Annotated in this window: 51 protein-coding genes and 2 pseudogenes (1 of these 53 only partly in view); 27 read left to right on the top strand and 26 right to left on the bottom strand. The window is 62.6% G+C overall.

The window, feature by feature from the left end:
* The 3 genes in view from NLY44_RS17305 to NLY44_RS17295 are tightly spaced (at most 37 nt apart) and all read left to right on the top strand, a layout consistent with a single transcriptional unit that may run on beyond the window.
* Positions 1-513, top strand: the 3' portion of a protein-coding gene (locus NLY44_RS17305; RefSeq protein WP_023698617.1) for an ROK family protein. 363 nt of this gene lie to the left of the window's left edge; only the last 513 of its 876 coding nucleotides appear in the window; its start codon lies off the left edge, out of view; it ends in the stop codon at positions 511-513.
* Positions 510-1280, top strand: coding sequence for a GntR family transcriptional regulator (locus NLY44_RS17300; RefSeq protein ID WP_023683130.1), 771 nt, complete (start codon positions 510-512; stop codon positions 1278-1280). The genes NLY44_RS17305 and NLY44_RS17300 overlap by 4 nt, the downstream gene beginning before the upstream one ends.
* Before the next feature lie 37 nt (positions 1281-1317).
* Entirely contained in the window at positions 1318-2109 is a 792-nt protein-coding gene (locus NLY44_RS17295) for a sugar isomerase domain-containing protein (RefSeq protein ID WP_023686509.1), read from the top strand.
* A 60-nt stretch (positions 2110-2169) separates the two neighbouring features.
* Here the strand turns inward: NLY44_RS17295 and rsgA are convergent, their stop codons facing one another.
* A complete protein-coding gene (rsgA, locus tag NLY44_RS17290; RefSeq protein ID WP_245260180.1) occupies positions 2170-3183 on the bottom strand; it encodes a ribosome small subunit-dependent GTPase A in 1014 nt (337 codons plus the stop codon).
* Between the two features lie 268 nt (positions 3184-3451).
* On the opposite strand from rsgA, the gene NLY44_RS17285 reads away from it, so the two are divergent.
* Positions 3452-3589 carry an endonuclease/exonuclease/phosphatase family protein gene (locus NLY44_RS17285; protein WP_023691904.1) on the top strand — a complete coding sequence of 46 codons (138 nt, stop codon included), beginning with the start codon at positions 3452-3454 and terminating at the stop codon, positions 3587-3589.
* Between the two features lie 458 nt (positions 3590-4047).
* On the opposite strand, the gene NLY44_RS17280 is transcribed toward NLY44_RS17285, so the two are convergent.
* Complete coding sequence (locus NLY44_RS17280; protein ID WP_023704161.1) at positions 4048-5643, bottom strand: GMC family oxidoreductase; 1596 nt, start codon at positions 5641-5643, stop codon at positions 4048-4050.
* A gap of 305 nt (positions 5644-5948) precedes the next feature.
* Here NLY44_RS17280 and NLY44_RS17275 point away from each other — a divergent pair, with 305 nt between their 5' ends.
* From NLY44_RS17275 to NLY44_RS17260, 4 genes and pseudogenes are all read left to right on the top strand, one after another.
* Positions 5949-7019, top strand: coding sequence for a sugar ABC transporter substrate-binding protein (locus tag NLY44_RS17275; protein WP_023683136.1), 1071 nt, complete (start codon positions 5949-5951; stop codon positions 7017-7019).
* Positions 7020-7121: 102 nt separating this feature from the next.
* On the top strand, positions 7122-8162 hold the full coding sequence (locus tag NLY44_RS17270; protein WP_245260942.1) for an ABC transporter permease: 1041 nt from the start codon (positions 7122-7124) through the stop codon (positions 8160-8162).
* Positions 8163-8167: 5 nt separating this feature from the next.
* Positions 8168-9669 (top strand): annotated as a pseudogene (locus NLY44_RS17265) (sugar ABC transporter ATP-binding protein).
* Between the two features lie 4 nt (positions 9670-9673).
* Positions 9674-10642 carry an ABC transporter permease gene (locus tag NLY44_RS17260; RefSeq protein WP_023804641.1) on the top strand — a complete coding sequence of 323 codons (969 nt, stop codon included), beginning with the start codon at positions 9674-9676 and terminating at the stop codon, positions 10640-10642.
* 74 nt (positions 10643-10716) lie between these two features.
* Here the strand turns inward: NLY44_RS17260 and gloA are convergent, their stop codons facing one another.
* Positions 10717-11127: a lactoylglutathione lyase gene (gene gloA, locus NLY44_RS17255; RefSeq protein WP_019856614.1), complete on the bottom strand. Its 411-nt coding sequence runs from the start codon at positions 11125-11127 to the stop codon at positions 10717-10719.
* A 161-nt stretch (positions 11128-11288) separates the two neighbouring features.
* Here gloA and NLY44_RS17250 point away from each other — a divergent pair, with 161 nt between their 5' ends.
* Positions 11289-12731 carry an FAD-binding oxidoreductase gene (locus tag NLY44_RS17250; RefSeq protein ID WP_023804642.1) on the top strand — a complete coding sequence of 481 codons (1443 nt, stop codon included), beginning with the start codon at positions 11289-11291 and terminating at the stop codon, positions 12729-12731.
* 3 nt (positions 12732-12734) lie between these two features.
* A complete protein-coding gene (locus NLY44_RS17245; protein ID WP_023804643.1) occupies positions 12735-13529 on the top strand; it encodes a FadR/GntR family transcriptional regulator in 795 nt (264 codons plus the stop codon).
* Positions 13530-13848: 319 nt separating this feature from the next.
* On the opposite strand, the pseudogene NLY44_RS17240 reads toward NLY44_RS17245, so the two are convergent.
* The 4 genes and pseudogenes from NLY44_RS17240 to NLY44_RS17225 all read right to left on the bottom strand — a co-directional run bounded on the left by NLY44_RS17240 (position 13849) and on the right by NLY44_RS17225 (position 17324).
* Positions 13849-14732, bottom strand: a pseudogene (locus NLY44_RS17240) (AraC family transcriptional regulator).
* A 218-nt stretch (positions 14733-14950) separates the two neighbouring features.
* On the bottom strand, positions 14951-15724 hold the full coding sequence (locus tag NLY44_RS17235; protein WP_023804645.1) for a DUF1828 domain-containing protein: 774 nt from the start codon (positions 15722-15724) through the stop codon (positions 14951-14953).
* On the bottom strand, positions 15721-16215 hold the full coding sequence (locus NLY44_RS17230; RefSeq protein ID WP_023804646.1) for a hypothetical protein: 495 nt from the start codon (positions 16213-16215) through the stop codon (positions 15721-15723). The genes NLY44_RS17235 and NLY44_RS17230 overlap by 4 nt, the downstream gene beginning before the upstream one ends.
* An 83-nt stretch (positions 16216-16298) precedes the next feature.
* Complete coding sequence (locus NLY44_RS17225) at positions 16299-17324, bottom strand: NAD(P)-dependent oxidoreductase (RefSeq protein ID WP_280790950.1); 1026 nt, start codon at positions 17322-17324, stop codon at positions 16299-16301.
* A gap of 2 nt (positions 17325-17326) precedes the next feature.
* Here NLY44_RS17225 and NLY44_RS17220 point away from each other — a divergent pair, with 2 nt between their 5' ends.
* From NLY44_RS17220 to NLY44_RS17210, 3 genes are all read left to right on the top strand, one after another.
* The gene (locus NLY44_RS17220; protein WP_023704152.1) at positions 17327-18067 is read left to right on the top strand and encodes a FadR/GntR family transcriptional regulator; all 741 of its coding nucleotides are present in this window, start codon (positions 17327-17329) and stop codon (positions 18065-18067) included.
* A gap of 226 nt (positions 18068-18293) precedes the next feature.
* Positions 18294-19280 (top strand): aldo/keto reductase, encoded by a 987-nt coding sequence (locus NLY44_RS17215; protein ID WP_023804648.1) that lies wholly within the window; start codon positions 18294-18296, stop codon positions 19278-19280.
* 207 nt (positions 19281-19487) lie between these two features.
* On the top strand, positions 19488-20636 hold the full coding sequence (locus NLY44_RS17210; RefSeq protein WP_023804649.1) for an extracellular catalytic domain type 1 short-chain-length polyhydroxyalkanoate depolymerase: 1149 nt from the start codon (positions 19488-19490) through the stop codon (positions 20634-20636).
* A 47-nt stretch (positions 20637-20683) separates the two neighbouring features.
* Here the strand turns inward: NLY44_RS17210 and NLY44_RS17205 are convergent, their stop codons facing one another.
* The 4 genes from NLY44_RS17205 to NLY44_RS17190 all read right to left on the bottom strand — a co-directional run bounded on the left by NLY44_RS17205 (position 20684) and on the right by NLY44_RS17190 (position 23324).
* The gene (locus NLY44_RS17205; RefSeq protein WP_031195548.1) at positions 20684-21304 is read right to left on the bottom strand and encodes a hypothetical protein; all 621 of its coding nucleotides are present in this window, start codon (positions 21302-21304) and stop codon (positions 20684-20686) included.
* A gap of 182 nt (positions 21305-21486) precedes the next feature.
* Complete coding sequence (locus NLY44_RS17200; protein ID WP_023704148.1) at positions 21487-22092, bottom strand: general stress protein; 606 nt, start codon at positions 22090-22092, stop codon at positions 21487-21489.
* 31 nt (positions 22093-22123) lie between these two features.
* Complete coding sequence (locus tag NLY44_RS17195) at positions 22124-22876, bottom strand: DUF4142 domain-containing protein (protein WP_023671088.1); 753 nt, start codon at positions 22874-22876, stop codon at positions 22124-22126.
* 259 nt (positions 22877-23135) lie between these two features.
* The gene (locus tag NLY44_RS17190; RefSeq protein WP_023671089.1) at positions 23136-23324 is read right to left on the bottom strand and encodes a hypothetical protein; all 189 of its coding nucleotides are present in this window, start codon (positions 23322-23324) and stop codon (positions 23136-23138) included.
* A gap of 130 nt (positions 23325-23454) precedes the next feature.
* Here NLY44_RS17190 and NLY44_RS17185 point away from each other — a divergent pair, with 130 nt between their 5' ends.
* From NLY44_RS17185 to NLY44_RS17165, 5 genes are all read left to right on the top strand, one after another.
* Positions 23455-23817 (top strand): hypothetical protein, encoded by a 363-nt coding sequence (locus NLY44_RS17185; protein ID WP_023804651.1) that lies wholly within the window; start codon positions 23455-23457, stop codon positions 23815-23817.
* A gap of 215 nt (positions 23818-24032) precedes the next feature.
* Positions 24033-24242 carry a hypothetical protein gene (locus tag NLY44_RS17180; protein ID WP_023671091.1) on the top strand — a complete coding sequence of 70 codons (210 nt, stop codon included), beginning with the start codon at positions 24033-24035 and terminating at the stop codon, positions 24240-24242.
* Between the two features lie 59 nt (positions 24243-24301).
* Positions 24302-24571: a PilZ domain-containing protein gene (locus NLY44_RS17175; RefSeq protein WP_023726509.1), complete on the top strand. Its 270-nt coding sequence runs from the start codon at positions 24302-24304 to the stop codon at positions 24569-24571.
* Positions 24572-24741: 170 nt separating this feature from the next.
* Complete coding sequence (locus tag NLY44_RS17170) at positions 24742-25290, top strand: dihydrofolate reductase family protein (protein ID WP_023804652.1); 549 nt, start codon at positions 24742-24744, stop codon at positions 25288-25290.
* Between the two features lie 692 nt (positions 25291-25982).
* Entirely contained in the window at positions 25983-26417 is a 435-nt protein-coding gene (locus tag NLY44_RS17165; RefSeq protein ID WP_023671095.1) for a hypothetical protein, read from the top strand.
* Between the two features lie 410 nt (positions 26418-26827).
* On the opposite strand, the gene NLY44_RS17160 is transcribed toward NLY44_RS17165, so the two are convergent.
* The 7 genes from NLY44_RS17160 to NLY44_RS17130 form a co-directional block, all read right to left on the bottom strand.
* On the bottom strand, positions 26828-27640 hold the full coding sequence (locus tag NLY44_RS17160) for an SDR family NAD(P)-dependent oxidoreductase (RefSeq protein WP_023710874.1): 813 nt from the start codon (positions 27638-27640) through the stop codon (positions 26828-26830).
* Positions 27637-28632, bottom strand: coding sequence for a sugar phosphate isomerase/epimerase family protein (locus NLY44_RS17155; RefSeq protein WP_023804653.1), 996 nt, complete (start codon positions 28630-28632; stop codon positions 27637-27639). Before NLY44_RS17155 ends, NLY44_RS17160 begins: the two co-directional genes overlap by 4 nt.
* Positions 28633-28658: 26 nt before the next feature.
* Complete coding sequence (locus NLY44_RS17150; protein WP_023726514.1) at positions 28659-29426, bottom strand: SDR family NAD(P)-dependent oxidoreductase; 768 nt, start codon at positions 29424-29426, stop codon at positions 28659-28661.
* Positions 29427-29465: 39 nt separating this feature from the next.
* Positions 29466-30572 carry an ABC transporter ATP-binding protein gene (locus tag NLY44_RS17145; protein ID WP_023804654.1) on the bottom strand — a complete coding sequence of 369 codons (1107 nt, stop codon included), beginning with the start codon at positions 30570-30572 and terminating at the stop codon, positions 29466-29468.
* Positions 30573-30654: 82 nt separating this feature from the next.
* Positions 30655-31560 carry a carbohydrate ABC transporter permease gene (locus tag NLY44_RS17140; RefSeq protein ID WP_023671100.1) on the bottom strand — a complete coding sequence of 302 codons (906 nt, stop codon included), beginning with the start codon at positions 31558-31560 and terminating at the stop codon, positions 30655-30657.
* Positions 31553-32488 carry a carbohydrate ABC transporter permease gene (locus tag NLY44_RS17135; protein WP_023804655.1) on the bottom strand — a complete coding sequence of 312 codons (936 nt, stop codon included), beginning with the start codon at positions 32486-32488 and terminating at the stop codon, positions 31553-31555. The genes NLY44_RS17140 and NLY44_RS17135 overlap by 8 nt, the downstream gene beginning before the upstream one ends.
* An 80-nt stretch (positions 32489-32568) precedes the next feature.
* The gene (locus tag NLY44_RS17130; RefSeq protein WP_023710878.1) at positions 32569-33834 is read right to left on the bottom strand and encodes an ABC transporter substrate-binding protein; all 1266 of its coding nucleotides are present in this window, start codon (positions 33832-33834) and stop codon (positions 32569-32571) included.
* 145 nt (positions 33835-33979) lie between these two features.
* On the opposite strand from NLY44_RS17130, the gene NLY44_RS17125 reads away from it, so the two are divergent.
* A complete protein-coding gene (locus NLY44_RS17125; RefSeq protein ID WP_023804656.1) occupies positions 33980-35185 on the top strand; it encodes an ROK family transcriptional regulator in 1206 nt (401 codons plus the stop codon).
* 29 nt (positions 35186-35214) lie between these two features.
* Here NLY44_RS17125 and NLY44_RS17120 read toward each other — a convergent pair whose 3' ends face one another.
* Positions 35215-36294 carry an aminopeptidase gene (locus tag NLY44_RS17120; protein ID WP_031201330.1) on the bottom strand — a complete coding sequence of 360 codons (1080 nt, stop codon included), beginning with the start codon at positions 36292-36294 and terminating at the stop codon, positions 35215-35217.
* Between the two features lie 198 nt (positions 36295-36492).
* Positions 36493-36726, bottom strand: a complete 234-nt coding sequence (locus tag NLY44_RS17115) for a hypothetical protein (protein WP_023686482.1) — start codon at positions 36724-36726, stop codon at positions 36493-36495.
* A gap of 185 nt (positions 36727-36911) precedes the next feature.
* Between NLY44_RS17115 and NLY44_RS17110 the strand changes: the two genes are divergently transcribed.
* Together NLY44_RS17110 and NLY44_RS17105 are read left to right on the top strand one after the other, a co-directional pair.
* Entirely contained in the window at positions 36912-38912 is a 2001-nt protein-coding gene (locus NLY44_RS17110; protein ID WP_023686481.1) for an AI-2E family transporter, read from the top strand.
* Between the two features lie 129 nt (positions 38913-39041).
* The gene (locus NLY44_RS17105) at positions 39042-39200 is read left to right on the top strand and encodes a hypothetical protein (protein WP_198028931.1); all 159 of its coding nucleotides are present in this window, start codon (positions 39042-39044) and stop codon (positions 39198-39200) included.
* A gap of 418 nt (positions 39201-39618) precedes the next feature.
* Here NLY44_RS17105 and NLY44_RS17100 read toward each other — a convergent pair whose 3' ends face one another.
* The gene (locus NLY44_RS17100) at positions 39619-39987 is read right to left on the bottom strand and encodes a response regulator (RefSeq protein ID WP_023747091.1); all 369 of its coding nucleotides are present in this window, start codon (positions 39985-39987) and stop codon (positions 39619-39621) included.
* Positions 39988-40115: 128 nt separating this feature from the next.
* Between NLY44_RS17100 and NLY44_RS17095 the strand changes: the two genes are divergently transcribed.
* The 4 genes from NLY44_RS17095 (at position 40116) to NLY44_RS17080 (ending at position 47790) form a co-directional block, all read left to right on the top strand.
* Entirely contained in the window at positions 40116-41936 is a 1821-nt protein-coding gene (locus NLY44_RS17095; RefSeq protein ID WP_245263698.1) for a PAS domain S-box protein, read from the top strand.
* A gap of 192 nt (positions 41937-42128) precedes the next feature.
* A complete protein-coding gene (locus NLY44_RS17090; RefSeq protein ID WP_023704064.1) occupies positions 42129-42422 on the top strand; it encodes a hypothetical protein in 294 nt (97 codons plus the stop codon).
* 470 nt (positions 42423-42892) lie between these two features.
* Complete coding sequence (locus NLY44_RS17085; protein WP_156940817.1) at positions 42893-43048, top strand: hypothetical protein; 156 nt, start codon at positions 42893-42895, stop codon at positions 43046-43048.
* 110 nt (positions 43049-43158) lie between these two features.
* Entirely contained in the window at positions 43159-47790 is a 4632-nt protein-coding gene (locus tag NLY44_RS17080; protein WP_156940971.1) for an autotransporter outer membrane beta-barrel domain-containing protein, read from the top strand.
* Between the two features lie 162 nt (positions 47791-47952).
* On the opposite strand, the gene NLY44_RS17075 is transcribed toward NLY44_RS17080, so the two are convergent.
* The 5 genes from NLY44_RS17075 to NLY44_RS17055 all read right to left on the bottom strand — a co-directional run bounded on the left by NLY44_RS17075 (position 47953) and on the right by NLY44_RS17055 (position 53864).
* A complete protein-coding gene (locus tag NLY44_RS17075; RefSeq protein ID WP_050588871.1) occupies positions 47953-49170 on the bottom strand; it encodes a MalY/PatB family protein in 1218 nt (405 codons plus the stop codon).
* A gap of 64 nt (positions 49171-49234) precedes the next feature.
* Positions 49235-50359 (bottom strand): amino acid ABC transporter permease, encoded by a 1125-nt coding sequence (locus NLY44_RS17070; protein WP_460221796.1) that lies wholly within the window; start codon positions 50357-50359, stop codon positions 49235-49237.
* A gap of 18 nt (positions 50360-50377) precedes the next feature.
* Positions 50378-51526 (bottom strand): amino acid ABC transporter permease, encoded by a 1149-nt coding sequence (locus tag NLY44_RS17065; RefSeq protein ID WP_348524318.1) that lies wholly within the window; start codon positions 51524-51526, stop codon positions 50378-50380.
* A 212-nt stretch (positions 51527-51738) separates the two neighbouring features.
* Entirely contained in the window at positions 51739-52752 is a 1014-nt protein-coding gene (locus NLY44_RS17060; RefSeq protein ID WP_023686475.1) for an amino acid ABC transporter substrate-binding protein, read from the bottom strand.
* Positions 52753-52904: 152 nt separating this feature from the next.
* Entirely contained in the window at positions 52905-53864 is a 960-nt protein-coding gene (locus NLY44_RS17055) for a LysR family transcriptional regulator (RefSeq protein WP_023804663.1), read from the bottom strand.
* A gap of 390 nt (positions 53865-54254) precedes the next feature.
* Between NLY44_RS17055 and NLY44_RS17050 the strand changes: the two genes are divergently transcribed.
* Both NLY44_RS17050 and NLY44_RS17045 read left to right on the top strand, forming a co-directional pair.
* Positions 54255-55583 (top strand): DUF6538 domain-containing protein, encoded by a 1329-nt coding sequence (locus NLY44_RS17050; RefSeq protein WP_023804664.1) that lies wholly within the window; start codon positions 54255-54257, stop codon positions 55581-55583.
* A gap of 45 nt (positions 55584-55628) precedes the next feature.
* Positions 55629-56936: an ATP-dependent nuclease gene (locus NLY44_RS17045; RefSeq protein WP_286454765.1), complete on the top strand. Its 1308-nt coding sequence runs from the start codon at positions 55629-55631 to the stop codon at positions 56934-56936.
* The last annotated feature ends 87 nt before the right edge of the window (positions 56937-57023 follow it).

Below are 57023 nucleotides of genomic sequence, written 5' to 3'. Positions count from 1 at the left end.
CTCGCCATCGGCACCGGCATCGGTTCGGCGGTGCTGGCCAATGGCCGCATCGTTGCCGGCGCGCATGGCGGCGCCTGCTCGTTCGGCTGGGCCTGCGCCGACGTGAGGGATCATGGTGAAGAGCGCAGCGGCTGGCTGGAGCGCGTCGCGTCGGGCCGGGCGCTTGATGCCCTTGCCGGACAGATCGGCCTTGCCGACGGCCGCCAGCTGATCGCCGCTGCCCAGGCCGGCGAACTGGCCGCACTCACCTTGCTTGAACTGCCGGCGCGACAGCTCGGCACCGCGCTTGCAGGCGCTGTCGCGCTGCTCGATCCGCAAGCGGTTCTGATTTCGGGTGGTTTGGCGGAGGCGCTGGATGTGATCCGGCCGCCGCTGCTTGCAGCGCTGCGACGCCAACTGCCGCCGCATCTGCGCGGCATCGACGTCAAGCCCGGAAAATTCGGTCCCCGCGCCGGCCTCGTCGGCGCGGCGCTGGCCGGCGCCGTTGGGCAAGGGTGGAGGCATGTGCGATGAGCGAAGCAAGCTTTCAGCAGCCGGACCGCAGACGGCCGGAGCCGCTCTGGTATCAGGTCGAAGAGGCGATTCGCGCCATCGTCAAGAGCGGCGAATGGGCAACGGGCGACCAGATCCCGGCGGAGGACAGGCTGTGCGCCCTGTTCGGCGTCAGCCGCATCACGCTGCGCCACGCCTTGCGCAACCTCGAGGAGGCAGGACTGCTCAGGCGCGAACATGGCCGCGGCACGTTCGTGCGCTCGACCACGCTGGTCGCCGGCACGCGCGAGCTGACCAGCTTCACCCAGGAGATGGGCAATATGGGCGTGGTCGCGGGCTCGCGCCTGCTCGACTGCAGCCTGACCACCGCCAACGCGGCGGCTGCCGGCGCGCTGGAGATCGAGGAAGGCGATCCGGTGGTGCGCATTCGCAGGCTGCGGCTCGGCAACAACGAGCCGATCGGCATTCAGACGGCGCAGCTGTCGGCCGTGCGCGTGCCGGGCTTCCTCGATGCCGGCCTGCTGCAGGGCTCGCTCTACGAGGCGCTGGAGCGCCATTACGGCATCGTGCCGGTGGCGGCGCGGGAAAACTACCGGGTCGGCGCGGTCGGCGCGGCGGACGCCGAACTGCTCGACCTCGCTGTCGGCAGCCCGGCCTTCGTCGTCGAACGCATCACCACCGACGAGCGCGGCCCGTTCGAATTCACCGTCTCGATCATGCGCGGCGACCGCTACGAAATCCGCTCGACGCTGCGCGCCGGACGCGTGCCGCTGAACCCGAGAAGCTGATCCATTCCAGACCGACACAGCAAACAGGAGTACCCACGTGTCCGATCTCTACATCCACCGTCTCGCCGCCCTCATCGACCAGGCTGCGAAAGCCAATGAAGAGGCCTTTGGCCAGGCCGCCAGCCGCTTTGCCGACTCGCTCGAGGGCGGCGGGCTGGTGCATCTCTATGGCTCCGGCCATTCGGTGCTGCCGGTGCAGGAAGTGTTTCCGCGCTATGGCAGCTATGTCGGCTTCAACCCCCTGACCGACCCGCGCGTGATGTGGCACAATGTGCTCGGCGCCGGCGGCGTGCGCGAGCTTTTGTGGCTGGAGCGTACGGAAAGATACGCCGAAAAATTCCTCGACCACCAGCCGCTCAACAAGGGCGATTCGATCATCATCTTCGGCCATAGCGGCCGCAACTCGTCGGGCATCGACACCGCGCTCTACGCCAGGAAGCGCGGCATCTTCGTCGTCGCGGTCACCAGCAAGAACAATCTGGACAAGCCGGCGACGCACTCCTCCGGCAAGCGGCTGGCCGATGCCGCCGACCTCGTCATCGACACCTGTTCGCCGATCGAGGACGCCATCGTGCCGGTCGAGGGCTGGAGCCGGCCGGTGTCGGGCTCATCGACGGTGCTTGCCATGATCCTGGCGCATGAGCTGATCGCGCGCACCGCCGAGCAGCTCGCCAAGCGGGGCATCGAACTGCCGGTCTTCGCCTCGCCGACCATTGCCGGCGTGACGTTGCACGACACCGACGTCATCTATGGCGTCTACCGCGAGCGTATGCTGGAGGCGCAGCAGAAGCACCTGCCGACCTTCCAGGCAACGATGCGCGGAGAGTGAAAAAAGGGAGGCCCGGCACATGCCGGGCCTCCGACGTCTCGTTCCGCAATTCCTATCCTCTCAACGCCGCTTCGGGCGCCCGGCAGGCGATTTGTTGCCGCGTGGCCCGCTCTGAACCGGCGTGTTGCCCTGGTTTTCCTCCGACAGCTTGCGCCAGCGGGCAAGGCGCTCGGGGTCGAGCGTACCCGCCTTCAACGCAGCCTGCACCGCGCAGCCCGGTTCGTGGACATGGGTGCAGTCGCGGAACTTGCACAGCGGTGCGAGCTCGGTGATTTCGGCAAACAGCGTGTCGATGCCGGAGGCGACGTCGCTGACATGCAGCGTGCGCATGCCCGGCGTGTCGATCACCCAGCCGCCGCCGGCAATGGCGTGCAGCGATCTGGCTGTGGTAGTGTGGCGACCCTTGGCATCGTGCTCGCGAATGCCCGCAGTCTGTTGCGGCGATTGCTGCGCCGATCCGGCCAGCGTGTTGACCAGCGTCGATTTGCCGACGCCGGAGGAGCCGACCAGCGCCACCGTCTGCCCTGCGCCACACCAGGGAGCAAGCGCCGCTGCGGCATCGGCGACGCGCGGGTTCAGCATCACCACGGCCAGTCCACGCTGCAGGGCGGCGGCCTGGCGTTGGTAAGCCTCGGCATCGTCAGCGGTGTCGGCCTTGGTCAGCAGGATCACCGGCGTCGTTCCGGCCTCGTTGGCCAGCGCGAGATAGCGCTCGAGCCGGGCGATGTTGAAATCGGCATTGCAGGACGTCACGATGAACAGCGTGTCGACATTGGCCGCGGCCAGCTGCGGCACCCTGCCTCCCTGTGTGCGGCGCTCCAGCACCGTCTTGCGGGTCAGGCGGCGCCGCAGCAGATGCGTATGCGGCTCGACCAGCACCCAGTCGCCGACGGCATAGTCGCCGGTGTTGGTATTGGCCGGCAGCGTCAGATCCACTGGCCCTGACAGAGACAGACCGGCCAGGCGGTCGCGGTGCACCGAGGCGATGCGCGTCGGCACTAGGTTTGCCTCATCGGCTTCAAGCTGGTCGCCGAAGAAATCCGTCCAGCCCAGGCTTGCGAGGGAAGCCGTCACGGTTTTGACCACGGGGACGGCGTCACAGACATCGGAGAGTATCCTTTGGCAAAATGGGCGCGGACCCTCGGGGCGGTTGTTCAAGCCGTGTATGGGCGGCATGGCGGCATTTGGCAAGCCGAACCGCGCCGATGGCCAAGCCGTTTCGCGCACCGCGTGGAACGCATCGAGGCGGTGGTTCGCTGAACGTCACCAGACACGGAATCCTATCGTGGCACCTATCCGCGTCGCGTGCGTCGAGGGTCGTTCAACATTGAGGAAAAGTCCTATGCGCTTACGCGTCGTTACTCTCAATGTCTGCAACACGGAAGGCGAACCGGAGCGCCTGGCGGCCATCAACCGGGAGCTGAGGCGGCTCGACCCCGATCTGTCGCTCTCCAGGACGTCGTCCAGACAGCCGATGTGAAATCCCTCGATACGCTGCCGATGGTCTTGATTTGCATGCCACGCATCAGGCCTCGTCGTCGACCTCGAAGTTGGCAGGGACGGCTGAGGATGGCAGGTCGAGAAGCCTGCCAAAAGGGGAGGGGGATGGCCGGTACCGCAGGGGGCGGGGGGTTGGGATGGGGTTGCCTGAAGCACCGGCCAAAGCGGGACAAGTCCCACGCCCACAAGCTAGCAGAGCTTGGATCGGTTCATATGGTGTGATCGCGGAACTGGCGCAAAAGCGCTTTCACATCCCCGCGCAGGCGTCGGCAACGAGCCCGCAACCGGGGGTTTCCTGTCGGTTGGTGGGTTGCGCAAGCGTCGGTTGAAGGCGCTGCGGGAGGCTGTCGTTTTTAGTGCGGTTCGAGTGCTATGCGCTCAGCGACAGGTGCTCAAGGCAGGGCAATCGCGTGGCGCCACCACATGCGATTGTCCTGCTTACGCCACCGGCAGCGTTCGCCCCGCAATCAGATCCGCAGCCTTCTCCGCAATCATGACCACGGCGGCGTTGGTGTTCGACGACACGATGCTTGGCATGACCGAGCTGTCGCAGACACGCAGGCCTTGCAGCCCGCGCACGCGAAGCTCGGGGTCGACGACGCTGTCGGCATCGCCGCCCATCCGGCAGGTGCCGACTGGGTGATAGGCGCTGCGGCCATGTTCTCGGGCGAAGGCTTCGAGTGCTGAGCGCCCCTGCATCGCCTTGCCGGGCAGATGCTCGCGGCTGATGTATCTGGCGAAGGCTGGCTGCGACAGGATTTCGCGGCTGATCTCGATGCCGTCGATGGCGCGTTCGAGATCATAGCGCTCGGCGAACGGGTTGGGGTCGATGATGGGCGCATCGCGCAGGTCCGCGGACTTGAGCGTGACGCTGCCGCGCGAACGCGGGCGCACATGGTAGGAGTTCAGCGTGCAGCCATTGCCGCCGGGAACCGAGCCGATGCCTTCCTCGACGCCGGCGCCGGGCAGGAAATGGAACTGGATGTCCGGCGTCTTCTCCGCGCGGTCGCCCCACCAGAAGCCGCCGGCCTCGACGATGTTGGAGGCCACCGGCCCCTTGCCGAACAGCGCATATTCAAGACCGGCAACCGCCTGCCAGCGCTTCTTCTTGTAACGGTCGATGCCATGCGGTCCGTTGAGCTCGGCGACGACATCGACGTCCATGTGATCGTGCAGATTCTGGCCGACGTTTTTGGAATCGTGGACCACCTCGATGCCGTGATGGCCGAGATGCACGGCCGGGCCGATGCCGGACAGCATCAGCAATTTCGGCGAGCCGATGGCGCCGGCGGCGACGATGACTTCGCGCTCGGCGCGGAGCAGTTCGGTGCGGCCATTGACGATGATCTCGACACCGATGGCGCGGCCGTTCTCGACCACGATGCGGCTGACGGAGGCGTCGGTGCGTAGCGTCAGATTCTTGCGGCCGAGCGCCGGCTTCAGATAGGCGACCGCCGTGCTCGAGCGTTTCCCCCGACGCGTCGTCGTCTGGTAGAAGCCGGCGCCCGCCTGCTCACCGGCGTTGAAGTCGGCGCGGAAAGGAAGGCCCGCCTGCTGCGCCGCCTTGACGAAGATGCGGGTCAGCGGATGCGGCGCGCCGCTGGAGACGCCGAGCGGGCCGTCAGTGCCGTGCTGCGCATCGGCAAAAGTGTCGTTGCCCTCGGAGCGGACGAAGTAGGGCAGCACGTCGGCATAGCTCCAGCCGGCACAGCCATTCTCAGTCGCCCAGCCGTCATAATCCTCAGGGCAGCCGCGGGTGAACACCTGGGCGTTGATCGAGGAGCCGCCGCCCAGCACGCGGGCCTGCGGATAGACCATGGTGCGGCCATCGATCTCCTTGCCGGGCGCGGTGTCATAACCCCAGATCAGCGGCCCCGACGTCATCTTGAAGAAGCCGACCGGCAAATGGATGTAGCGGTCGGTGTCGGGCGGACCGGCCTCGAGCAGCACGACGGACACGTCCGGGTCCTCGCTCAGCCGGGCGGCCAGAATGCAGCCAGCCGAACCGCCGCCGACAATGATGTAATCCGTCATTTCCACTCCCGGGTTCTCTTTGTTGGAGCATGATCTCCGGACAAAACGGTTTCCCGATTTGTCCGAGAAAACCGGTTCCCACTTCTAGGGATCATGCTCCGGCGGGCGATGAAAATCACCGCCCCTTCCTCTTGCGCGCGACGATCTCAAGTCGCTTGTGCCACGTCAAGAGAAAGGGTATGGTTATCGTGTTGAAGGGTTGTCGTACAAGTGGAGGAGCTTGACGACCCTCACCAGGAGGTCCCGGCCGCGCTCCCCGCGCAAGATGCCGGGCGGAACAGAATTCAATCGGGAGGATTCGAGGTATGAACGACACGAAGAATTTTGCGGTCAACCGGCGCACGCTGATGATGGGCGCCACCGCCGGCGTGGCGGCACTCGCCATGCCGAGCGTGCTGCGCGCGCAGGACAAGCCGACGCTGGTGACGTCGATCCGCTCGCTGTCCAACCCCTATCACGCGGTGTGGAAGACCGGCGCGGAAGCGTATGCCAAATGGGCCGGGCTGGAACACGTCACGCTGGTTTCGGAAGGCAACAGCGAGAAGGGCATTGCCGACATCAAGGCGATGCTGGCCAAGACCGGCGGCAACATGGTGCTGAATTCCGATCCCAACGACACGCCCGATGCGCGCCCGATCGTCGAGGCCTGCGCCAAGGCCGGCGCCTATGTGGTGACGCAGTGGAACAAGCCTGGGGATCTGCACCCGAAGGATTTCAACCCGAACTATGTCTCGCATATCGAGTTCGACGGCATCGACAGCGGCAAGACCATCGCCGAGATCCTGTTCAAGACCATTGGCGGCAAGGGCGGCATCGTCGCACTCGGCGGCCTGATCTCGACCACGGCGGCGATCGAACGCAAGAAGGGCCTCGATGCGGCGCTCGCCGCCAACCCGGACATCAAGCTGCTCGACTTCCAGGTCGCCAACTGGAAGTCGACCGAAGCCTTCGACCTGATGGGCAATCTGCTCACCCGCTTCGGCGACGACATCAAGGGCATCTGGGCCGCCAATGACGATATGGGCTCCGGTGCACTGGAAGCGCTGCGTGCCGAAAATCTCGCCGGCAAGGTGCCGATCGTCGGCGTCGACGGCATCAAGACGGCGGTCGATGCGGTGCGCACCGGCGAGTTCGCCTGCACCGTCACTTCGGATCCGTTCTGGCAGGGCGGCATGGGTCTGGCCATCGGCTACAACGCCAAGATCGGCAAGTTCGACCCGACCAAGGAGCCCCCGGAGCACCGCGAGTTCTACGGCAAGGCGGTGCTGATCTCGCACGACAATGTCGAGGAATATTACAAGACCAATGTCGATGCGAAGCCCGAGATCGACTGGAACGATCTGTGGGGCCGGGTCACCGGAGCAATCCGCACCTGATCCATCGGAGTGGGCTGCAACTCCCTGGCGGCCCGCTTCCTCCCGCAGCCGTCGCGATCCCCTTGTCGCGACGGCTGTCACCAGCAGACGGGAAGCGGTTTCTTGACAATCCATACAGAACCCCTGAAGTCCGTTTCGGACATCGAGCGGACGACGCCCATGACACCGTTCCCCGGCCGCATCGCGACATTCCTGGGCGGCAGGCGCTGGCGCAGCCTGGCGCCGCTGGCGGTGCTGATTGTACTCTGCGTACTCATCGCCATTGCCAACCCCAATTTCATCGAGCTGCGCAATCTGGTGCGGCTTGCGAATTCCGCCGCCGTGCCGCTGACGCTGGCGATGGGGCTGACCTTCATCATCCTGATGGGCAGCATCGACCTCGCAGTCGAAGGCACGCTTTCGGTGGCGGCGATGGTGCTTGTGCTGCTCGCCGCCAATGACGGCAACGGCAACGACTATGGCTGGTGGGCGGTGCTCGCTGCCATCGCCGCCGGCACCGCCATGGGCTTCGTCAGCGGTCTCATCCAGACCATGCTGCGCATCCCGTCCTTCATGGGCACGCTCGGCATGTGGTTCATCGGCCTCGGCCTGTCGGTCTATATGCTGGGCGGCACGGCCATCAAGCTGAACGACGCCTCGATCCGCGACCTGGCCTTGCACCGTTTCCTCGGCCTGCCGGTGGCGGTCTGGGTCGCGTTCGGCGCCTTCCTGCTCGCCACTGTCATCCAGTATCACACCAAGCTCGGCCGCCACATATTGGCGATCGGCGGTGATGAGGATGTCGCCAAGCTCTCCGGCGTCAATGTCGTGCGCGTGCGCATCACCGCTTTTGCGCTGGCAGGGTTCTTCTTCGGCATTGCCGGCGTGCTGGCCGCGGCACAGCTCGGCCAGTCGCACGCCGTCATCGGCGACGGCAGGCTGTTTGCAGCGGTCACCGCAGTGGTCGTCGGCGGCACCGCTTTGACCGGCGGCGAGGGCGGCGTCGTCAACACGCTGATCGGTGTGCTGATCGTCACCGTGCTTGCCAATGGCATGATCCTGCTCGGCATCTCGCCCTACATCCAGCAGACGGTGCAGGGTCTGATGATCATCGCCGCGGTGGCGCTGTCGCTCGACCGTGTCCGCCTGAAAATCGTCAAGTGAACGCCATGCTGCAGGCGTCCAACATCATCAAGAATTTCCCCGGCGTCCAGGCGCTGCGCGACGTCTCCATCGAGGTGCGGCCCAATGAAGTTGTCGGGCTGATCGGCGAGAACGGCGCCGGCAAGTCGACGCTGATGCGGGTGCTGGCCGGCGGCTACCGGCCGGATGGCGGCTCGCTCACGCTGGATGGCGAACAGCTGCGCATGCGCAACGCCCGTGATGCGGCCAGGCATGGCATCGGCATGGTGTTCCAGGAGCAGTCGCTGGTGCTGAACCTGACGGTTGCCGAAAACATCTATCTCGGCGAAGAGGACCGCTTCACCCGCTTCGGCCTCGTCAATTGGCGCGCCATGAACGCGGCGGCGCGGCGGCAACTGGCCAAGATCGGCATCGACATCGACGTCACCGCGCGCACCTCCGAACTCACCTTCGCCGCACGCCAGATGGTCGAGCTCGCCAAGGCGCTGACCTTGGAGGAAGTGGTCGAGCGGCAGTTGCTCATCCTGCTCGACGAGCCGACCTCGGTGCTCAACGCCGCTGACATCGAGGTGCTGTTCGCGCGGGTGCGCTCGCTTAAATCCCGCGCCAGTTTTGTGTTCGTCTCGCACCGCCTCGACGAGGTGCTCAACATCTCCGACCGTGTCTACACGATGAAGGACGGCGCGGTCGTCGCCGAGCACCGCGCAGCTGAAGTCACCGCGCCGGAGCTGCACGAGATCATGGTCGGGCGTGGCCTGCAGGCCGAATATTACCGCGAGGCCCGCCAGCTCGCGCCGCGCGATATCGTGATGGTCGAGGCCAAGGGGCTTGGCGCCAACGGTTACTATCACGGCGTCGATCTCTCGATCCGGGCCGGCGAGATTGTCGGCATTGCCGGCGTCGTCGGCTCCGGCCGCGAGGAGGTGACGCGCACCGTTGGCGGCTTCGTCCAGCATGATGCCGGCGAGATGAAAATCGGCGGCGATGCCGTGCGCTTCTCCTCGCCGGAGCCGGCTGTGCGCAAGGGCATCGGCTATGTCCCGCGCGAGCGCCGGCTCGAAGGCTGGTGATGTTCCTGTCGATCGCGGAGAACATTTCGCTGGCCGATCTCTCCAGCGTCATGCGCCATGGCGCCATCGACTATGGCAAGGAGCGCCGGCTTGCCGCCGACTGGATCAAGCGGCTGCGCATCAAGGCGCCCGGTCCCGATGCCGCCTGCCGCAAGCTCAGCGGCGGCAACCAGCAGAAGGTGGTGCTGGCGCGCTGGATGACGGCGGGCTCGCGCATCCTGGTGCTCGACCATCCCACACGCGGGCTCGATGTCGGCGCCAAGGAAGAGGTCTACGAATTGGTGCGCGACCTCTCCGCGCAAGGCGTGGCGATCCTTTTGATTTCCGACACGCTGGAGGAAACGATCGGTCTGTCGCACCAGGTGCTGGTGATGCGCGACGGTGCAATCACCGCGCGCTTCGATGCCAGTCCGGGCAACAAGCCGAACCAGGTCGATCTTCTCAGGGCAATGGTGTGAACCGATGAATGAGGCGTTCTCCATCAGGCAGGTTTTCGAGGGCAAGTGGACGCAAGGCGCCATTCCGCTGATCCTGCTTGTCGGCCTGCTTTTGATCATTGAGATCGCCGCGCCCGGCTTCCTCACCGGCGAAACCGTGGCGCTTTTGTTTGCCAACACTGCCGTGCTGTTCATCCTGGCGACCGGCGTCACCTTCGCCATCCTGCTTGGCGGCATCGATTTGTCGATCCAGGCGGTGGCATCGCTGGCCAGCGTCATCCTGGCGCAATTGCTGCCTTCGCTCGGCCTTGCCGCCTTTCCGGTGGCGATCCTGTCGGGGCTCGCCTTCGGCGTGTTGAGCGGTGTCGTCCACGTCAAGCTGCGCGTGCCGTCCTTCGTCGCGACACTCGCCACCGGCGGCGTGGTCACCGGCCTGGCGCTCTGGGTCTCCAATGGCCGCGCCATCACCATCGAGGAAGGTGGCCGAGAAAACACGGCGTGGATCAACGCCACCATCATCGGCATTCCGGTGGTGGTGCTGATTTCGGCGGTCATCGGCATCGCCGCCTTTCTGGCGCTGCGCTACACACGCTTCGGCCGCCAGGCGATCGCGGTCGGCGCCGGCGAGCCGGCGGCGTGGGCCGCGGGCATCAATGTCGACCGCACCAAGATCATCGCCTTTGCTGCGTCGGGTATGCTCGCGGCCATCGCCGGCATCGTGCTGGCAGCCAGGCTGTCGAGCGGTTCGCCGGTGTTGGCCAACCAGCTGCTGCTGCCGGCCGTCGCCGCCGTCATCGTCGGCGGCACGGCGATCACCGGCGGGCTCGGCGGCGTTGCCCGCACGGCGGTCGGCGCGCTGATCATCTCGATCGTGCGCATCGGCATGACCTTTGTCGGCGTCAACATTTTCCTGGAAAATATGGTGTTCGGCGCGGTGCTGATCGCTGCCGTCGCCATTACCATCGACCGCAGCAAGATCGCGGTCATCAAGTGATACCGCCTCCCAGGCAAGCGCGGACAGGACGGGACCGCATCGGCGCGAGGCCGATGCGGTCCGGCCCGATCGGATCACATCGTGTCGAGGCCGATCAGCTCGATCTTGTAGCCGTCGGGGTCTTCGACGAAAGCGATGTGGGTGGTGCCGTGCTGCATCGGGCCGGGCTTGCGCGGGATTTTGGCGCCGCGCTTTTCCAGTTCCGCGCAGACGGCGTAGATGTCGTTGACGCCGAGCGCCAGATGGCCGAAGCCGGTGCCGATCTCGTAGGGCTCCTCGCGGCCCCAGTTCAGCGTCAGCTCGACGACGGCTTCCTTGTCCTCGGGGCCGTAGCCGACAAAGGCGTTGGTGAACTTGCCGCCGGGGTAGTCGTCGCGGCGCAGCAGGGTCATGCCGAGCACCTCGGTGTAGAAGGCGATCGACTTGTCGAGGTCGAGCACCCTGATCATGGTGTGCATATAGCGAAAGCCCGGGGCGTCGCTCATTGGGGAAGTCCTCCGAATTCTGTGATTTGCGGGTCTGATCATCCACATCGAACGCTTGGCGGCAAGATGGCCTCGCTTGATGTTCTCAATCAGGGTTGTATGATAACACGACAACGCCGGTATTTGTCCAGCCGTTTTGCCGAGGGGCCCAGAGCCAATCCATGAATGCCGTGCCGCCACCCTCCGCATCGCAGATCGCAGCCCTGGCCGGCCTGCTGCCAAATGGCGGGCTGCTGACCGAGGAAGTGGATCTGGCGCGCTACAGCCGCGATTGGTCGGGCGATCATTTCGGTCGGCCGCTGGCGGTGGCGCGGCCCTCTTCGGTTGAGGAGATGTCGGCGCTGATGCGGTTCTGCCATGCCGAGCGCATTCCGGTGGTGCCGCAAGGCGGCCTGACCGGGCTCGTGGGCGCCGCAGTGGCGGCGGATGGCGGCGAGATCGTCATCTCGCTGGAGCGCATGAACAAGATTCGCTCGATCAGCGCGATCGACTTTGCCATGGTGGTCGAGGCCGGCTGCATTCTCGAGGACGCCAAGCGCGCCGCCGAAGCGAGCGACTGCCTGCTGCCGATCACTTTCGGCGCGCAGGGCAGCTGCCGCATCGGCGGCAATGTCGCCACCAATGCCGGCGGCTTCAACGTGCTGCGCTACGGCATGACGCGCGACCTGGTGCTTGGCCTCGAAGTGGTGCTGGCCGACGGCCGCATCTGGAACGGGCTGAAAGTGCTGCGCAAGGACAATCGCGGCTATGATCTGAAGCAGATCTTCATCGGCTCGGAGGGCACGCTCGGCATCGTCACCGCGGTGGCGCTGAAGCTGTTTCCCAAGCCGACGCAGATCGAAACAGCACTTGTCGGCTTGCGCTCGGTCGAGGATGCGATGGCACTCTATGCCCGCGCCCGGCGCGACTGCAGCGACCTGCTCACCGCCTTCGAGCTGATCCTGCGCGTCGGCATCGAGATCACCATGCGCGAAGGCCAGGATTTTCCCGATCCGCTCAGCCAGCCCTATCCCGTCTATGTGCTGATCGAGGTGTCGTCGGGCGGGCTGATCGACCTCTCCAATATGCTGCTGGGGTTTCTCGGCAGCGTCGAGGACATCGTCGAGGACGGCGTCATCGCTTCGACCAGGGCTCAAGGTGAGCGGTTGTGGCTCTACCGCGAGATCATGGTCGAGCGGCAGGGCAGGGGCGGGCGCTACCTGCGCACCGATGTGTCGGTGCCGATCTCCAGGCTTGCCGATTTCGTCACCGATGCGCTGGCCGCCTTGGAGAAAGCCCGGCCCGACGCGCTGGCCGTCACCTACGGCCATGTCGGCGACGGCAACATCCACCTCAACGTCGTGCCGCCGGAAGGCATGGGCACCGAGGCGATGGAACATCTGTTCGAGCAGGCGGAAGCCGAGATCTTCACCGTCGTCGATCGCTATGGCGGCTCTATCAGCGCCGAGCACGGCATCGGCCGGGTCAAGCAGAAGGCGTTCCTCGAACGCATCGATCCGGTGACGCTCGACCTCGCCGCCGGCATCAAGGACGCATTCGACCCGCGCCACATTCTCAGCAACGGCCGCATTCTGGCGTCCGCACCCGCCGTCGACTATAGGTGAGCGATGACGCTGAAACTCGACAAGGTCAATCGCGGCCCACACCTCTCCACTCTGGTGGCCAGTTCCATCTCGCGCGAGATCGCGCAAGGCCGGCTGAAGCCGGGTGACCAGCTGCCGACCGAGGCGGCGCTGGCAACCACTTTCGGGGTCAGCCGCAACGTGGTGCGCGAGGCGATCGCGCGGCTGCGCTCGGAAGGCCGAATCTGGTCGCAGCAGGGGCGCGGCGCCTTCGTGGTCGAGAGCAACAACCCGACGGTGCTGACCATCGACCATGAGACGCTGCAGCGCGCCGACTCGTTTCGCAATCTGTTCGAACTGCGTGGCATCCTCGAAGTGCAGGCGGCGGCCCTTGCCGCAAAACGGCGCAGCGACGCCGATCTCAAAGCCATGGGCGATGCGCTGTCCGGCATGCGCGCCGCCCCCTATGGCAGCGTCGCCTGGCTGCGCAGCGACCTCGAATTCCACCGCACCGTCGCCGAGGCGACGCGCAATTCCTACATGGGCCAATTCCTGGTCTTCGTGTCCGAGCGGGTGCGCGAAAGCATTCTCGCCGCCGGCAACCAGCAAAAGTCGGACGACATGGCCCGCATCACGCTCGGCGAACATGAGCGCATCCTGAGAGCGATCCATGCCGGTGACGCCGAAGGAGCGCAAGCGGCGATGCGCGACCACCTGGCGGGTGCGGCGTTGCGGGTGGGGTTGCATGAGGGGGAAGCTGCGGAGATAGCGCCGGGGCCCGAGGCAGCGTCTCCGGTGCGGCATTCGCGGTTGCGGAAGGCTGTGCGCGGGCAGGCTTAGGGATAGCCTTGCCTTGTCCGCGCGCTGGGCCAATCGCCTACGGCGGCGCTGACCCCACTCCGTCTCGGCTTCGCCGAGCCACCTTGCCGGGGCGAGCCACGGGTCTCGCCCGTCCTTCGGACCCCCCATTTCATGGGGGATGAGGAAATGCCAATCTCCGAGATCGCAGCCCTTCAAAAGCTTGGGTTTCCTCTCCCCACGAATGTGGGGGTAGAGGTGGCTCGGCGAAGCCGAGACGGAGTGGGGGAGCGCCATATCAGATTTCACTCGGTCGTCGGCTCACCAGCTCAGGGCCGGAGATAGGCCGCCACCCAACGCGCTATTTCAGCGGCAAAAACAGCTCAAGCACCACCTCGCGCACCAGTCCGTTCGACGAAAAGTGTCGCTGGCAATAGATCGGAAAGTCGCGCGCCTCCTCGCCGCTGGCCGGAAGCCATTCGCGGTAGAGGTAGAGCGCTGCCGGCTCGAGATTGTTGGTGTTGCCGGGATATCGCAGCACCGCGCTGCGTCCGCCGGGGATCACGCCGGCCTTCATCTGCGCGTCCTCGATCGGCCCGCCTTCTACCGGCAGGTCGGTTCCGGCACAGATATCCATGCTGTAATCGGCCGGGTTCGCCGGCTCCCTTTCGGAACGGAAGATGTTGAAGGTCGGGCTTGTCTCGGGCGAGAGGCCGGCCGCCTTGCGCCAGGCGATGAAGCGTTGGATGGTGTCCTGGAGCGTCGCCCGGTCGCCGCGATGCTCCATGATCGCCACCGGCGTCGGCGGCACCTCGCGGATCATCACGTCGGCGGGTTCGAAGATTATCTGCATGAGCGTGGTCCTTGCTTTGTCGAGCGGCCCGAAGGCCATGAGCCACGCCCCCAGTCGGGAGACTTCCGGAACGACGAAGGCGATTGTCCGAACCGTTGCCGAAAGGCGCGGGCGAAGGCATCCGGTGCGTCGTAACCGGCATCCATCGCTATGTCGGTGACGCTTTGGGCGTCGCTCTCGGCAAGCCGGTACGAAGCGCGCTTCAGGCGGGCGAGCTGGACATAGCGATGCACGGACAAGCCGAAGGTTGACGTGAACTGCCGGTGGAAATGGTATTTCGAGAACGCCGCGACGCCGCTCAACGCTTCCAGGCCCAGATCGCCGTCCAGATGCTGGTCTATGTGGTCCAGCACCCGCTGCATCCGGGCTTGGTAGTTTTCAAGTGGCGTCATCAAACGTCTCGTCCTGCGTGGCGACACCAGATAGGCGGTTCCGGACATGTCGCGCTCGACCGATCTTGCGGTTTGACATGGGGAGGGGTGGCCAGTGGTGGCTTAAAGGCCAACTCTGGCGCCGAAGCAGCGGCGCAAAGTTGCGGAAGTTCCTGGCCTATGGAGGAGGAAACCGGATTAGAAGGCAGGCGCATCCTACCTGGCGTAGGCCTTGTCGCTCATGCCGCCTTACCCAGTGCTTCGCGAGCAATACGAGCTATCGCTGCGTCTTCGTCATCCTTGTAGACGGGTACGGTCGCAAGGCGGTTGCTTGCTCTGCGGCGAAGGTCGTTCGAGATCGCATGATCGTCTTCCAATAGAGCTACTACCGACAAGTCCTGCTTCACCTCATGCAGAGCAGCAAAGTGAAGGAAGATCGCGTCGTTCACTCGCGAAGGACTATTCCCGAAAAATATTGCGACGGGCGGGCGGCCGCTGACCTCCAAAACCATGTCAGGAGTCACCTCTGAAAGACGAGAACTGACCGCCTCATTTTCTCTGACTATGGCACGGTCTCCCACGATTGCCTTTATTCTTTCCGCCGCATCTTCCTTGAATGAGGAAGCGATCTTCTCTTGTGTGAGCAGGAGAAAATCGTTCATGCGGATCATGACGCCGACAAACTCCAGCGCCCTAGCCGGCAGTTCCCTCTCTGGAAATGCCACGGTCTTGATCGTTCCGTCTGTCTGATCGAAATGAGCGTCCACTGAGGACAGTAGGCTTTCCAGCCCGCGACGGCGGGTATCGGTCTCAAAATCGACGCCGGCCGCTTCTAACTGCTGAATCGTAGCGCCGTCGTCTTCAAGCCTGAAAGCGCCGCCCTCTGTTTTCGTAACATAAAATGACACGCGGTCGCCGTCATCGCGCCTGAATGCCGTAGATACAGCAAGGCCAGCAGGCACCTCAGTGACCGTTATATCATTGCAGAACGCTTGGCAGAGTTCGGTCTTCATACCATTCCTTCCGCCCTATCGATCTTGAAGATTGATATTGCGCAATTAAAGGCGGTCTGAGCAGAAAGAGGCTGCTTTAGATGCCTAAATTCTGTTCGGCGATGGAACGAACCCGCCTTTGGCAAGCGAACGCCGCCGAATCGATTGTGAGCGGAATTGATGCCGGCCAAATCGCTACAACGGGCATGGCAATGCCACCCTGGTTCGCTGGCGTGATACTCATAGTCACAAATGACAAGGGTTTCGCCGCTTTTCGTCACGCCTAGGGTAGCACGAAAAATCCGCTTCGATTCGTTGAACAGCAGAAGAACGCGACAATCTTGACCAGCCGCTTGAAAGAAAAGGATTCGCCACTGATAAAGCGGCCCATATTTATACGCCTTGGCCTTCGCGCGGCGTGACGGCCACTTGGAGCGTGGTATCTCACCTCGTTTCCAATCCCCCGTATCAACGGCGGATTTCTCCGCCGCGATGATCCCCCTCAGATTCATGCGATCCTCATAGCGCAAAATCGCTAAGGAATCACCTATACATCGTCAGTATACAACTAGGCGGTACTCATCAGCCGCCTCCGTCACCCAGTCGCCGGCTCTATCAACGACACCCCGTTCAACCCCGCAACAATATCCGATAGCGCCGGCACGAACTTCTCGCCATGGCCGGTGGTAACCGCCGTGGCAAAGCCGTTGCGCACCGCCGCGCCGATCGGGTTGGCGATGCCGGCGGCCTGGGCGAAGGAGGCGAGGTAGGTCATGTCCTTGAGCGCGTTGGCGATGGCGAAGCGCTGGGCGTTTTCGTTGCGGTTGAGGACGAAATCGAAGAAGGCCTGGTAGAAGCCGCAATCCATGCGGCTGCCGGAGATGACGCTGTTGAATACCTGCGGCGTCAGGCCGGCCTTGGCGCCGAGGCTCAGCGCTTCCGAATAGATCGCGGAATAGCCCATCGAGATGAAATTGTTGAGCAGCTTCATGGTGTGGCCGCTGCCGGTTGGGCCGGTGTGGACGATTCTCGCGGCGAAGGCTTCGAGCACCGGCCGTGCGCGGGCGACGATTTCGGCCGGGCCGCCGACCATGACGTCGAGCTTGCCCTCGGCGGCTTCCTTGGGCGTGCGCGCCAGCGGCGCGTCGATCAGCGTCATCCCCTGCTCCGCGAGGTCGGCGGCAAGCGCTGTCGTCGATGACGGATTGGAGGTCGAGCAGTCGATGATCAGCAACGGCTTGGCTGCCGCGGCAAGGCCGTCCGCGCCCTTGACCAGCGCTTCGACCTCGCGCGAACCGGTGACGCAGAGGATCACGATGTCGCAGGCGGCGGCGAGTTCGCGCGGGCTTGGCGCTTCGGTGGCGCCGGCGGCGATCAGCCGGTCGGCGGCCGTGCGGCTGCGGTGGACATGCACCGTCAGCGGCCAGGCCTTGCGCAACAGATTGTCGGCCATGGCGGCGCCCATGCTGCCCAGGCCGATGAAGCCGATGCGTTCTTTCATGCAATCCTCCCATGGCTCGTGCCAGCGGGCCGAACTTTCGTCGCCTTGCGGCGGGCACCCGTCGATGCAATTCTTTGAATAAGATTCGGCCTTCGAACAAGAATCGAACCGGAGTGCCACCGATGGCGGAGCCCATGACTTTCGACGCCATACCGCAGGCGCCCAACCTGCGGACGGGTCTGGTCAACACGCTGATTGCGCAGATCGAATCCGGTGACCTTGCGCCGGGGCAGCGGCTGCCGACCGAGCAGGAGATTGTTGCTGCCACAGGCGTCAGCCGCACCGTGGTGCGCGAGGCGCTGGCGGCGCTGCGTGCGCGCGGGCTGATTACCACGCGCCAGGGGCTCGGCGCCTTCGTCGCCAAGGATCCGCCGCCGAAGACGTTTTCCGTGCTGCCCGACGATCTCGAATCGATCGACGAGGTACTGCGCGTGCTCGAACTGCGCATGGGCATCGAGGTCGAAGCGACCGGCCTTGCCGCCGAGCGGCGCAGCGAGGCGGCGCTCCAGCAGATGAGCGCGCGGCTCGATGCGCTGGAAGCGGCGGTGCGCGCCGGCGGCTCCGGCTCGGAAGAGGATTTCGGCTTCCACCGCGCCATTCTGGCGGCGACGCAGAACCCGAATTTCACCCGGTTGTTCGACACGTTCGGCAGCGCCATGGTCCCGCGCCATTGGACGCGGCTCGACCGCATGACGGAGGCCGAGCGGGAAAAATATCTCGACCGCATGCAGCGCGAGCATCGCGCCATTCTCGGGGCAATCGAAGCCAGGGACGTCAATGCCGCGCGGCGCGCCATGCGCAGCCACCTGACCAAAAGTTATGCCCGCTTCGAGGATCTGCGCGACAAAGCTGTTCACGATTAGGGAGCAAACCACGGTTGACGGACTGCTCATCCGGCGACCCCGCCGAGATAGAGTTCGCGCATCAGCGACATGTTCCTCCCGGCTCCAAATCGTTGCAGTCTTACCGGGTTGTCATACAACCCTGTGATCTGGTAAATCCCAGGAAGAGGGATGTCAATCGCGTTGCCATGCGGTATGAGGCTCCCGAAATCAGAACCGTCATCAAAGCCGCAAGTCAGGAAGCAAAATGCAGTCACGGAAATTTGGCCGTACGGGCAGATCAGTCACCGAGATCGGCTTCGGCGCCTGGGCGATCGGCGCCGCCTGGGGCGAGGTCAATGAAGACGATGCGGTCGCCGCCCTGCATGCCGCGCTTGATGCCGGCGTCAGCTTCCTCGACACCGCCGACGTCTATGGCGACGGCCGTTCGGAAAAGCTGATCGCACGGGTGATGAAGGAACGCGGCGGCGCGCGCCCGTTCATCGCCACCAAGGCCGGACGGCGGCTGCCGAAGCAGACGGTCGAGGGCTACAGCGTCGAGAACCTCACCGGCTGGATCGACCGCAGCCTGAAATACCTCGAGACCGACACGCTCGACCTGGTGCAGCTGCATTGCCCGCCGACCGATCTCTATTACCACCCGGAAGTGTTCGAGCGTCTCGACAAGCTCGCCGAGCAAGGCAAGATCCGCAATTACGGCGTCAGCGTCGAGCGTGTCGAAGAGGCGCTGAAGGCGATGCAATATCCCGGCGTCGTCAGCGTGCAGATCATCTTCAACGCCTTCCGCCAGCGCCCGGCCGAGCTGTTCTTCGACCAGGCGAAAAAGAACGATGTCGCCGTCATCGCCCGCGTGCCGCTGGCCAGCGGCCTGCTGTCCGGCAAGTTCAGGGCGGACACCAAGTTCGAGACCACCGACCATCGCCTGTTCAACAGGAATGGCGAAGCCTTCGATGTCGGCGAGACGTTTTCGGGCGTGCCCTATGAGGTCGGGCTGGCGGCGGTCGAGAAGGTGCGGCCGCTGGTGTCAGGCGACACCACCATGGCGAAATTCGCGCTGCGCTGGATCCTGATGTTCGATGCGGTGACGGTTGTCATTCCCGGCGCCCGCAATCCAGCGCAGGTGGTTTCCAATGCGGAAGCGGCTGAGCTTGCGCCGTTATCCTCCGAGTTGATGGCCAAGGTGAAGGCGGTCTACGATGAGAACATCAAGCCCTACGTGCATCAGCGCTGGTGAGCCAGCGCCTGCCGCCCTCGACCGGCTGACTGACCAGAGGTCAGCCGGGGCAAATTGCGCTCGTCGTTACAAGCTGTGCAGCGGATCCTGTGATCCACCGGTCATTTAATCGGCCGTGCCGCTTGTTATTGTGCAGTGCAGCAACGATATTGCTGCGTGTGCGTTGTGTGCACGAGTCTGCCCATTCCGGCGCGCAAGGATACCAATTTGCGAGACATATCCGATACGATCGCCCGGCTGAGCGCGATGCGCCGCCGGCCCGCCGGTGCAGGACAGAGCAAGGAAGATCACCTGTCCGAGATGACAGGGTTCGGGTCCAATCCGGGCGCCTTGCGTGCGCGGCTTTATCTTCCTGAAAACCTGCCGAAGCAGGCGGCGCTGGTCGTGGTGCTGCATGGCTGTACCCAGACTGCCGCCGGCTACGACCATGGTTCCGGCTGGACCGAACTTGCTGCCGATCAGGGTTTTGCCGTGCTTTTCCCCGAGCAGCAGCGCGCCAACAACGCCAATCTTTGCTTCAACTGGTTCGTGCCGGGCGATATAAGCCGCGACAGCGGCGAGGCGCTGTCCATCCGCCAGATGATCGAGGCGGCGGTGGTCACTCACGGTCTCGACCGCAAGCGGATATTCGTCACCGGCCTTTCCGCTGGCGGCGCCATGGCGGCGGTGATGTTGGCGACCTACCCGGACGTGTTTGCCGGTGGCGCGATCATTGCCGGGCTTGCCTATGGCAGCGCCTCGACCATCCCCGAAGCCTTCGACCGCATGCGTGGCCATGGCGGCCCGTCCAGAACCGACCTGCAGCGTCTTTTGCGGGCTGCTTCGCTGCACAAGGGGCCGTGGCCGAGGATTTCGGTCTGGCAGGGCTCGGCCGATACGACAGTGGTGCCTTCCAATGCCGACGCGGTGCTGGCGCAATGGCAGGGCGTGCACGGCCTCGCTCAAGCGCCGACACGCACGGAAAAGGTCGACGGTCAGAGCCGAAAAGTCTGGTCCGATGGCAAAGGCCGCGACGTGGTCGAGGCATACAGCATTGCCGGCATGGGCCATGGCACACCATTGCAGGCGAGCGGCGACAATGCTCTCGGCAAAGCAGGGCCGTTCATGTTGGATGTCGGGATTTCCTCGACGCGCCACATCGCCCGTTTCTGGGGGCTGACGAAGCCAGAGGTACGACGCACGGCGAAAGCCAAGGCCGCTTCAGGCACTGCATTGCAGCCTTTCTCGCCGAAGGAAAAACCGCGAGCTGTCCGTGTCGATCCGGCCCCGGAGCCTGTCAATCCGCCAGGCGGTCCGGCGGGCGGGATTACCAAGGTCATTGAGGACGCGCTGCGGGCAGCGGGATTGATGCGCTGAGGCTGAGGCTCCCCCCGCACAAAGGACAAGGGCAAGCGCCAGCATCATTATCGCAGCAGGCCTTCGTCCTCGAACGCATCCCAGCCCTTCAGTCCGGGCGGCGGGCCATCCGTGTCCCGGGCGTTCCTCGCAGTGCGAGCCTGCCCGGTGCCCTTTCCCGCGCGCGTCAGCGCGGCCTTGCCCGCGCCGCGCCGCCTGTTCTCGGCGACCTCCTGGACATCCTGCTCTCTCCACACGGTTGCCAGATCGCGGTCCAGGACGTCCTCGATGTGGCGCGGGTCGAAAACGTGGAAGGTGACAGACTTTGATCGCCCACGCATCTTGACGGTGCGTGTGCCGGTGCTTTGCAGCCGACCGTCCTTGAGCCATTTGTGGCGCTCGCGCGAAGAGATCGTAAGGATATCCTCGACCTCGCGTGGAAGCACAGGCAGCGCTTCCACTCCCTCCAGTGTTTTGGAGATACTGGCAGAGGCGGCCTTGAACGCTTCCGCTTCGGATCTCGACATTCGCAATGCGATGCGGCCCGTCTCGGCCTTGACGTGCTTCCTGACTGCCCATGGCAGCCGGGCTCTGACTTCACGTTCGATCCCCTTGGAGCGCACGGCGGACCCGAGTGTCGCTGACGGCGACAACGGCCATTCGGCAATCAGTTGCGGGGACGGGCTCATGCTTTCCTGGGGCTGGGTTCGTTGGTTCGACGTTAACACGGCGAGAGCCGGTCAAGCCAAGGCAACAGCGAAAAGGGGCAGGTCCGATGAGAACCCGCCCCTTATGGCCGAATCTGAACGTCGCTTTCAGTGCGCCGACAGCACCTTCGGCCCCGCCGCCGTACGGCGACGGGGCTCGATGATCAGAGTGGGCTGGCGTTGCGCGTTCTGTCGCGCTCGGCCTCGATGTCGGTGTAGGGGTCGGCATTGGCATCGAAGCCGGTCCAGCCCCCGGCTTCATAGGCGCGTCGGCGGTCTTGCAGATCGACCGAGTTGGATTCGCCAAGAATACGCTCTGCCTCGTCGGCGAGTTCGTCGCTGACCCTGGCGGTCACCATCGTGCCACCGCGGCGAACGCCCTCCGCATAGACATGCGCATCCCTTTCGGGGACGCCTGACTCGGTCAGCGCCCCGACGATGCCACCGGCAGCGCCACCGACGACCGCGCCGCCAACGGCGCCGACCGCGGTGGCAGCCAGCCATCCTGCGGCCACGACAGGACCGACGCCAGGAATGGCCATGATGCCGAGCCCTGTCAGAAGCCCTCCGGCGCCGCCAATGACGGCTCCGAGACCGGCGCCCCCGGCTGCATCCTCGGCGGCGTTGGAAGTGTCGCCGTCGTCGTACCAGTCGTCCGAATTGTTGGCGACGATGCTGATGTCGGCCTGCGGCACGCCGATTGCCTCCAGTTCGCCGACGGCATCGGAGGCATCATCGTAGTTGTCGAAAAGTCCGGTTACGGTTTTCATGGTCTTGATCTCCTCGATCTGGTTCAGAGGTTCAGTTGGCGCCGGCAACGACGTTGCCCTGATAATCGAGCGCCACGGTCGTGGTCTTGCCATCCTTGGTGGCCTGACCGCGCCAGATGCCCTGGTCGTCTTTGGTTAGCTTGGACACGCCGGAGAAGCCGGCATCCTGAATGCGGCTCTTGGCCTGATCCTCGGTGAAGCTGTTGGCACCCGGGACCGGGGCGGCCGGATTGGTGGTGTCGGTCGTGCTCACGGCAGGGGTGGTGGAGCTGGTGGTCGACGATGCATTGTCAGCGGAAGCGATCTTCTCGACCATTTCCTGATGCATTTTGAGCGTCGGCAAGGTCTCGGAGGCGAAGGTCTTCAGCTGCGCGTTGTCGCCGTCCTTGGCATAGCTCTCGAACAGCGTGACCGCCTCCGAATGCGCATCGCGCTGCATCTGGACATAGGGCTTGTCGACGGCATCGTTGGCATTCTGCAGAGCCTCCAGATCGGCCTTGTGCTTGGCGTCCAGCTCCGTCGGCACTTTCAGCTTCTGTTCGCCAGCGATGGTCGCAAGCTTGGCGTTGGCGGCGCCGTGATCGTCGATCATCTTCTTGGCGAAATCCTTGACGCCTTGATCCTGGGCCTTGCCTTCTGCGATCTTGCTGGAGTCCACTTCGAACAGGCCGCCGATGGCAGCCTTGTCGACAAAGTCCTGAGCGCTGTCGGCGGCGAAGGCGGGCAGGGCGAAGACCATGGCAGTGGCGGTGGCCAGCGAAGCTAGAAGAACACGTGTTTTCATGGACAGAGATCCTCGTTGGGGCACACATCGTGCTGTGAGCCTAACCAGTGCGGCCAAGCTTTGTTCCGCCGCCCAAGCGTTATAACCGGGAGGGTCGATGCCGCGATGATGGCCCCTCATCCTCGGCTTTTTGCGCCTTTGCCATGTCGACGCTGAGGACAGCGGCCGGCTCGACGGGCGCCTTGCAAGTCGATCAAAAAGGGAAACGAGGCCCTTGGCCGCCGGCAAATGAACACCGCCCGCGGTGGCCTATCGAGGTTCAGCGATCGTTGCGTTCGAGGCGGCGCGCAACCTCTGTTTGTGCGACCTGCAGCAGCGTGTCTATTTCGAACATCGCCGCCGCATGGCCGCCGTCGCGAATGACACGGCGGGCGCGGTGGAGCAGGTCGGAGACCGTCCGCAGCGTTTCAGCATGGCTCGATCGATTCGACAAATGCGTGCCCTCCATCAGCCACAACCGTTGGATCGGGAGAGTGTTCCCAAAGTTGGCGGCCGGCCCGGCGAATGACCGTGACGGCAGGCAGCGGAACCATCCTTGTCCGTTGGCCGTTCCCCCTGCCTCAACGAAAGGAACAGCCATGGCCGAGAACGACACCCCGAAGGACACCCCGAAGGACACCCCGAAGATTTCTGCCCGAGAGGCCCAGGAGGCCCTGGAGAAGCAGGTCGCATCGCTGAGGCGCGAGATCAGCAAGATCAACCGGACGCTTGCCGACCGCGCAGAAGATGCCGTCGGCGAAGCCGGCGGCTGGTACGGCAGCGCGACCGAGCGCGCGGCACGGGCAACGCAGCAGCTGAGATCGCAGGCGCAGACAGTGTCCGAAGCCGTCCAGCAAAATCCCGGCACCATCAGCAGCGCTTTCGTGCTTGGCGGCATTGCCGGGTTGTTGATCGGCATGCTGCTCGGGCAAAGCCAGGAACGCGACCGAAGCTGGTTCTAGTGGCGTATCTTATGACTATTGCGCCCGCCGGCTTTGCTGGCGGGCTTTGTATGGACGCCAGATTACTGTGGCTTTGAGTGAAAAACTCCCCGCTCGGGTAAACGGGATTTGTGGTCGGCGCCGCCCGCGCGGCGCCCCCCGCGCGGCGCCCTCGACAGGTGAGTTGAGTTTCCCTGCCGCGGTCGTATGTTGTTGACCGCAGTGGAGGATCACAAATGCCCATTCGACGCAAAGCCACCGAGGCCGGCGTTTTGCAGCCATCCGAACTCGAGCTGTTGGGCCGTGTATTCGAGCAGCTTAAGCGCGACGGTCAGTCGCCCGAAGCACGCGACGCCATCGCATCCCGGATTATCGCGAACTATATGGCCGGCGTGGTCGACGAAGCCGAGCTCGTCAGTCTTTCGAGGCAACCGCTGGGCCGGTAGTGCGCTTTCCATTCCGGGTTCAGAAGAGTTTCAGGTCGTCAAATCAGAGGGATAAGGCAATGCCGGCTGACCCACCGATAGAGCGACGGTCGCATATCCGTGATCTTGTTCTGAAGGAAGCGACAATCCGCGTTGGCGACGCCAGTATCAATTGTCTGGTTTGCAACCAGCACGCTCACGGTGCGGAGCTGCGGGTGAAGGCCGATATCGCAATCCCCGACCGTTTCGTCCTTCACGTGCCTGTCGATCATACCAGCTATCGCGCCGTGGTGCGGTGGAGACGGAACGAGCGACTTGGGGTGCAGCTTGATTCGGGAAGGCAGGCGTAGAGGGCGATAGCCGGGACGGATGCAGGGTTGATGGGACAAGGCAGGGCTCGTTTGCGGCACGAACGCTTCTTTCTATGCTACTTGCGATTTGCAATCAGTTGCTATAGCGTCTGACTGCTTGCAAATTACAAGCGGTTAATCCGTGAACCGACCATGTGAAGGCGCTGCTTATGGCCAAACTTATCTTGGGAATGAACGTTTCCATCGATGGCTATGTCGATGACCTTGCCGGAAATCTGGTCATGGGCGCACCAAGCCAGAAGCACTTCGAGTACTGGATCGAGACGATTCGCAACCATGCCGGCGCTGTGTATGGCCGCCGGATGTACGAGGTCATGCGCTATTGGGACGATGATCACGCGGAATGGGATGCTTCGCTTCGCCAGTTCGCGACACTCTGGCGCAAGCTGCCCAAATGGGTCGTTTCGCGCACACTTTCACGGGTAGGCCCCAACGCCACCCTCATCTCCGGAGATATTGAAACGCAGATTCGCGAGATCGCGGCCCGCACGGAGGGTATCCTGAGCGTTTCCGGTCCGGAACTGGCCGGTCTTATGACCGGGCTGGGCCTGATTGAGGAATATCACCTGCACGTGAGGCCGTTCGTGCTCGGCAAGGGCAAGCCTTTCTTCCACGAGGCAAGGCCTCCGCTGCAACTGGTGTCGAGCACATTGATCGATGACGATACGGTTCATATGATCTATGTGCCGCGAGGCTGAACGATAAGGCGCTTCAGCGCCAACATGCGAACCAACACGTACGTCGCAGTGGGCCTGGTCCCGGCCTTCGCACCGAGGTCTCACATGTCAGCTTGCGTGCTGGGTACCCAAGCAGCAGAGGGTCTGCTGTCGGCCGAAAATCTGCCGGTCAGCAATGCGCCCCATGCCGGTCAAAGAGGCCTTGCCGCCGTTCCTCCATAAGTAGACATTGCAGACCTACAAGGACATCGCTTTTACGCCCGAAGCGCCGCTTCGGTTGGTCCTTCAGTGACCTGGCGGCCCAAGGGCGTCGTCCTCCACCGCCCGCCCTCGTCCGCAACTCACCGTTGCCAGCGGCTCTGCTCCTGGCCTTCCCGCGATGACCGAGCGGGTAGTGAAACATCATGGTCAAGCCTGAAAAGCAAGGTCCAACCTAGCCGCCTTTCCAGGCCTGCGTCATCATCGTCCAGCAGTTCAGGATCCTGCGTGCGCCAGCCGGGTCCGTCGGGTCGGCCGGCCGCACAGTTTTTTTCATCCCGCTGGAACATTGGCGAAGGAATGCAGTTGGGGTCGCTGCAGATGCCGCCGCGTGGTGCCTGTGGGCGATTGGTGGCAACACCTGATCGGCCGCCGCTCCTTTACGAGGCGGCTTAGCGTGTGAGCCAATCCTGCAGCAAAGGCCTTGGGATTGGAACGACCAACAGGAGGCAGTCATGAAGCACCAGACACTCGATCAACTCCAGTCAGTCGCGGACATCAGTCCACTATCGCCGGCTCTGCTGGCTACAAGGACGCAACGGATAGAGCGGTGGGCGGAACTGCTCTATCGAAATCCGACGCGCTCCCTTGTGGCTCTCACCGGGACTGAGCATCTGCATCCCTCTGTCCGCGGAGAAGCGCGCGCGGTCGGATCGGCGATCAGTGTCGCTTTTGACGATCCACTGCTGCGTGCATCGGGCATGCAATCGGATACCTACGGGGAAGCCAGACGCTTCTTCGAACTCTCCGATTGGCAGTTGCATGAGATCGTCTGCAGTTGCCACACCGGCGCCACCATGCAGGCTGGCTGGGCCGCCGGGCGTGTCCGCAGGGTTCTCAATGGGAGCAAGATATTGGCTTGGCTGAGAAAAGGATTCATGCCGCACTGAGACACAGCGCTTGCGCCTGAAGAAGCATGCAGGCTCCAGCAGAGATTGCGTCGGCTCCGCGAAGGCATGGCTGACCTCAATGGAGTAGGGCGGCCGAGTTGCTTGCGACTTCAGAAATGACGTTCACCATTGCTTAGTGGACCTCGTCAGGGTGATCGGCAAGTTCGTGAATAGCGAGTACCAGCGCCAGTTTCGACCAACCGGTCGGCAGCGCCCTCGTGACCAAGCGGGGTTACTTATCCTCGGTGCGTCACATGTGCGCTTCGTCAGCGGTATAGCCTGCCAATCCCTCCACAGCCGTTTTGACGCTGCGAAAAGCTCGAGGCGTGAGGGGGCAATTTAACCCAGGAATCCCGAAAAACGGACCTTCCGCTTTCGGCCCCGAAATTGAAATCCGAGGCACCCCGCCATCACCCCGGAAAGATCGTAAACCCGCCATCGACGCGGAGCACCTGCCCATTGATAAATCGTGCGCGGGGGCCGGCTAGAAAGGCCACCGCCTCGGCGATCTCCTCCGGCTCGGCATAGCGGTTCAGCGACTTCTTGCTCGAATCCATGCGCTCCGGATCGACCGTGCGGGTCGCCTGGAAGCGTGCCGTCTTCGTGGCGCCTGGGCTGACCGCGTTGATGCGCACGCCGTCGTCGATCAGTTCCTTGGCGAGACAGCGCGTGTAATGCACGACCGCGGCCTTCAAGGTGGAGTAAACGACCTCGGGCGAGCAGCCGAGATGTGCCGCCGCGGAGGCGATGTTGATGACGGAGCCGCCGCCGCGCTGCTTCATCGGCGGCACGAAGGCCTGGCAGACCAGCATCGTGCCGATCAGATTGTTCTCGGTGAGCACGCGGATGTCGTCCAGTTCGATGTCGAGGGCGTTGTTCGGGTTCGGCTTGCCGCCCTTGGCGCCGATGTCGCCGCCAGCGCAATTGACCAGCACATGGACGTCGCCGAGATCGGCCTCGATCCTGCGCTTCATCTCGGCCACCGCCTTCTGGTCGCCAATGTTGCCGGTCACCGACGTGACCTTCGTGCCGTGCCGCTTCAGGCGCTCGACCACTTCGCCGAGATTGGCGAACTCGCCGTACTTCGCCGGCGCTTCCTCGTCCATGTCGTGGATCGCGACATTGGCGCCGAGTTCGGCCAGGCGCTCGGCCATCACGCGGCCGAGGCCACGGCCGGAGCCGGTTACGAAGGCGGTCAATCCATCGAGTTCACGTGCCGTCATCGGATATTCTCCATCAAACCAAATTTGCGCATGTTGGCGGCGCTGCGCCGGATCATGTCGAGCTCATAGGAAACCAGTGAGACGTCGGCTTCGCGCTCCCAAGGCGTGCGGTAGTCGGCATCGTCGGGCAGCCGGTTGCGCTGCGCGGCCGCCAGGCAGGCGGCAAATTCGCGTGCCGTCTTCGGGGGATAGCCGCGCCACCAGTCGTCGCTGAGATAGCGGACATGCCGCGCCTCCAATGCGCCCGGTTCGAGGACGGCGGTCAGGCGATCATGGTGCTGGGCAAGAATTGCAAACAGCTCGGCGAACGGCACAGCACCGTCACCGATGGCGCAGCGGATCAGCCGGTAACCTTCGGTCGTGAACTGCACGCGGTAATCCTTGAGGTGGACATGGCGGACATGGGGGGCGATCGCGCGCGTGAAATCGAGCGGCGCTTCGCCGACCGGGAACGTGTTGCCGGTGTCGAAGGTGACGCCCACACTGTCACCACCGAGGGCGCAGAAATCGACGAGTTCCCGGCTGGTAAAGTCCTGGTGGTTTTCGATCGCAAGGACATACCCTTCGGCATTCGCGCGGGGACCCCACTCCACCAATCGCCCCCGAATGATGCCGGCGTACTCGCTCCATTTTTCGCCGGCGGCGTTGCGGTCGCCGCAGAGAATGGGCGTCAGCGCCGTGCGGATGATTTTGGCCTTGAGCAGGCGCGCGGCCCGAAAGGCATCGTCGAGCGGTTCGCCCACCAGCAGGCCGCCGCTGACGACCGGCGCGATGCGAAGGCCGGCGAGCCGTTCGCGCAGCGCGATCACCGCGTCGTCGGAAAGCTCGGTCAGCCATGGCACCCAGATCTCCAGCACGCGCGCGCCGAGATCGGTCGCGAGCGCGATGAAACCTTCGAGCCCCGCAGGTCTAGGATTGGCGCGTGGCGTGCCGCGGCCCTGGAGGCCGAGATGATAGGTCAGGCCGTAGGGGTTCAGGCCGACCTCGAGCATGAAGCGATCCTTTGAGTCAGGTGTGGTCATCGCAGGCCGGCATCCACGGTGATCGACTGCTTGGTGATCATGCGGCTGTCGTCGGCGGCGAGGAACAGCACCGTGCGCGCGATCTCCTCGCCGAGCAGAATCTTGCGGATCACCTGGCGCTGCACGACCTGGTCGACCGAACCTTCGGTCTTGTACCAAAGCTCCCGCTGCCGGTCGGTGATGACGGCGCCCGGCTCGATGGCGTTGACGCGGATGTTGTCGGGGCCAAACGCCCGCGCCAGCGCGAAGGTCAGCCCGACCACCGCAGCCTTGGCCGCCGCATAGGGGGCCATCTCTGACGCGCCGAAACGCCAGGCGATCGAGGAAAAATTGACGATCGAACCAAAGCCCACTTCCTTCATGTGCGGATGCACGCCCTGGGCGGCAAAGAAGTGGTGCCTGAGGTTCACATCCTGGGCATGGTCCCATGTCGCCTGGGTCACGTCGGCGACCGGCTGGCGATTGTCATCGGCGGCGTTGTTGACCAGCACCGCGACAGGCCCTAGGCGGTCGCGCACCGTGCCGATCGCGGCCTGGAGGGCGGGGATATCGGTCACATCGCAGCGCAGGAACAGGGGCGCGTGCGCTGCCGCGGCGGCGAGTTCCCGCGCGAGCGCCTCGCCGGCCTCCTGCTGCAGATCAAGAAACGCCACTCGTGCGCCATTGGCGGCGAAGGCGCGGACCGTGTCGGCGCCGATGCCCGACGCACCGCCGGTGATCAGCACGACGCGCTCGGACAGGCTCGGATAGGTGGCGAAGGACAAGGCGGAACTCTTTTCAAATCAAGCTTTGGTCAGATCGGGTCAGATCAAGCGTTTGGTCGTCGGGTCGAACAGGCACGCACGCGCCATGTCGATGCCGAGCGTCACCGTCTCACCCATAAGCGGCGTGCCGTCGGGCTCGAAACGACCGGTGATCTCCTTGCCGCCCAGGCGCAGGACGGCCATGGTCTCCGCGCCTGTCGGCTCGACCAACTCGACCACGGCATCGATCTGCGCGATGCCCGGCTTGCGGCGCGCAAGATCGGGATCGAAGCGGTAGATGTGCTCGGGACGGATGCCGAGCACAAGCTGTCGCGGCGTGTCGGATGGGAGCGCCTGGACGATCGGCAGGCTGGCCGTCTTGCCGTCGGCGGTCTGCAGGACAACAGTGCGGCGACCGCCTTCCTGGCTCAGTTCGGCGGCCAAAAAATTCATCGCCGGCGACCCCATGAAGCCGGCGACGAACATGTTGGCCGGACGGTTGTAGATCGTGGCGGGATCGTCGAATTGCTGGACCTCGCCCTGATGCATCACGGCGATGCGCGACGCCAGCGTCATCGCCTCGACCTGGTCGTGGGTGACGTAGACGGTGGTCTTGCCGACGCGGTGATGCAGCTTCTTGATTTCGGTGCGCATGTCGACGCGCAGCTTGGCATCGAGATTGGAGAGCGGCTCGTCGAACAGGAACAGTTTGGGATCGCGCACCAGCGCCCGGCCCATGGCGACGCGCTGGCGCTGGCCGCCCGAAAGCTGTCCGGGCTTGCGCCCTAGCAGCGGTTCGATCTGCAGGAAGGCGGCAACCCGCTTGACGGCCTCGTCCTGCTGCGGCTTCGGGACGCGGCGGCTTTCCATGCCGAAGGTGATGTTCTCGCGCACCGTCATCGTCGGGTAGAGCGCGTAGGACTGGAACACCATGGCGATGTCGCGGTCCTTCGGCGGCACCGAATTGACCAGCCTTCCGTCGATGCGGATCTCGCCGGAGGTAACAGATTCGAGCCCGGCGATCATCGCCAGCAGAGTGGACTTGCCGCAGCCGGACGGTCCGACCAGCGCGATGAACTCGCCGTTCCGCGCTTCGAGATCGATGCCCTTCAGCACCTCGACCGCGCCGAAGTTCTTGCGCAGCGATCGGATGGTCAATGTCGACATGCGATGCCCTTCTTGGCGGACGGGACGATCGGCGACAGGAGACAGGCTCCGCTCACTGGATCGCGCCTCACTTGACGGCGCCTCACTTGATCGCCCCTTGGGTCAGGCCACGAACGAAATACTTGCCGCCGAAGAGATAGATCAGCAGCGGCGGCAGCGCGCCGATCAGCACGGCGGCGCTCATGACATCGTAGGCGCGCACATTGGTGCCGCTTGCCGTCAGCGCGACGAGCGCTGCCGTGATCGGCTGTTGCTGCCCGGAGGTGAAGACGACGCCGAACAGATATTCGTTCCAGATGCCGGTGAACTGCCAGATCACCGTGACGATCAGGATCGGCGAGGAGAGCGGCAGAATGATCTTGCGGAAGATGCGCCAGAAGCCGGCGCCGTCGATGCGCGCCGCCTTGATCAGGTCGTCGGGGATGCTGACGTAGTAGTTGCGGCAAAACAAAGTGGTGAACGAAATGCCCTGGATAACGTGGATGAGGACGAGCCCGTAGACCGAATTGCTGAGGCCGAGATTGCCGAGGATGAACGCCCACGGCATCAACGAAATCTGGCCCGGAATGAAGACGCCGAGCAGCATGCAGGTGAACAAAGCTTCCGAACCTCTGAAGCGCCATTTCGACAGGATGTAACCGTTCATCGCGCCGACCGCCGTCGAGATGATCGTGGCCGGGATCGTCATCTTCAGGGAGTTGTAGAAGTTGCGCTGCATGCCCTCGCAGGTGCCGCCGATGCAATATGTGCTCCAGGCCTGGCCCCAGGCATCGAGGCGGAAGCTGCGCGGCAGCGAGATCAACCCGTTGCGCGCGATCTCCTGCTGGTCGCGGAATGAATTCAGCACCACCACCAGCAACGGGACCAGGTAGATCGCCGCGAAGACGACCAGCAGCCCATAGATGGCGAAGCGGGTGAGAAAATGCCGGCGCGACGCGACTGCGGCAGCGCGACGGTCGAGCGACTGGTCCAGGGAGACGTCAGCCATGGCCGGCTTCCTTGCGCCGGCGCCAGACCACCCAGAATGAATAGGGCACCAGCACCACGGCAACAGCGGCAAGCATCATGATGGCGGCGGCCGCACCTTCGCCGATCTGGCCGCGTTGGAACATCAGGTCATAGACGTAGATGGCGGGGAAGGTGGTCGAGATCCCCGGGCCGCCTTTGGTCAGGGCCGCCACGAGGTCGAAGGTCTTGATGGCGAACTGGATCTGGATGACGGCGACCGCCAGGAAGATCGGCGCAATGGTTGGCAGAAGCACCTTGCGATAGATGCGGAACGTCGATGCGCCGTCGATCTGCGCGGCCTTGACGAGGTCCTGATCCACCGAGCGCAGGCCGGCCAGGAACAGCGCCATGGCAAAGCCCGAGGCCTGCCAGACACCGGTGATGATCACCGCGTAGATCGCATAGTGCCGGTCGCTGGCGAGTGCGAAACTGAAGCTCGCCCAGCCGAAACCGCGCACCATGGCCTGGATGCCGTCGGTCGGATTGTAGAGCCAGCTCCAGACCGTGCCGGTGACGATGAAGGAGACGGCCAGCGGATAGAGGAAGATCGTGCGCCAGGCCGCTTCGCCGCGCACGCGCTGGTCGATCAGGATCGCCAGCAGCAGTCCCACCGCCATCGAGCCGACGATGTAGAAAGCGCTGAAGAAAAACAGGTTGTTGTAGGCGATGTTCCAGCGCCGGTTCGCCCACAGCGACGCGTAGTTCTCGAGGCCGACGAAGCCGTAGGTCGGCAGCAGCGAGGAGTTGGACAGCGAGATATAGAGCGTCCAGCCGGTGAACACGAAGACGTAGACGAAGCTCGCCACGAGTGAGGGGCCGAGCACGAGCAAGGGCATCGCGGAGCCCAGCCGCTCGCGCCAGGGGCGGGCGGGCGTCGGTACCGACAGGATCAGGTCTTGATTTGACATTCAGAGTACAGCATTGGCAGAGCACGGGACTGAAAGGGAGGACGGCCGGGCGGATAGGCATCGCGCCCGGCCATTCCCGTCTATTTCTGTGCTTCCGCCGCGTCGGCCATCGCATTGGCGCCATCCTCGGGCGACATGTCCGGTGTCGCCACGAACTCGGTAATGGAGTCCATGATCGCGCCGCGCATCTTCTGCGGGATGGTCATGTTGTGCGCCATCGAGCGGACCAGCGTGCCGTCCTTGATCGAAGCCTGCAGATCCTTCTGCGAGAGCTGCTGGCACGGATTGAAGCCCTTCGACAGATCGATATCCAGGCGTGCAGGGATCGAGCCCTTGGCCTGGTTGAAGACCGTCTGGAAGTCGGGCGACAGGATCAGGCTGGCCAGCAACTTCTGGCCGTCGATGTAATCCTGGTCCTTCTGCTTGAAGAACACGACCGAGTCCGAGTTGAGGATGAAGCCGGGTTTGCCCCAATCGGTCGGCGCCTGGGCGCAGACATAGTCGGTGCCTTCCTTGAAGCCGGCGGCGGTCAAAAGGCCGATCGTCCAGTCGCCCATGATGTGGAACGCCGCGTCGCCCTTGCCGACCAGCGCCGACATCGAATCCCAGTCGCGGCCGACCATGCCCGGATCCATGTATTTGCTCGTCATCAGGCGCATCTGCGTGAAGGCCTTGACCATTCCCGGGCTGCGCATGGACTCGACATCGCCTTCCACAAAGGCCTTACGGTAGAGATCGATGTCCTGGCCGTAGAGCACGACCTCGAACACCGTCGAATCCGTCCAGTCGGCGGTCGAATGCGAGATGCAGATCTTGCCTGTGGCGACGATCTTGTCGCAGGCGGCATTGAACTCGGCCCAGGTCTTGGGCATTTCCGCCACGCCGGCCGCCTGCATGACCTTGGGCGAGGCCCAGAGCCAGTTGATGCGGTGGATGTTCATGGGCGCGGCGACCCATTTGCCGGTCGGCTTCATCACCGGAAGCAATTCCGGCGCCACCACTTTCTCCCACCCTTCCGAGGCCGCCAACTCGTCGAGATCGGCGGTCATGCCGGTCTCGTTCCATTCGGCGATCTCGGGGCCCTTGAGCTGCACGGCAGGCGGGGCATTGCCGGCGATCACGTCGGCGCGCAGCTTGGCCAGCGTATTGGCGGTGTGGCCGGCGATCGAGGTCTGTTCCCATTTGCCGCCCTTGGCGGTGAACATCTCGCCGAGCTTGGCGATCGCCTGGGCGTCCGATCCGGTCGCCCACTGGTGCAAAAGGTTGGTCTTGGGTTCGGCGAAGGCTGTTCCGGCGAAAAATGTGCACGCAGCAGCGGCCGCAAGCGCGGTCATGACGGACTTCATCGTTTCACTCCCATATCGTGTTGCACGGTTCGTCTCGACCGCTTATGGCCGCGGTTTGAAGCCGCCGCCGGCGAGATGCGTCAATCTCGAGTTCTTTCCAAGATGACATATTGGAGCTATCAGTCAACGATGTTTATGTTGAGCCATGACAAAACCTTCGCTTAGAACCTGGCTGATCGACAGACCCTCCGCGTCGCCGGAGAGCATGATCGTGCGCTGCCTGAGTGAGCGCGGTGCGCTCTCCGCCTTGCAGATCGCACGCGCCACCGGTCTGGCGCGCTCGACGGTGTCAACCGCGCTTAACGGCTTGAAAAAGTCTGGAATGGTGATCGAAGCCCCGACCAGCCGCGACGGCATCCGAGGCATCGGCAGGCCAGCCGCCGCGGTGACGCTCAATCCGACAGCGGGCACCTGCGTCGGCATTCACCTGGCTCTTCAGCAGATACGGCTCATCGTCGCCGATGTCTCGCATTCCGTCATTGCCGAACAAAATATTCCAATGGCGCTGGACTACCAGCCGCAACAGGCGGCCCAGGCGGTCAAATCGGCGATTGCCCAATCTTACAGGGAAAACGGTCTGCCGGTGGCGGGGCTCCTGGGGGTTGGTGTCTCCGTCTCCGGCCCTGTCAGCCGCGATGGAGTGGTGCTGCGCGCAAGCATGGTTCCAACATGGGCCGGCGTCAACATACGAGATGTGTTCGGACCCGTTCTGGAACAGCCGATCTTCGCCGACAACGAGAGCAACTGCGCGGCCATTGCCGAGCTGATGTGGGGTGCGGCCGTCGGCCAGGACGATTTCGTGCTGTTCAAGATCGATCTGGGTGTCGGCGGCGCCATTGTCCAGCATGGCCGGCTGGTGACGGGCGTCGCAGGCGGCGCCGGCGAATTCGGGCACATCAGCATCGATCCCGGCGGCGACCTTTGCCGCTGCGGCAATCGCGGATGCCTGGAGCTCTACGCGAGTTTTACCCGGCCGCTGGAACAGATTTCGCGTGTCGTTGGGCGGCAAGTCACCATGGACGATGTCATCGCCATGGCCGAGCAGGGCGACGTCAGGGCGTTGCGGATGATCGAGGATACCGCCGAGATCGCCGGCCGGGGTCTCGGCCTGATCGGCTCGGTGCTCAATCCGCCGCTTATCATCATCGGCGGCCACATGGCTTTGGCAGGGGACATTCTGTTGACGCCGCTGATCGCGTCCTATGCACGCCACACGCTGATCAAGTCCCGGGATGTCGCTCCCGCGCTGCGCACGCGCATCATCGTTGGCAGGCACACCGAGAACGATGCCTTGCTGGGCGCGGTCGGCCTCGTTTTGAGACACCAGACGAAGGAACTGTCGCTGGGGTGATCGTCAGGACCAGCCTGTGCTTGTTCAAGTCAATTGCACGTGTCCGCAGCCTTGAGCGCTTCGGCGCGTGACGATTTGGGCAAATCCGCGATCCGCCGGACAGAAGCGTAAAACCTTGGATAGTCGCCCGAACACAGGTCGAACAAGCGAAGAAAGGCCGGAACCTGTTCACCGTAGACAGAAGTTGCCGCGAGCTTGGCGTTGTTGATCGGGGCAGCGAACCAGGCGTCGTATCCCCGGTATCCCGCCCAGTGCTTGTCGCGCATCTGCCGGTAGCGCGCCCGCAACCGGTCGATGGTTGCTGCCTTGGCGGCCGCCATCTTTTCCGGGGTGCGGGGACTACCATAGACCTGCCTTAGCTCGTCGCGCGTCTTCGCCACCAGTCCAAGAAAATCGGCGCTGCGCTTGCGATCGGCTTCGTAGCGGCGCAATCCGGCCCGGTCGCCGGCGGCGCGGAGCCATTTCCTGACGCCGCTGGTTTCGACGGCAACGGCGAACGCCTCGTTGAATGCGGAATCGCCATCCACATAGAGGCGCTGATGCGCCAGTTCATGAAAAACAAGGCTTGCGAGATAGGTGTCGTCCTGACGCAGCATGGTGCTCAGCAGCGGGTCACTGGACCAGCCAAGCGTGGAATAGGCGGTGACGCCCGAGACATAGACGTCCAGGCCCTGCCTTTGAAGTTCGACTGCGTTCTCAGTCGCGGATTTCCGGGAGAAGTAACCCCGGTATGGAACGCAGCCGAAAACCGGAAAGCACCATGTTCGTGGCGCCAGCGAGAATTGCGGCGCGGCAAAAACGGCCCAGGTCACGGCGTCGCGATGGATGTCGACATAACTGCGGTAGCTGTTGTTTTCGGGCAGTGCCAGTTCATCCGTCGCAAACCGTCTTATGGCGCTGGCCGACGTCAATTTGGCGCGCAATGCCTCAGGCGTCGAAGGATCACGGATGAGTTTTCCAATATTTTTGCGGGCGGCCATGATCTGCGCGTGACCCTGCAACGACTGCGCGTAGTAGGAAATGGTCGTGCAGCCGGTCGCCCCGGACGCGATGATCGCCGCGGCAAGCATCTGAAGAACGCGCTTCACTGTTTGCCCACCCTTGCCCATCTCCCCATGCAGCAAACGTCCTGGTCACCCTCAAACAGGAGGCACCGGTTTCCGTCAAGAGCTGCAGGGTAGGGGGCGACACCGACCTGGGCAGGGCGATGCGGCCATTCGCCTAGGATTGACGAAAGTCCGCCGCAGGGCGGAGCGAGCGAGATACGGACCGTCCGTCGAGGCGCGGTTCTCCGAAGCTGCCGCGCGCTACTGGTCCGAAAACTTCACGCTCACGCCGCGCTGGCGAAAATAAGCCTGCATCAACTTACGGCCCGAGCGGTTGTTCTGCGCCAATTTTGCCGGATCGAACACCGCCTGTTTTGCGCCCTCTCGTGTCAGCGCTGCCTTGAGCGTCGCGATATGGGCGTCGATGTCGGCATTGTCCGCCCGCAGCGAGGCATAGATACTTTCGGTCGCTTCGGCCACAGTCGGTTCGCTCACAGATGTCGTCCTTTGGTTGGTTGGGCGGCGGCTTTACCACAGATTTGCGGCTCCGACGATATCGACCGAACCGTCGGAGCACAGCGCCCAGGGAGCAAAACCGCAAAACGTATGTATTCGGCCCTGCTAAACATTGCCCGGCAGGCGAATGGGTCTAACTATCGTTAGGAAACGGGGGGAATCAGGTGGCTGCCAATCGTCGAAACGACATCTCATCGTCCGAGCGAGGGCTAGGACGGATTCTTGCGGCAGGCAATGCCCATCCGCGCACAGCTCTGCCTACCGTGGCAACCATCGTCACGACAGTAGCTGCGCTGTATTTCGGTCGTGAGGTGTTCCTTCCCATTGCCATCGCGCTGCTTTTGACCTTTGCGCTGGTGCCGATGGTCTCCGCACTGAAGCGTGTCGGCTTGCCTCGGCTGCCCGCAGTGCTTCTGAGCGTCATTGGCGCATTCGCGGCCCTGGGCCTGTTCAGCTTCATTGTTGCGACCCAGGTAAGCGAGCTTGCTCAGAACATTTCCGTCTACCAGACAAACATTCTGACCAAGGTGCGTTCCCTCAAGGAGACGGGGGTGGGTGGCGGCATAATTGCCAGGCTGAGCGGGGTGATCGAGCGTGTCGGTCAGGAGATCGACAAGCAGGATGTGGCGCCGCCTGCGGCCGACAAGCCCCGGCGCGAGCCTGTTCCCGTCGAGATCGTCGCCCGCGAGAGACCTCTGGAGGTATTGCAGAACATCATCGGACCGTTGATCAGCCCGCTGGCATCAGCTGGCCTGATCATCATCGTCGTCATCTTCATGTTGCTTGAGCGCGAGGATCTGCGCGACCGGTTTATCCGCCTCGTCGGCTATGGCGACCTCCATCGCACAACGCAGGCATTGCAGGATGCCGGCAAACGGGTTGGCCGTTATCTGATCATGCAATTGGTGGTCAACATCGTCTACGCGATACCAATCGCAATTGGCCTTTGGGTGCTCGGCATTCCCAACGCGCTGCTGTGGGGGTTGCTGGCACTGGCGCTGCGCTTCGTTCCCTATATCGGCCCTGTTATCGGCATGCTGCTGCCCTTGTTTCTGGCCTTGGCGGTTGCGCCCGGCTGGTCGCTGGTGCTGTGGACCGCCGCCCTGTTTGTCGTCATGGAATTGGTAACCGGCAACGTCATCGAACCGTGGCTCTATGGCTCGCGCACGGGACTTTCTCCTTTGGCAATCATCGTTGCGGCAATTTTCTGGACATGGTTGTGGGGGCCGCTCGGCCTGGTCCTTTCGACGCCGCTGACAGTTTGCCTCGTCGTCCTCGGGCGACATGTTCCGCAGTTCGAATTTCTCGACGTCCTGTTTGGCAACGAGCCCGTCCTTGAATCTCACGCCCGGCTCTATCAACGGCTCCTGGCCGGCGATCCCGACGAGGCCACTGACCATGCCGAGGAGATCCTCGAGGAGAAGTACCTGATCGATTTCTACGACACTGTCGCCATTCCTGCTCTCCTGTTGGGCGAGCAGGACCGCATGCGTGGCGTGATGGGCGATCAACAGCGAAGGCAGGTGGCGGCGAGCGCCCAAATTCTTGTGGCAAATCTTGCTGACGATGCACAGGAAGAGGCAAGCGAGGAAGATGCGCCGGCAACCACCGCGGAAGGGAGCGCGAGCAGGGAAACAGATGGCGTCGAAGAGGAAGAGATCGAGCTGCCCGACGGCAAGGACATGTCGGTGCTTTGTGCCGGCGGTCGCGGCGAACTCGACGATGCCGCTGCCGCCATGCTCGCTCAGGTGCTGGAGGTGCAAGGTGCTACGGTGGCGAAGGCCAGTTTTGTCGATATGGAGCCGGCAGGTATTCGTCGTCTCGAACTAGAGGCGATCGACACCGTCGTGGTCGGTTTCCTGAACCGGGATTCGCTCAAGCATGCCCGCTTTCTGGTCCGGAGACTGAAGCGCGCCAAGGCAGGTTTGAGAATTGGGATTGTGTTCTGGTCAGACGCGGAGCAGGGCGATGTCGGGCAAGAAAGGCAAGCTTTGGCCGCCGACATCAGCGCCGATTTCGTAGCCCACGGCATGGTCAACGCTGTGCTTGGCGCACTTTCTCCAGCGCCGGCCGTTCCCCTCAAAGTCGTTTCGAAACGCCGCGATCGACGCCGTCCGGCCCCTCGAAAACGGATCCCGGCCCAGGCAACGGCCGCAACAGCCTAGCCGCACCGCCATGTCTCAGATTGCCGCGCCGGCGCTGGAATGCCTGGTGAGACGGCAAGATCGTCCCCCACTCGCAAGCCATGGAACAATCTCGCGGCCTTGCGGTTCCTAACGTCGAAGGAGACCCCCATGCTTAGATTCCTTATCCGCATTGGCGCGATCTATGCAGCGTTCCAGATCGGCAGAGAGTTCGGCCGCAAGGAGACCGAAGTCGTGCTCCTGCCGCCGCCCGTTGACTACGAGCGGCACCCGACGTCAAGAAACGAAACCGAGTTCGGAGAGACATAGGACTGCTCAATCTGTCCGGTCGATCTGGCCCATGCTGGCGCGCGGGGCGCATTATCGTGCGAACGGACCGGCCACTTGGCTGTGCCAGGATCGATCCTCGCAACGCAATAAGCCGCTATCTCTGCCGTTCAAACGCGGCACAGCGAGGTTGACCGTGCGTCGAGGAATGAGTCTCTCTCAGATCCTGGCGTTGAGCCGATGGAGAAGGCATGATCAGCACGGGCAAGGCACGACCCTAAGAAAGTGGAAGGGAAGAAGCACTGGTGCTGTCAATTGCCAGGGAGACCGGCATCACCGAGGATCACGGGCGCGACCTTGTTCGCCTGATCGGCACCGGCCGCAATTCGCTGCTCCGTGAGGCGCGGCAGCTGCTCCGGCAGCGCCTGGCTAATTTAGACCAAAGGTGCTCAGAGCACGGCTATCCCGTCGCCTTATGCTGCCCGGCGGTCATCGCTTTGAGAGCCCGGACCACCTCTGCAGGTCCGGCGGGTTTCATCACTCTTACGCCAGACGAGAACGCTTCGGGGGTTTCCTCGAGCCCCAGGCCGGAATAGACGATGAAAGGAACCGCCCGCCCTGCCAAGGTTTTTGCCGCGTCAACAGCCTCGCCGTCCGACAGCCTGACGTCCAGGATCGCTGCGGCGGGGGTATGGTCCGCAAGAAAACGTTTCGCCTGGGAACATGTCGCCGCCAATGCCACGGCAAAGCCCGCCTCCGAAAGAGTGGACTCCATATCCAGTGCTATCAAGGCTTCGTCGTCGACGACAAGGACCAAGGGTTTGCCCATGCGCGGATGATCGCACGTTTGTAGATGGAAGACGAGTCGAGGCTACGACCCTTTTAGGGTCCGGTTCCCGTGCGCAGCGGGTCGAGACCGCGAGCAATGGGAACCAACTGATCCAAGCCGCATTATATTTGGTTGGACTGGACAAGGTGTTTGGGATGCATGAAGCAACACAGGCGAATGTTGTCGCCTTCGAAAACCCGGGGGTGTCCAGCAATGACGGTCTGGATTTCGATTACAAGGATTTCTTCGAAAACGGCGCCGTTGCCCTCCATCTGGTGAACGCAGACGGCGTAATCGTGCATGCCAACCAGGCTGAGCTCGACCTTCTCGGCTATCCCGCAGAGGACTACCTCGGTTGCCACATCGCCGAGTTCTATCCCGACCGGGACGTCATAGAGGACATTTTGGGTCGCCTTGCCAATGGCGAGAAGATCGTAAGATATCCGGCGCGATTGAGGGCCAGCGATGGATCGATCAAGCACGTCGAAGTCACCTCAAGCGGACATTTCCGGGACGGCAAGCTGATCAACACCCGGTGCTTCACGGTCGATGTAACCGACTTGGTGCACACCCGCTCGGAGCTCAGGCAGCATGACAGTACCTATCACCAGATACTCGACGGCCTACCCGTCGCCATCTACACGACCGATCAGGATGGGACGATCACCTACTACAACCGCGCCGCGGCCGATCTGGCAGGCAGGGAGCCTGAAATCGGCAAGGATAAATGGTGCGTGACGTTCAAGCTGTTCACTGCCGACGGCAAGGAATTGCCGCACGATGAATGCCCGATGGCCATTGCGCTCAAGGAGAACAGGCCGGTCCGCAATCAGCAAGCTGTTGCGCAACGTCCCGACGGATCGTTTTTTCCGTTCCTGCCCTACCCGACACCGCTGCGGGACGAGCACGGCGCTCTGATCGGCGCCGTCAACATGCTGCTGGACCTGACGGACCGCCAACGTGCCGAAGAAACCAGGCAGCACCTCTCAGCGATCGTGGAATCCTCATTTGACGCGATCGTCAGCAAGGATCTCAACACCATCATAAAAAGCTGGAACCAGGGCGCCGAACGGCTTTTCGGCTATACCGCCGACGAAGCGATTGGCCGGTCGGTGACCATGCTGATCCCCGAAGACCATCAGGACGAGGAACCCCGCATTCTCCAACGCATTCGCCGCGGCGAGCGCGTCGAACCATTCGAAACGACCCGCCAGCGCAAGGATGGCAGCCTGGTTCCGGTTTCACTGACGATATCGCCCGTGCGTAACGCAACCGGGCAGATCACCGGCGCATCGAAGATAGCGCGAGACATCACGTCGACGAAGGAGAATGAATATCGCATCCGCATGCTGATGCGCGAGGTCAACCACCGGGTGAAAAACCAGTATTCGGTCATCCTGTCGATGATCCGGGAGACCAACAAGCGATCGGAGACGCCAAAACAATTTGAAACCCAGGTGCGCGAGCGCATCATGGCGTTGTCGCGATCTCACGACCTGCTTGTATCGGCGGATTGGAAGGGTGCCACGATCAGCGACCTTTTGGCGGCCCAGGTCGAGCCTTTCCCGCGGGGGGATTTGATCGAAATGTCGGGCCCATCATTGGTGCTCAGTCCCAACGCAGTTCAGTATCTCGGGATTGCCTTCCACGAACTGGCGACCAACTCGGCCAAATACGGGGTTCTCTCAGGGGACAAGGGCCGGATCTCGGTCACATGGGGCATCACCGGTTCCGGTGCTTCGAGGCTCTTTCACCTCACCTGGGCCGAAACCGATGGTCCGCAGGTTCAGACTGTCGGACAAGGTGGCTTTGGAACCGTTGTGCTGAAGCGGGTTGCGCCCGCAGCGGTCAGTGGGCAGGGAATTCTCGAACACGGTCCGCATGGCATAACATGGAGCCTGGAAGCGCCTTTGGCTTCCGTAGCAGCTTCTGCCGTCCATGAAGCTTAGAAGCACGAAGCAGCCCTGCGACGAGCATTCGTCAATTGGAAGCCCTTGATGCGGCCTTTGCCGAGCGAAAACTCCGTTTCCGCTAAAGATCGCCAGAGCCATTGCTAAAGTCGACAGAGCAAATCACCGGCAGAGGGCGCATTTCGTTGCACGGAACGGGACAGGACCGGCGTAGCCAGAGGCGAGGTAACTATGGACATCGACGAGTTCCGTGCGACCCTTCAGGGTGTAGAGCCCCCGGCGAATCTTGGGATGGCGCTCCACGCTCTATGGTGGGATAGACAGGGCGATTGGGAGCGGGCGCATGAGTGTGTGCAGGCCAACGAATCTGATCCGGCCTCTGTATGGGTTCATGCCTATCTGCACCGCAAAGAAGGCGACCTTTCTAATGCAGCCTACTGGTACCGCCGCGCCGGGCAGCCTGTGGCAACTGGCAAGCTAGACGCAGAGTGGGAGTCGATTACAGAATCACTTCTTGCAGGATAGTGAGGGTCGCCCAAGGGGCAGCCTAGCGCCTCATCGCCCCCGTAGAGGCGAAACTCACCTCCGCCCGATGGGATCGGCTGGGCCCAGGAGGTCCGAACGTTTCCGCATAAATTCATGCAGCGAGATTGTTCTCGCGATTCCGTAAGGTCTCTGTTTAATAAGCTATATCTAATATTGACTATTTTCTGTCGCTCAAAAGTCGCAGACTTCATTTTACTGATCACCGTTAGCTTCTTGGTAGCTCTCATGACTATAAACTTCTTGCGGGCGAATAGCTTTCATGCTGCCTTCGCGCACTCAGGAATCAGGGAGCTTAGGCATGGCGGAGCGGATTGCGCGTGATGGGTTTTGGGTTTTGCATCTCGCGCGCTTGCCGCAAGTCGTGTCGCTTCGCTCCGGCACTTCCGCCTTGACGATCCTAACTGTTGCCCTTGCGCTGAGCGCCGCGCCAGCTCGGGCCGATGGCGGCAATGGCAGCAGCGCAGGCGCTGGACAAGGTGGCGTTGACGGCGCGCTCGCGAGTGCCACGGGTCAGAATGCCGCCAATGGCGCGACCGCTGGTGGCGGTGGTGGCGGCATTGACCTCACGACGGGTGACGGGGCGCCAGGAGGATCGGGAGCGGTAAGTGGGACAGCCAACAACCCAAATGGCGTTGCCGGTGCCACTGGTGCTACGGGTCTGGTCATCTCGACAGACGGGACCATTGCAACCAGCATCAGCGGCGGGGCCGGCGCTTTGGGCTCCCCTGGCACGAATGGCGTCGTCAGGAGCGGCGGCGGTGGCGGTGGCGGTGTGGGCGTCAGTGCCACGGCCGACGTTACAGTCACTGGCACAGGATCGGTGAGTGGTGGCACTGGCGGCCGAGGTGGGACCAATGGCAACAGCGGCAGCGGTGGTGGCGGCGTCGGCATATTCTCGTCCGCAAACGTGTTTGTAGAGGCGGGCGGCAGCGTTACCGGCGGCACGAGTCTTTCCACAATTGGGGTCCAAGCAGGTGGTGGCGGCGGCGCAGCTGCCATCGTCCTGATGGGCGGCGGGACAATCCAGAACAGCGGGAATCTGCTCGGGGGTGCCGGTGGAAGAACAGTTCTCGGCGGCGGTGGGGACGGTGGCGCCGCTGTTCTGCTGCTTTCAGGTGGAACCGTCATCAACAAGCTAGGTGCGACGATCGTTGGCGGCAGTGGCGGTCAGGGCTCCTTGGCAGGCGGCGATGGCGCCGCAGGGATCAAGGGCGCCAACATCGCGGTCATCAATGCGGGTACGATCAGCGGCGGTGCCGTCGGCACCGGTGGCGGAACGCCGGCAGCCGGCAAAGCCATCCAGTTCACCGGCGGCGTCAATTCGCTGGAGATTCAGGCCGGCTCCACCATCACAGGCAATGTGGTCGCTTTCAGCGCCGCGGATACATTCAAGCTGGGTGGCGATATCAGCGCCAGTTTCGGTGTGTCGCAGATCGGCGCTGGCGCCAAATATGACGGGTTTGGGTTCTACGAGAAAACCGGAAACAGCACCTGGACCCTAATGGGGACGACAACTGCCGTCACGCCTTGGACCTTGTCCGGCGGGACCCTGCAAATTTCGAGTGACAACAATCTGGGCGCCCTCTCGGGCGGCTTGACCTTCGACGGCGGCACGTTGCGCACGACCACCAGCTTCGCCACCAATCGCAATGTCCTGATCAATTCGACCGGCGGGTTCGACACGGTGGCAGGCACGCAGTTGGACGTGTCAGGCCAGGTGACCGGCACCGGCACACTGGTCAAGAGCGGCGCCGGCACGCTCAACGTCAGCAATTTGTCCAACAGCTATACGGGTGGCAACATCGTCAATGCAGGAACGCTTGCCGGCAACACCGTGGCGATCCGTGGCGACATCCTGGACAACGGCGCTGTCTCGTTTCTCGACCTCGGCCCCCACACCTTCGGCGGAAATATCTCCGGCTCGGGCAGCGTCGACATCGAAGGCTTCGGCACGCTGACGCTGACCGGTGCCAACACCCACAGCGGCGGCACCAAGGTCGGGACCGGCAAAAGCATCTCGGTCGCGTCGGACCAGAATCTGGGTGCCGCTACGGGCCTGCTGACACTCGACGGCGGCGAACTCGGCACGACAGCAAGCTTCGCCATGAGCCGCGATGTCAAGCTCACTTCCGCCTATGGCTACTTCCGCGCGGCGGCGGGTACGACGCTGACCGCGAATGGCGAGCTGAGCGGCGTGGGCGGCGTCTACAACGAGGGCGCCGGCACCCTGGTGCTCAACGGCGACAGCACCTATTCCGGCCGTACCACGGTCGACGGGGGCAAGCTCGTCGTCGAAGGTTCGCTTGGGAATACCGAAACGACGGTCAACAGCGGCGGCACGCTGGGCGGCTCCGGCTCGATAGGCGGCGCGGTGATCGTCGCCGATGGCGGCGTGCTGGTCCCCGGCTCCAGTCCGGGTACGCTTACGGTCGGATCGCTCAGCCTGAGCTCCGGTTCTATGCTCGACTACGAGCTCGGCCAGGCAGGAATTGTCGGCGGCGGTGTCAACGACCTGATCGAGGTGACCGGAGCGCTGACGCTGGACGGCAGCCTCAACATCACCGATGTAGGCGGCTTCGGGCCTGGCGTCTACCGGCTCATCAATTATGGCGGCGCCCTCACCGACAATGGTCTCGAACTCGGCAATCTGCCGGCCGGCGTCACGGCCGCCGACCTGACGGTGCAGACCTCCGTCGCCAACCAGGTCAATCTCGTCAGCAGCGTCGGCACCGACTTGCTCTTCTGGGATGGTGACGCGGCCGGCAATGCCAACAATGATCTGGTCGACGGCGGCAACGGCACGTGGACGGCGACAAGCCTGAACTGGACGACGAGCACCGGCGTGGTAACTGGCGCGATGAAGCCGCAGCCCGGCTTCGCCATCTTCCAGACGCTCGGCGGCACCGTAATCGCCGACGGCAGCGCCGGCGCGCTTGCGATTACGGGCATGCAATTCGCCGCCGATGGCTACCGCATCGAAGGCGACGCCATCACGCTTGATGGCGCTGGCGGCGAGAGCATCATTCGGGTCGGCGACGGCACGGTGGCCGGAGCAGGTTACACCGCCACCATCGCCTCCGTGCTAACCGGGACCAGCAGCCTGACCAAGACCGATGCGGGCACGCTGGTGCTGTCCGGCGCCAACACCTACACGGGCGGCACCACCGTCCTGGGCGGCGTGCTATCTGTTTCAGCCGACAACAATCTCGGCGTTGCCGCTGGCGGCCTGACGCTCTCCGGCGGGACGCTGCGCAACACAGCGGCGTTCAGCTCGGCGCGCGACGTCACGCTTTCGTCGGCCGGCGGCACCTTCGACACTGTGGCCGACCTGACCTTGTCCGGTGCGATCTCTGGCGCTGGCAGCCTTGCCAAGACCGGCGCCGGCACGCTGACGCTTACGGGAACGAACAGCTATGGCGGCAACACGTTGGTCAGCGCTGGCACGCTGGTCGGCGATGCAACCTCGATTCGTGGCGACATCGGCAATTCCGGCACTGTCGTGTTCGACCAGGCGGCGGACGCCAGCTTCGCCGGCGATATCTCCGGCACCGGCGCAATGATGAAGGATGGCGCCCGCGTGCTGACGCTGTCAGGCACGTCGCTGCTGGACTGGACCGTCAATCAAGGCGGCCTCGTCTCGGCAGCCGAGCGCTTCGGTGGCGATGTCGCGATCGGCGCCGGCGCCTCCTTCACATTCGACCAAGTCGCCTCCGCCAGCTATGCCGGCGTGCTCTCGGGCGCCGGTACGTTCATCAAGGACGGCCAAGGCACGCTGCTGCTTGCGTTGGACAACTCAGGCTTTACCGGCGCCACTACGGTCAGCGGCGGCACGCTTGCCGCGGGCGCTGCGAACGCGTTCAGTTCCTCCTCGCAGTTTTCCGTCGCCTCGGGCGCCACGCTCGATCTTGCCGGCACGTCCCAGACGATTGCGGGGCTGAGCAACGCCGGAACGGTGCGCATCGCGGGTGGCGTCCCAGGCCACACACTTACCGTCAGCGGCGACTATATCGGCAATGGCGGCAACGTCATCCTCAACACGGCGCTCGGTGGTGACGGTTCGCCGACCAATATGCTGGTGATCGCCGGCAACACGTCAGGGACGGGTACCCTTCAGGTCGTCAATTTCGGCGGGTCCGGCGCCCAAACGGTCGGAGGCATCAAGATCGTCGACGTCGGCGGCGTCTCGAACGGCAGCTTCTCGCTCGACGGCAATTATACCTTCGAAGGCGATGCAGCGGTCGTCGCGGGCGCCTATGCCTACAGGCTTTACCAAGGCGGCGTCAGCACACCGGCCGATGGCGATTGGTATCTGCGCTCGGCCCTGGTCAACAGCGATCCCGATCCGCAGCCGCTCTATTCGCCCGGCGTGCCGCTGTACGAGGCCTATGAAGGGGTGCTGCAGGCGTTCAATGAACTGGGCACCATGCAGCAACGCATTGGCAATCGGTCGTGGGGCGAGGGTGCTACGCCGCAAGGTGCGGACCTGCCAGGCCAGGGCTCGGTCGACGGCAAGGCGATATGGGCGCGCATCGAAGCTGCCCATGCCGAGATCAAGCCGGAGACGTCGACCTCCGGCACGAACTATGACGTGACCACCTGGAAGCTGCAGGCCGGCGTCGATGGCCTGCTGCACCAAAGCGACGCCGGTACCCTGATCGGAGGGATTACGGCCCACTACGGAACCGCGTCGTCGGACGTCTCCTCGATCTTCGGGGCAGGGTCGATCGCTGCCACCGGCTACGGCGTCGGCAGCACGCTCACCTGGTTCGGCAGCGGTGGCTTCTACGTCGACGCGCAGGCCGAGGCGACATGGTATGACAGTGACATCCGGTCGGCCACGCTGGGCACCACGCTTGCGGACGGCAACAACGGTTTCGGCTACGGGCTGAGCATCGAGACTGGACAGAAGATCGCCCTCAACGGCAACTGGTCGCTGACGCCGCAAGCCCAGCTTGCCTATTCGTCGGTCGACTTCGACACGTTCACCGACCCGTTTGGCGCCGTCGTGTCGCCCGGCAGCAGCAACAGCCTCGTTGGCCGGCTCGGCCTCTCCGCGGACTATGAAGACCAGTGGGTGGACGATGCGGGGCAAGTCAGCCGCACGCACATTTACGGGCTCGGCAACCTTTACTACGACTTCCTCGACGGAAATGATGTCGATGTGTCTGGCGCGAAACTGGTCAGCGAAAATCAGGCGCTGTGGGGCGGTGTCGGCCTTGGTGGCTCGCTGAGCTGGGCGGACGGCCGCTACGCCGTCTTCGGAGAAGGGACAGCGCGGACAAGCCTCAAGGATTTTGGCGATAGCCACGCCCTGGGCGCCAGGCTCGGGTTCGCTGTGAAATGGTAGCGGCGACCGAGATGGACATGTCGACCTTGGCTTGAGGGTCGTGTCCGGCACGGCTATGGAATCCGGACTTGCGGGCCACCCGGCTCGTCGGCCCTCGGACGTTTCCTTACGGGCTGCCGGCATCAAGTACCAGGCTCGAATCCGAAGCACCCTGGCGCTCGATCACAGGGATGCCAGCGCGCTGGACATGCGCTCCAGCCCTTGCCGCAACAGAGGACGCGGGCAGCCGACATTCAGGCGGATGAAGCCTTCGCCGCCAGGCCCGTAGACGCGGCCATCGTAGAGATTAACCTTGGCCCAATCGACAAAGAACTTCTGAATTCCACCCACTCGGCCATCGAGCGCGCACGCGTCCAACCACACCAGAAACGATGCGTCGGGCCGCATGGGCGTGATGCCTGGAAGGTGTTCACCGGCGAACTCGCAAACCAGATCGATGTTGCCGGCGATGTAGTGCGTGAGTTGGTCGAGCCATGGCGCGCCGCTGCTGTAAGCAACCTCCAAAGCCAGGCGGCCGAAAAAGTTCGCATTCACCATGAATGACGCCTGCATTGCGGCAAGAAGCGCCTCGCGGCGCTTTTTGCTGGCTACCGAAATGGTTGCCGAAGGAACCCCGGCAAGATTGAAAGTCTTCGTTGGAGCGGTGCAGATGAACGATTTCTCGGCAGCATCTTCCGAGATGGAGGAGAAGACGATGTGGGGGCGATCCGACAACCTTATGTCGCAGTGAATGTCGTCGGATATCACCAGGATCCCATGACGCTCGCAGATGTCGTTGAGCGCCGCCAATTCTTCGCGTGTCCAGGCCATTCCGGCAGGGTTGTGAGGATTGCACAGCAGGAATGCCTTGGCGCCGCCGGCCGCCAGTTTCTCGAAATCCTCGAGATCGAGCTCATATCTGTTGTTCTGCAGCCTCAGCCGGTTCGTAAGCAGAACGCGGCCGTTTCCCTGAACCACTTCGAAATAGGGCGAGTACACGGGCGACTGCACAATGACGCCGTCACCGGGCTTGGTGAAGGTTCGCAGTATCGCAGCCACGGACGGCATGATCGCCGGCGCGGGAAGCAAGGTCTCCAGTTTCGGCGACCAGTTGTGCCGGTGCGCGAACCACGATTGCACGATCTCATAGTGGCGCGGATCGCGGCGTGTGTAGCCGTAAATGCCATGCTCCGCGGCCTCGCGCAGTCGCGCGATGACGGTTTCCGGAGCGCGGAAGTCCATATCCGCCGTCCACAGCGACAGCAGGTCCTGGCCCTCGACCTGGGGAGAGAACTCGTCCCACTGGTTGGCCCATTTGACGGATCCGAACTGCTGACGGTCGTGGATCTGGTCGAAATCTATTCCCGCGATATGTCGCTGCCCATCCGCCGGTGCGGGCATGTCTGCACAAGCCATTGGATAGTCACCTTGCCGCGGGCATTGCTTGTGGGATCATCATCGCCTCCTAGGATTTGTGGCCACGCGCCAATTGGCGCTCCACAGATTGCGAGTAGCGCGACATGCCGAAGCAAAAGCTCCAGTAGACCAACCCCGCAAAGAGGTAGCCGGTTGATGAGATCGTCGGGCCTGCCCAGTTCGGATCGACGCGCGCCGTTTCGACGGCCTTCAGGAAATCCGCGATTCCGACGATGGCGACCAGAGTCGTGTCTTTGAACAGACCGATGAAGGTCGAGACGATACTCGGTATGACGATCGTCAACGCCTGAGGGAGGACGATCAGGCGCATCATGTCGAAGTAGCCGATCCCGAGCGCCTTGGCCGCTTCGTACTGGCCCTTCGGGATCGCCTGAAGGCCGGCTCTCACGACCTCGGCCATATAGGCGGACGAGAACAACGCTATCGCGATGAGCGGGCGCAACAGACGATCAGGCGTCAGATAATCCGGGACGAAGAGCGGCATCATGAAGTTCGCCATGAACAACACTGTGATAAACGGCACGCCGCGGACGACTTCGATGAACGTGACGCAAACCGTCTTGACGAAAGGGAGTTCCGACCTGCGTCCAAGCGCCAGGATAACCCCGATCGGAAGCGAGAAGACGATACCCACGATCGACATCAGCAACGTGATCAAGAGACCGCCCCAGAGCGTCGTATCGATGACAGGCAAATGAAGCCAGGCAACGCCGCGCACGAGAACGAACGCGGCCACGGGGTAGACCAGGAAGAACAGCAACGCCGCCATTTTGCGCCGCGGAGCCTTCGTCCACAGGAGCCAAACGATGAGGATGGCACCGATCGCCTGCGCAAGGTCCACGCGCCACCGCTCGGAAACCGGATACGCGCCGTATCGCAGGTAGTCGAACTTCTCGGCGATGAAAGGCCAGCAAGCCCCCTGGCTGTTCGTACGGCAAGCTTCGTGGCCGCCGCTCCAGACCGCGTTGAAGATCGCAAAGCTCAGGAAGTGATGCAGCAGCCACGCGGCGAGGAGGACAAAGCATATTGTCAGCGCGCCTGAAGACGGCGTCGAAAACAGGTTCTTTTTCATCCAGCTCACTGGACCCGGTCGAACGTCCGCGGGAGGCGCCATGGCTGGTATGAGCGCGCTGATCACAATTGGCGAACGCATGGACTGATCGCTCATCCGTCACCTTTCAACAATTGCAAAATGTCGGTTACACGCGTTCATGACCAACGACGTGGCAAGGGAGATGACGAGATAGACCGACAGGGTAATCGCCATGACCTGGACGGCGGCTCCGGTCTGATTGAGCACCGTGCCGGCAAAGATCTGAACGAGGTCGGGATAGCCGATGAACACGGCAAGCGACGAGTTCTTGATGAGGTTGAGATACTGGCTTGTCAAAGGGGGAATGATGATGCGCAGCGCCTGGGGAACGACGACCAGACGAAGCGTCTTGCCCGGCGCCAGCCCCAGCGCATGCGCAGCCTCGGTCTGGCCCTTTGGCACTGCCTGGATTCCACCTCGCACGATCTCGGCGATGTATGAACCGGTGTAGACCGACAGACCGATCAGGAGAGCGGCAAACTCCGGATAGAGCTGATGCCCGCCTTGAAAATTGAAACCCCGCAGCTGCGGAGCGACGAACGAGACCGGCTCGCCAGCCGCCAGGAAAAGGACCAACGGAAATCCTATCAAGGTCGCCAGACTGACCAGAAGCACCGGCAGCTGCTTGCCCGTCCGTCTCTGGACGCTCCTGGCGCGAAACCAGAATGCAACGCAGCAGGAAATGGCCGCAACGAATGCCAGGCCCACCAGACCCGCTCCCGGATGCAAATGAATCTCCGGAACGATGAGGCCGCGATTGTTGAGGTAGATGCCGCCGGGAATGGCGATGGACGCCTTCGGCGAGGGCAACGGCTTGAGGACGGCGTTGTACCAGAACAGCAGCTGCAGCAACAACGGAACATTGCGCACAAGCTCGACATAGGCGGTCGCCACCTTCGAAACGATCCAGTTCGGCGACAGGCGGGCAACGCCGATGACGAAGCCAAGCAAGGTCGCGAACAGGATTGCGAGGAGACTGACGTAGAGGGTGTTGGCCACTCCCACCCAGAACGCCTGACCGTAGCTGGACAATGCATCGTACGGTATCAGGGTTTGATTGATGTCGAAGCCGGCAGACTCATTCCAAAAGTCGAATGAGAGCGGAATCCCCCGGACCCGCATATTCGATGCAGTCTGCATGCCGATGCCCAGGGCCAAGGCCAGCAGGCAGCCGGCGAGCAAGAGCTGGTAGAAGATGCCCCGCACCTTCGTATCGTGCAGCGACAACCTCCTGCGCGACGGCGCGGGAAGCGACAAATGGGACATGGGCTGTTCCTATCGGGTCCGTGCAAGGCGCTGACGGTACCACGCCAGCGCCTTGCAACCGTGCTTTGCTTAAAGCGCGTCGCGTTTGAACGGACTCAGGCGACGCGCTTTAGGGTCTTTGTTTTTATGCATGTCGTTGTCTCAAAACCGGGGCCATTTTTGAGCGACATGCGTTAGCGGATCGGCGGAGCGTATTGAACGCCGCCTTGGTTCCAGAGCGCGTTCATGCCGCGCTCCATTTTCAGCGGCGAATCCTTGCCGACATTGCGATCAAACACTTCGCCGTAATTGCCGACCTGCTTGATCACCTCGACCGGCCAGTTATCGCCGAGCCCGATGTCCTTGCCTATGCTGCCGTCCACGCCAAGCAAGCGGCGGATGCTGGGATTGTCCGACGATTTCATGGCATCGACGTTCTTGGAGGTGACCCCGTATTCCTCCGCGGCCACCATGACGTAGAGCGTCCACTTCGCCACATTGAGCCACTGGTCGTCACCCTGCCGCACGGCCGGACCAAGCGGCTCCTTGGAGATCAGCTCGGGAAGAACAATGCTGTCGTCCGGCTTGGCCATGCGAAGCCGCGACGCGTTCAAGGTGGAGGTGTCTGCGGACAAGACGTCGCAACGTCCCTCCTCATAAGCCTTCACTACAGCTTCCTCGTCCGCGAAACCAACCGTCGTGTACTTGATCGACTGCGAGCGAAAATAGTCGGCAAGGTTCAACTCGGTCGTGGTGCCCTGGGTGACGCATATCGATGCGCCGTCAAGTCCCTTGGCTGACGTGATATTGTCCGCCTTGCGCACCATGAACCCCTGGCCGTCATAGAAATACGTGCCGGCAAACAGTATGCCTAGCGACGTATCGCGGGACGATGTCCAGGTTGCGTTGTGGGCGAGAATGTCGATCTCTCCCGACTGCAAGGCGGTGAAGCGATCCTTTGGCGTCAATGGGATGAACTTGACCTTTTGCGCATCCCCGAGCACGGCAGCGGCCACGGCGCGACAATAATCGACGACAAATCCGGTCCATTTGCCTTCATTGTCGGGAAGGCTGAAGCCAGCCGTGGCCGAATTTGTGCCACAGGTCAGCACGCCATTTTTCTTGACATTGTCGAGGGTTGCGGACCACGCCGAGGAGGCGGTGCACGCGATGGCGAGGGCAAGAAGGCCCTTGAACGTTGATCTCATTTCGGCATTCCCCTGTTATTGTTGAAGGGAATGTGCTCTCCAGCCCAAGTATTCGTCAAATCGATTGTTCTCATGGTGAAAATGAGCGCTGCTCATAGTTGCGAAGCACTCGCAGCTGAAAAGCGGTTGAGTGGTGAAGCAGCGCGCGCGACCTATTTTACGGCCGACCCCGGTGCTCCGACGGTGTCTTGGTGTCTCTTGCTCCGCGATTCGTTGTAGATTCCCACGATGATTTCCCGGAGCCACCTGGTTCCCGGGTCATTCGCCATCTGGCGATGAACAATAAGCCAGGCATTCACATTCGATATCGGAAGGGGTGGCGGGACCAACGTCACCTCACTCCTCTCATCCAGCATTTGCAGGATGGCATCACCGCAATGGGTAATCAGTTCAGTGCCGCGAAGCGCCCAGGGCAGCACCGGATAGTTCGAGATGGTCGCAACGACATTGCGGCGAAGACCCATCTGTTTGAGGGCGGCATCCGCGAGGCCTTCCGCCAGGCCATCTGCGGAAATCTGGAGGTGAGAACTGGCCAGATAGGTTTCCAGCGTCATTGCGCTTCTGGCGATCTTGCTTCCACTCCACACCGCGCAAAACAATCGGTCCTGGCCAAGCTCCACCTTCAAGAGACCTGGGTCGTCGCGTATCGCTGCTCCCGTCAGCGCGCAGTCAACTTGTCTCAGATAGACCGATGACCCGATTTCGGGTCCGTTTGCGGGAATGACGTTCAGCGTCGCGCCAGGAGCTTGCCTGGAAAATTCTCGAATGAGGCCCGGGATGAAAACCATGGCATGATAATCTGTAAGTCCAACGCGAAAGTTGCGTCGCGTCGTTGCTGGATTGAAGATCTGATGCCGGTCGATCGATGCGCGGATCGTTGCGAGTGCGGCGGAAATATTCGACAGCAGCTCAACTGCCCGGGGAGTTGGCCGCATCTCGCCGCCATCTCTGGTGAACAATTCATCCTGCAATAGATACCGAAGCTTCGACAGGGAGTGGCTTACAGCTGATTGTGTTCTGCCCAATTCGGTAGCCGCCCGCGTCACGCTCCTTTCCCGCATCATCACGTCAAAGACCCGCAATAGATTGAGGTCGATATCGTTATAATTCATGGAATTACCTCATCTGCGACCTGAGACCGCACCAGGCGGCACTAACGCGTTGGTTGCGACGGTGACAGATGGGGCACGAAGAGTGAAGACAGAGGTCCGGCTTTGAAACTCTGGCGGTTGAACAGGTGACGGCGACCGCCGGATCGCTCCGCGGCATTTCTGAGCCTGGCTTGGCGAGCAAGCCGGCAATCCGCCATGAACCCAGGGCGAGCATGTGAAGTAAAGTCAGCCGCACCCGCTGGGATGGGAAATCGCAGGCGGTTTCAAGGGCTTGATAGTGGCGGAGAGAGCGGGACACTCTCCTCCAAGGCTCTGAACCCCTTGCACCCCTTGACTTCCGGGCTTTGAGGACTCACCTGTGGGGCACCAACGTGGGGCACCGGGCGCAGAATGGCAAACCAGCGGCAGTATCTCGAATGGCACGGGCAGCAGTGGCGAGTTCGCGTTAAGGTTCCTGCTAAGGTGCGGGATTTGATTGGGCGAGGCAAACTTACCTATCCCCTCCACACCGCCGACCTCAAGGATGCGGATGCCCGTAAATGGCCCATCGTGTCTCGGCTTAAGGGAGCCATCGCGGCTGCGGAACAGGCACTAGCGACGAATGATCCCTTGGAGGCTGAAGCTCTCCGGCATCGATTGTCCAGCGACGAGGAAGACACTCAGTTTGCCGTAAGGCTTCGCGCCGAGCAGGTTGAGGAAACTCAGGGGCTGGACCGCGCAAAGGCCTTCTTCGCGCTTGCCAGCGGACAGGTCACGCCGCTTGATCACCATGCAACCGAGTTCCTCAAGCACCAGAATTACCGCCTCAAGTCTGAAGGGGACTTCCGAAGGGTACTGGGCTGGCTTGGGGACTGGCTCCGCGATTGCCGACTCCCCGTCGCCCTTGAGGCCGTTAGACGGGTGGACGCCGGCAAGTTCCTGTCTGAGTCTCTGCTGGTCGGCAGGGGTCGCCAGAAGGCTACAGCCTATCTTGGGTTCATACGGCAATACTGGACTTGGCTGCTAGACAAGGGGCACCTGCCAGCCGGGGAGAACCCCTGGGCAGGCCAGAGGCTTCCAGCAGAGCGACGGCAAGCACGCGAAGCGGAGACGGACAAGGGCAAACGCCCGTTTACAGATAATGAAATGACCAAGCTGCTCAACGGCGACGGCGGCCCACTGCTCAACGACCTGATGCCAATCGGAGCGCTTAGCGGAATGCGCATAGAGGAGATTTGCCAGCTCCACGTTTCCGACTGCCGAGATGAGATGTTCAGCGTGTGGGCAGGGAAGACGGACAACGCCCGCCGTACGGTCCCGATCCACAGTGGCCTTAAGGAGATCGTCAAGCGGCGCACTGTAGGCAAGAAGGACGGTGACTATCTGTTTGACGATCTGCCGCCGATCCCAAAGTCTCGCGAGACGCGGTCCGATCCTGCCGCCAAGCAGTTCACACGGTATCGCCGCAAAGTGGGTGTCGATGAGCGGCCTAACCACAAGGCTAAGAGCAATGTGGACTTCCACTCATTCCGCCGCTGGTTTATCCGCAAGGTCCGTGATGCCAAGCTTGCCGGAGCAGAGGGCTTTGACGAGTGGACTCTCACGTGGGTGGTTGGACATACAGATAGCGAGCGGGCCAAGAGCTTAGACCTAAGCCAGCACGGCTACGCGGGGCAGGACCCGGAAAAGGCGATGAGGGCGCTTGTGGAGGCGGTGAAGCTGCCGGCCGAGAGATTGTAGGATACGGATGAAACCTCTAGGAGGGGATATGCTGGGGGCAGGGATTTGGAACATCCACTAGACGGCTTTGAGTTCTCCATCAAGAATTTCAAGAGCTTCGGGAAGGAAGCATTCGATCTTATTGGCTTTCGCCCAATCAACATAGTCATCGGCAGAAATAACAGCGGAAAGTCATCTCTCGCAGACGCTATTAATGTGTGCATTTCGCGAGGCGGAACGTACGTCGACGCTGACCATAATGTTTCTGGAAAACCCTTCTCTATCCTCATCGAGCGGGAGGCAACGGAGCCTGCCCTCAGGAAGGTGTTTAATCAGTCCCTCGGCGGAGGCGACCTGCCGGGAAACCATTGGGACTACGGAAAGCGGCTTATCTCGAAGCGTGGTGTGATTTGGTATGGTCCTGATTGGAGGGCGGACTTCGCAGACATACCGCGTACCGACCCTCTATTGACTGCGATCCCGAGCAATTACCGCCAGACCCTTGCACAAGTGCTGGGGTTTCCATTCGAAAATCTCCGTTTGGTTCAAGTCGCTGCGGAGCGTGATGTCAGACCTGAACCCAGAGGAGGTGAAAGGACAATATCTCCTAACGGTGCCGGTGTTACAAATCTTGTAAGAGCTTTCATAAATAGTGACAATCTTCCCAGAAATGAGGTTGAGATTGAACTTCTTCGCGAGCTGAACGAAATCTACCGGGGAGACTGCATCTTCACCGCAATTACGTGTCGTGAAAATCAAAATGGAATATGGGAGATTTTTCTCAGGGAGGATTCGAAGGGAGATATAAGGTTATCTCAGTCTGGAAGTAGCCTTAAGTCGGTATTCATAATTTTGGCTACGTTGAGATTGGTCCCACTGATTAATAATATAGACTGGTCAAATGTGGTGCTATCTTTGGAAGAACCCGAGAACAATCTCCACCCATCACTATTGCGCAGATTGCTAAATTTTCTTGCGCGGGAGCGTGACGTTAGGAAGTTTTGCCTTATAATTTCCACACACTCACCAATAGGGATCGACTGGTCCACAAAGCGAAGTGATACCCAAATAATCCACATAAAACACAACGGCGTCTCCGCGTCAGCCAAAGTCGCGATTGGCTACGGCAGTGGTCGCGATATATTAGACGACTTGGATATTAGGGCCTCCGACATATTACAGGCGAATGGAGTGATATGGGTCGAGGGGCCATCTGACCGAATATATTTGAACAGGTGGATCGACCTTAACACTGGCGGTTCCCTCAAGGAGGGGTCCACTATTCAATTATGTTTTATGGGGGCAAGCTCCTTTCGCATTTGCATGGTCTATCCCCTGGGGAGGGTGACAAACTCATTTCACTCCTTGCCCTGAACCGAAATGCAGCGTTGCTGATCGATAGTGACCGCCACCGAGGCGAGGCAGCTCGGGATGGTAAGAAGGCTCGGAAACCGCGAGTTC

Source organism: Mesorhizobium sp. C089B (assembly GCF_030323125.1).
Classification (GTDB): domain Bacteria; phylum Pseudomonadota; class Alphaproteobacteria; order Rhizobiales; family Rhizobiaceae; genus Mesorhizobium.
This window is presented reverse-complemented; position numbering and strand designations above follow the sequence as displayed.

Excerpts from the sequence above, each read along its gene's own strand:
- NLY44_RS17100 (WP_023747091.1), bottom strand. The coding sequence starts at position 39,987 with ATGGGCAAACCCTTGGTCCTTGTCGTCGACGACGAAGCCTTGATAGCA.
- gloA (WP_019856614.1), bottom strand. The coding sequence starts at position 11,127 with ATGAGCGACGCCCCGGGCTTTCGCTATATGCACACCATGATCAGGGTG.
- NLY44_RS17055 (WP_023804663.1), bottom strand. The coding sequence starts at position 53,864 with ATGAATTATAACGATATCGACCTCAATCTATTGCGGGTCTTTGACGTG.
- NLY44_RS17200 (WP_023704148.1), bottom strand. The coding sequence starts at position 22,092 with ATGAAAACCGTAACCGGACTTTTCGACAACTACGATGATGCCTCCGAT.
- NLY44_RS17130 (WP_023710878.1), bottom strand. The coding sequence starts at position 33,834 with ATGAAGTCCGTCATGACCGCGCTTGCGGCCGCTGCTGCGTGCACATTT.
- NLY44_RS17070 (WP_460221796.1), bottom strand. The coding sequence starts at position 50,359 with ATGCGTTCGCCAATTGTGATCAGCGCGCTCATACCAGCCATGGCGCCT.
- NLY44_RS17245 (WP_023804643.1), top strand. The coding sequence starts at position 12,735 with ATGACGCTGAAACTCGACAAGGTCAATCGCGGCCCACACCTCTCCACT.
- NLY44_RS17165 (WP_023671095.1), top strand. The coding sequence starts at position 25,983 with ATGAAGCACCAGACACTCGATCAACTCCAGTCAGTCGCGGACATCAGT.
- NLY44_RS17195 (WP_023671088.1), bottom strand. The coding sequence starts at position 22,876 with ATGAAAACACGTGTTCTTCTAGCTTCGCTGGCCACCGCCACTGCCATG.
- NLY44_RS17075 (WP_050588871.1), bottom strand. The coding sequence starts at position 49,170 with ATGCCCGCACCGGCGGATGGGCAGCGACATATCGCGGGAATAGATTTC.
- NLY44_RS17180 (WP_023671091.1), top strand. The coding sequence starts at position 24,033 with ATGCCCATTCGACGCAAAGCCACCGAGGCCGGCGTTTTGCAGCCATCC.
- NLY44_RS17160 (WP_023710874.1), bottom strand. The coding sequence starts at position 27,640 with ATGACGGCACGTGAACTCGATGGATTGACCGCCTTCGTAACCGGCTCC.
- NLY44_RS17135 (WP_023804655.1), bottom strand. The coding sequence starts at position 32,488 with ATGTCAAATCAAGACCTGATCCTGTCGGTACCGACGCCCGCCCGCCCC.
- NLY44_RS17275 (WP_023683136.1), top strand. The coding sequence starts at position 5,949 with ATGAACGACACGAAGAATTTTGCGGTCAACCGGCGCACGCTGATGATG.
- NLY44_RS17120 (WP_031201330.1), bottom strand. The coding sequence starts at position 36,294 with ATGGGCAAGGGTGGGCAAACAGTGAAGCGCGTTCTTCAGATGCTTGCC.
- NLY44_RS17260 (WP_023804641.1), top strand. The coding sequence starts at position 9,674 with ATGAATGAGGCGTTCTCCATCAGGCAGGTTTTCGAGGGCAAGTGGACG.
- NLY44_RS17250 (WP_023804642.1), top strand. The coding sequence starts at position 11,289 with ATGAATGCCGTGCCGCCACCCTCCGCATCGCAGATCGCAGCCCTGGCC.
- NLY44_RS17155 (WP_023804653.1), bottom strand. The coding sequence starts at position 28,632 with ATGCTCGAGGTCGGCCTGAACCCCTACGGCCTGACCTATCATCTCGGC.
- NLY44_RS17085 (WP_156940817.1), top strand. The coding sequence starts at position 42,893 with ATGGCAGCAGCGCAGGCGCTGGACAAGGTGGCGTTGACGGCGCGCTCG.
- NLY44_RS17285 (WP_023691904.1), top strand. The coding sequence starts at position 3,452 with ATGCGCTTACGCGTCGTTACTCTCAATGTCTGCAACACGGAAGGCGAA.
- NLY44_RS17175 (WP_023726509.1), top strand. The coding sequence starts at position 24,302 with ATGCCGGCTGACCCACCGATAGAGCGACGGTCGCATATCCGTGATCTT.
- NLY44_RS17235 (WP_023804645.1), bottom strand. The coding sequence starts at position 15,724 with ATGAAGACCGAACTCTGCCAAGCGTTCTGCAATGATATAACGGTCACT.
- NLY44_RS17300 (WP_023683130.1), top strand. The coding sequence starts at position 510 with ATGAGCGAAGCAAGCTTTCAGCAGCCGGACCGCAGACGGCCGGAGCCG.
- NLY44_RS17105 (WP_198028931.1), top strand. The coding sequence starts at position 39,042 with ATGCTTAGATTCCTTATCCGCATTGGCGCGATCTATGCAGCGTTCCAG.
- NLY44_RS17280 (WP_023704161.1), bottom strand. The coding sequence starts at position 5,643 with ATGACGGATTACATCATTGTCGGCGGCGGTTCGGCTGGCTGCATTCTG.
- NLY44_RS17145 (WP_023804654.1), bottom strand. The coding sequence starts at position 30,572 with ATGTCGACATTGACCATCCGATCGCTGCGCAAGAACTTCGGCGCGGTC.
- NLY44_RS17205 (WP_031195548.1), bottom strand. The coding sequence starts at position 21,304 with ATGAGCCCGTCCCCGCAACTGATTGCCGAATGGCCGTTGTCGCCGTCA.
- NLY44_RS17170 (WP_023804652.1), top strand. The coding sequence starts at position 24,742 with ATGGCCAAACTTATCTTGGGAATGAACGTTTCCATCGATGGCTATGTC.
- NLY44_RS17050 (WP_023804664.1), top strand. The coding sequence starts at position 54,255 with ATGGCAAACCAGCGGCAGTATCTCGAATGGCACGGGCAGCAGTGGCGA.
- NLY44_RS17125 (WP_023804656.1), top strand. The coding sequence starts at position 33,980 with ATGACAAAACCTTCGCTTAGAACCTGGCTGATCGACAGACCCTCCGCG.
- NLY44_RS17090 (WP_023704064.1), top strand. The coding sequence starts at position 42,129 with ATGGACATCGACGAGTTCCGTGCGACCCTTCAGGGTGTAGAGCCCCCG.
- NLY44_RS17060 (WP_023686475.1), bottom strand. The coding sequence starts at position 52,752 with ATGAGATCAACGTTCAAGGGCCTTCTTGCCCTCGCCATCGCGTGCACC.
- NLY44_RS17230 (WP_023804646.1), bottom strand. The coding sequence starts at position 16,215 with ATGAATCTGAGGGGGATCATCGCGGCGGAGAAATCCGCCGTTGATACG.
- NLY44_RS17185 (WP_023804651.1), top strand. The coding sequence starts at position 23,455 with ATGGCCGAGAACGACACCCCGAAGGACACCCCGAAGGACACCCCGAAG.
- NLY44_RS17140 (WP_023671100.1), bottom strand. The coding sequence starts at position 31,560 with ATGGCTGACGTCTCCCTGGACCAGTCGCTCGACCGTCGCGCTGCCGCA.
- NLY44_RS17190 (WP_023671089.1), bottom strand. The coding sequence starts at position 23,324 with ATGGAGGGCACGCATTTGTCGAATCGATCGAGCCATGCTGAAACGCTG.
- NLY44_RS17220 (WP_023704152.1), top strand. The coding sequence starts at position 17,327 with ATGGCGGAGCCCATGACTTTCGACGCCATACCGCAGGCGCCCAACCTG.
- NLY44_RS17215 (WP_023804648.1), top strand. The coding sequence starts at position 18,294 with ATGCAGTCACGGAAATTTGGCCGTACGGGCAGATCAGTCACCGAGATC.